The sequence below is a fragment of the Streptomyces sp. NPDC052023 genome (genome assembly GCF_044548465.1).
Taxonomy (GTDB): Bacteria; Actinomycetota; Actinomycetes; order Streptomycetales; family Streptomycetaceae; genus Streptomyces.
Window position 1 is genome coordinate 1 of record NZ_JBIUBW010000031.1, and the last position, 57,671, is coordinate 57,671.

The 57,671-nt window shown below is 67.5% G+C and carries 44 protein-coding genes and 8 pseudogenes (1 of these 52 running past the window's edge); 23 read left to right on the top strand and 29 right to left on the bottom strand.

From position 1 onward, the window contains the following. The coding region (locus ACIHCM_RS35270; protein WP_399905410.1) for a hypothetical protein at window positions 1–204 on the top strand (204 nt) is incomplete at its 5' end. Here ACIHCM_RS35270 and ACIHCM_RS35275 read toward each other — a convergent pair. Further along, window positions 168–938 (bottom strand): GntR family transcriptional regulator, encoded by a 771-nt coding sequence (locus tag ACIHCM_RS35275; RefSeq protein WP_399905413.1) that lies wholly within the window; start codon window positions 936–938, stop codon window positions 168–170. The genes ACIHCM_RS35270 and ACIHCM_RS35275 overlap by 37 nt on opposite strands. Window positions 939–1,070: 132 nt before the next feature. Here ACIHCM_RS35275 and ACIHCM_RS35280 point away from each other — a divergent pair, with 132 nt between their 5' ends. From ACIHCM_RS35280 to ACIHCM_RS35295, 4 genes and pseudogenes are all read left to right on the top strand, one after another. Continuing rightward, the gene (locus ACIHCM_RS35280; protein WP_399905416.1) at window positions 1,071–1,355 is read left to right on the top strand and encodes a hypothetical protein; all 285 of its coding nucleotides are present in this window, start codon (window positions 1,071–1,073) and stop codon (window positions 1,353–1,355) included. Window positions 1,356–1,432: 77 nt separating this feature from the next. Then, a complete protein-coding gene (locus tag ACIHCM_RS35285) occupies window positions 1,433–2,131 on the top strand; it encodes a hypothetical protein (RefSeq protein WP_399905419.1) in 699 nt (232 codons plus the stop codon). 26 nt (window positions 2,132–2,157) lie between these two features. Then, window positions 2,158–2,598: pseudogene (locus ACIHCM_RS35290) on the top strand (ATP-binding protein); the annotation flags it as partial. A gap of 773 nt (window positions 2,599–3,371) precedes the next feature. Continuing rightward, on the top strand, window positions 3,372–5,282 hold the full coding sequence (locus ACIHCM_RS35295; RefSeq protein WP_399905422.1) for a Tn3 family transposase: 1,911 nt from the start codon (window positions 3,372–3,374) through the stop codon (window positions 5,280–5,282). Between the two features lie 129 nt (window positions 5,283–5,411). Here the strand turns inward: ACIHCM_RS35295 and ACIHCM_RS35300 are convergent, their stop codons facing one another. From ACIHCM_RS35300 to ACIHCM_RS35310, 3 genes are all read right to left on the bottom strand, one after another. Continuing rightward, entirely contained in the window at window positions 5,412–6,278 is an 867-nt protein-coding gene (locus ACIHCM_RS35300) for a GNAT family N-acetyltransferase (RefSeq protein WP_399905425.1), read from the bottom strand. 61 nt (window positions 6,279–6,339) lie between these two features. Continuing rightward, window positions 6,340–6,738, bottom strand: a complete 399-nt coding sequence (locus ACIHCM_RS35305) for a hypothetical protein (protein WP_399905428.1) — start codon at window positions 6,736–6,738, stop codon at window positions 6,340–6,342. Next, window positions 6,735–7,589 carry an IS5 family transposase gene (locus ACIHCM_RS35310; protein WP_399905431.1) on the bottom strand — a complete coding sequence of 285 codons (855 nt, stop codon included), beginning with the start codon at window positions 7,587–7,589 and terminating at the stop codon, window positions 6,735–6,737. Before ACIHCM_RS35310 ends, ACIHCM_RS35305 begins: the two co-directional genes overlap by 4 nt. A 355-nt stretch (window positions 7,590–7,944) precedes the next feature. Here ACIHCM_RS35310 and ACIHCM_RS35315 point away from each other — a divergent pair, with 355 nt between their 5' ends. The 4 genes from ACIHCM_RS35315 (at window position 7,945) to ACIHCM_RS35330 (ending at window position 11,519) form a co-directional block, all read left to right on the top strand. Continuing rightward, window positions 7,945–8,778, top strand: coding sequence for a hypothetical protein (locus ACIHCM_RS35315; protein ID WP_399905434.1), 834 nt, complete (start codon window positions 7,945–7,947; stop codon window positions 8,776–8,778). Between the two features lie 10 nt (window positions 8,779–8,788). Continuing rightward, on the top strand, window positions 8,789–10,195 hold the full coding sequence (locus ACIHCM_RS35320; protein WP_399905438.1) for a hypothetical protein: 1,407 nt from the start codon (window positions 8,789–8,791) through the stop codon (window positions 10,193–10,195). A gap of 49 nt (window positions 10,196–10,244) precedes the next feature. Next, window positions 10,245–10,961, top strand: a complete 717-nt coding sequence (locus tag ACIHCM_RS35325; RefSeq protein WP_399905441.1) for a TSUP family transporter — start codon at window positions 10,245–10,247, stop codon at window positions 10,959–10,961. Window positions 10,962–11,120: 159 nt separating this feature from the next. After that, window positions 11,121–11,519 carry a hypothetical protein gene (locus ACIHCM_RS35330; protein WP_399905444.1) on the top strand — a complete coding sequence of 133 codons (399 nt, stop codon included), beginning with the start codon at window positions 11,121–11,123 and terminating at the stop codon, window positions 11,517–11,519. 112 nt (window positions 11,520–11,631) lie between these two features. Here the strand turns inward: ACIHCM_RS35330 and ACIHCM_RS35335 are convergent, their stop codons facing one another. After that, the gene (locus tag ACIHCM_RS35335; RefSeq protein WP_399905447.1) at window positions 11,632–13,113 is read right to left on the bottom strand and encodes a GNAT family N-acetyltransferase; all 1,482 of its coding nucleotides are present in this window, start codon (window positions 13,111–13,113) and stop codon (window positions 11,632–11,634) included. Here ACIHCM_RS35335 and ACIHCM_RS35340 point away from each other — a divergent pair. Continuing rightward, on the top strand, window positions 13,112–13,852 hold the full coding sequence (locus ACIHCM_RS35340) for a class I SAM-dependent DNA methyltransferase (protein WP_399905450.1): 741 nt from the start codon (window positions 13,112–13,114) through the stop codon (window positions 13,850–13,852). The two genes, ACIHCM_RS35335 and ACIHCM_RS35340, sit on opposite strands and share 2 nt — an antisense overlap. A gap of 250 nt (window positions 13,853–14,102) precedes the next feature. Then, window positions 14,103–14,552: pseudogene (locus ACIHCM_RS35345) on the top strand (recombinase family protein); the annotation flags it as partial. A gap of 391 nt (window positions 14,553–14,943) precedes the next feature. On the opposite strand, the pseudogene ACIHCM_RS35350 reads toward ACIHCM_RS35345, so the two are convergent. The 7 genes and pseudogenes from ACIHCM_RS35350 to ACIHCM_RS35380 all read right to left on the bottom strand — a co-directional run. Next, a pseudogene (locus ACIHCM_RS35350) lies at window positions 14,944–15,075 on the bottom strand (IS5/IS1182 family transposase); the annotation flags it as partial. 46 nt (window positions 15,076–15,121) lie between these two features. Then, a complete protein-coding gene (locus tag ACIHCM_RS35355; protein ID WP_399905453.1) occupies window positions 15,122–18,415 on the bottom strand; it encodes a trypsin-like peptidase domain-containing protein in 3,294 nt (1,097 codons plus the stop codon). A 14-nt stretch (window positions 18,416–18,429) separates the two neighbouring features. Continuing rightward, window positions 18,430–18,768, bottom strand: a complete 339-nt coding sequence (locus tag ACIHCM_RS35360; protein WP_399905456.1) for a trypco2 family protein — start codon at window positions 18,766–18,768, stop codon at window positions 18,430–18,432. Window positions 18,769–18,906: 138 nt separating this feature from the next. Then, window positions 18,907–19,278, bottom strand: coding sequence for an ATP-dependent DNA ligase (locus ACIHCM_RS35365; protein WP_399905531.1), 372 nt, complete (start codon window positions 19,276–19,278; stop codon window positions 18,907–18,909). A gap of 168 nt (window positions 19,279–19,446) precedes the next feature. Then, window positions 19,447–19,974: a DUF6262 family protein gene (locus tag ACIHCM_RS35370; protein WP_399905459.1), complete on the bottom strand. Its 528-nt coding sequence runs from the start codon at window positions 19,972–19,974 to the stop codon at window positions 19,447–19,449. A gap of 30 nt (window positions 19,975–20,004) precedes the next feature. Further along, window positions 20,005–22,488, bottom strand: coding sequence for a hypothetical protein (locus ACIHCM_RS35375; protein WP_399905462.1), 2,484 nt, complete (start codon window positions 22,486–22,488; stop codon window positions 20,005–20,007). Continuing rightward, the gene (locus ACIHCM_RS35380) at window positions 22,488–23,657 is read right to left on the bottom strand and encodes a tyrosine-type recombinase/integrase (protein WP_399905465.1); all 1,170 of its coding nucleotides are present in this window, start codon (window positions 23,655–23,657) and stop codon (window positions 22,488–22,490) included. Before ACIHCM_RS35380 ends, ACIHCM_RS35375 begins: the two co-directional genes overlap by 1 nt. Window positions 23,658–23,789: 132 nt before the next feature. Between ACIHCM_RS35380 and ACIHCM_RS35385 the strand changes: the two are divergent. Together ACIHCM_RS35385 and ACIHCM_RS35390 are read left to right on the top strand one after the other, a co-directional pair. After that, window positions 23,790–23,945 (top strand): annotated as a pseudogene (locus ACIHCM_RS35385) (LexA family protein); the annotation flags it as partial. A gap of 105 nt (window positions 23,946–24,050) precedes the next feature. Beyond that, a complete protein-coding gene (locus tag ACIHCM_RS35390) occupies window positions 24,051–24,368 on the top strand; it encodes a hypothetical protein (protein WP_399905468.1) in 318 nt (105 codons plus the stop codon). A gap of 483 nt (window positions 24,369–24,851) precedes the next feature. On the opposite strand, the gene ACIHCM_RS35395 is transcribed toward ACIHCM_RS35390, so the two are convergent. Both ACIHCM_RS35395 and ACIHCM_RS35400 read right to left on the bottom strand, forming a co-directional pair. Then, window positions 24,852–25,874, bottom strand: coding sequence for a hypothetical protein (locus ACIHCM_RS35395; RefSeq protein WP_399905472.1), 1,023 nt, complete (start codon window positions 25,872–25,874; stop codon window positions 24,852–24,854). Window positions 25,875–26,368: 494 nt separating this feature from the next. Continuing rightward, complete coding sequence (locus tag ACIHCM_RS35400; protein WP_399905475.1) at window positions 26,369–27,727, bottom strand: hypothetical protein; 1,359 nt, start codon at window positions 27,725–27,727, stop codon at window positions 26,369–26,371. Window positions 27,728–27,851: 124 nt separating this feature from the next. Here ACIHCM_RS35400 and ACIHCM_RS35405 point away from each other — a divergent pair, with 124 nt between their 5' ends. Further along, window positions 27,852–28,115 (top strand): hypothetical protein, encoded by a 264-nt coding sequence (locus tag ACIHCM_RS35405; RefSeq protein ID WP_381490899.1) that lies wholly within the window; start codon window positions 27,852–27,854, stop codon window positions 28,113–28,115. After that, window positions 28,112–28,477, top strand: coding sequence for a hypothetical protein (locus tag ACIHCM_RS35410; protein WP_145830443.1), 366 nt, complete (start codon window positions 28,112–28,114; stop codon window positions 28,475–28,477). Before ACIHCM_RS35405 ends, ACIHCM_RS35410 begins: the two co-directional genes overlap by 4 nt. 32 nt (window positions 28,478–28,509) lie before the next feature. Here ACIHCM_RS35410 and ACIHCM_RS35415 read toward each other — a convergent pair whose 3' ends face one another. From ACIHCM_RS35415 to ACIHCM_RS35445, 7 genes are all read right to left on the bottom strand, one after another. Beyond that, window positions 28,510–28,719, bottom strand: coding sequence for a hypothetical protein (locus ACIHCM_RS35415; RefSeq protein WP_399905479.1), 210 nt, complete (start codon window positions 28,717–28,719; stop codon window positions 28,510–28,512). Window positions 28,720–28,721: 2 nt separating this feature from the next. Next, on the bottom strand, window positions 28,722–29,018 hold the full coding sequence (locus ACIHCM_RS35420; RefSeq protein WP_356691400.1) for a hypothetical protein: 297 nt from the start codon (window positions 29,016–29,018) through the stop codon (window positions 28,722–28,724). 137 nt (window positions 29,019–29,155) lie between these two features. After that, window positions 29,156–29,455, bottom strand: coding sequence for a hypothetical protein (locus ACIHCM_RS35425; RefSeq protein WP_399905483.1), 300 nt, complete (start codon window positions 29,453–29,455; stop codon window positions 29,156–29,158). 33 nt (window positions 29,456–29,488) lie between these two features. After that, on the bottom strand, window positions 29,489–29,746 hold the full coding sequence (locus tag ACIHCM_RS35430) for a hypothetical protein (RefSeq protein WP_399905486.1): 258 nt from the start codon (window positions 29,744–29,746) through the stop codon (window positions 29,489–29,491). Between the two features lie 1,288 nt (window positions 29,747–31,034). Next, window positions 31,035–31,409, bottom strand: coding sequence for a TraR/DksA family transcriptional regulator (locus ACIHCM_RS35435; protein WP_399905489.1), 375 nt, complete (start codon window positions 31,407–31,409; stop codon window positions 31,035–31,037). Between the two features lie 114 nt (window positions 31,410–31,523). Continuing rightward, window positions 31,524–31,856 carry a molecular chaperone DnaK gene (locus tag ACIHCM_RS35440; protein WP_399905492.1) on the bottom strand — a complete coding sequence of 111 codons (333 nt, stop codon included), beginning with the start codon at window positions 31,854–31,856 and terminating at the stop codon, window positions 31,524–31,526. 2,215 nt (window positions 31,857–34,071) lie between these two features. Further along, a complete protein-coding gene (locus tag ACIHCM_RS35445; RefSeq protein WP_399905494.1) occupies window positions 34,072–34,461 on the bottom strand; it encodes a hypothetical protein in 390 nt (129 codons plus the stop codon). 563 nt (window positions 34,462–35,024) lie between these two features. On the opposite strand from ACIHCM_RS35445, the gene ACIHCM_RS35450 reads away from it, so the two are divergent. Next, window positions 35,025–36,956 carry a hypothetical protein gene (locus ACIHCM_RS35450; protein WP_399905497.1) on the top strand — a complete coding sequence of 644 codons (1,932 nt, stop codon included), beginning with the start codon at window positions 35,025–35,027 and terminating at the stop codon, window positions 36,954–36,956. A gap of 73 nt (window positions 36,957–37,029) precedes the next feature. Here ACIHCM_RS35450 and ACIHCM_RS35455 read toward each other — a convergent pair whose 3' ends face one another. Both ACIHCM_RS35455 and ACIHCM_RS35460 read right to left on the bottom strand, forming a co-directional pair. Further along, window positions 37,030–37,965: an SMI1/KNR4 family protein gene (locus tag ACIHCM_RS35455; protein ID WP_399905501.1), complete on the bottom strand. Its 936-nt coding sequence runs from the start codon at window positions 37,963–37,965 to the stop codon at window positions 37,030–37,032. Between the two features lie 298 nt (window positions 37,966–38,263). Further along, on the bottom strand, window positions 38,264–39,367 hold the full coding sequence (locus ACIHCM_RS35460; protein WP_399905504.1) for a transposase: 1,104 nt from the start codon (window positions 39,365–39,367) through the stop codon (window positions 38,264–38,266). A 441-nt stretch (window positions 39,368–39,808) separates the two neighbouring features. On the opposite strand from ACIHCM_RS35460, the gene ACIHCM_RS35465 reads away from it, so the two are divergent. From ACIHCM_RS35465 to ACIHCM_RS35475, 3 genes are all read left to right on the top strand, one after another. After that, window positions 39,809–41,434: a hypothetical protein gene (locus ACIHCM_RS35465; RefSeq protein WP_399905507.1), complete on the top strand. Its 1,626-nt coding sequence runs from the start codon at window positions 39,809–39,811 to the stop codon at window positions 41,432–41,434. Window positions 41,435–41,557: 123 nt separating this feature from the next. Continuing rightward, window positions 41,558–42,523, top strand: a complete 966-nt coding sequence (locus ACIHCM_RS35470; RefSeq protein WP_399905510.1) for a DNA-processing protein DprA — start codon at window positions 41,558–41,560, stop codon at window positions 42,521–42,523. Between the two features lie 41 nt (window positions 42,524–42,564). Continuing rightward, window positions 42,565–43,263, top strand: coding sequence for a ComF family protein (locus tag ACIHCM_RS35475; RefSeq protein ID WP_399905512.1), 699 nt, complete (start codon window positions 42,565–42,567; stop codon window positions 43,261–43,263). Window positions 43,264–43,338: 75 nt separating this feature from the next. On the opposite strand, the gene ACIHCM_RS35480 is transcribed toward ACIHCM_RS35475, so the two are convergent. Then, window positions 43,339–44,193 (bottom strand): hypothetical protein, encoded by an 855-nt coding sequence (locus ACIHCM_RS35480; RefSeq protein WP_399905515.1) that lies wholly within the window; start codon window positions 44,191–44,193, stop codon window positions 43,339–43,341. Window positions 44,194–44,324: 131 nt separating this feature from the next. On the opposite strand from ACIHCM_RS35480, the gene ACIHCM_RS35485 reads away from it, so the two are divergent. The 3 genes and pseudogenes from ACIHCM_RS35485 (at window position 44,325) to istB (ending at window position 47,523) form a co-directional block, all read left to right on the top strand. Next, window positions 44,325–45,503, top strand: coding sequence for an IS30 family transposase (locus ACIHCM_RS35485; protein ID WP_399905517.1), 1,179 nt, complete (start codon window positions 44,325–44,327; stop codon window positions 45,501–45,503). Continuing rightward, window positions 45,500–46,722: pseudogene (gene istA, locus ACIHCM_RS35490) on the top strand (IS21 family transposase). Before ACIHCM_RS35485 ends, istA begins: the two are co-directional and overlap by 4 nt. A 21-nt stretch (window positions 46,723–46,743) precedes the next feature. Continuing rightward, window positions 46,744–47,523 (top strand): annotated as a pseudogene (gene istB / locus ACIHCM_RS35495) (IS21-like element helper ATPase IstB). A gap of 632 nt (window positions 47,524–48,155) precedes the next feature. On the opposite strand, the gene ACIHCM_RS35500 reads toward istB, so the two are convergent. Both ACIHCM_RS35500 and ACIHCM_RS35505 read right to left on the bottom strand, forming a co-directional pair. Further along, on the bottom strand, window positions 48,156–50,027 hold the full coding sequence (locus ACIHCM_RS35500) for a trypsin-like serine protease (RefSeq protein ID WP_399905520.1): 1,872 nt from the start codon (window positions 50,025–50,027) through the stop codon (window positions 48,156–48,158). Window positions 50,028–50,256: 229 nt separating this feature from the next. After that, complete coding sequence (locus tag ACIHCM_RS35505) at window positions 50,257–50,778, bottom strand: hypothetical protein (protein WP_399905522.1); 522 nt, start codon at window positions 50,776–50,778, stop codon at window positions 50,257–50,259. A 368-nt stretch (window positions 50,779–51,146) separates the two neighbouring features. Here ACIHCM_RS35505 and ACIHCM_RS35510 point away from each other — a divergent pair, with 368 nt between their 5' ends. Then, the gene (locus ACIHCM_RS35510; protein ID WP_399905525.1) at window positions 51,147–55,031 is read left to right on the top strand and encodes a polymorphic toxin-type HINT domain-containing protein; all 3,885 of its coding nucleotides are present in this window, start codon (window positions 51,147–51,149) and stop codon (window positions 55,029–55,031) included. A 374-nt stretch (window positions 55,032–55,405) separates the two neighbouring features. Here the strand turns inward: ACIHCM_RS35510 and ACIHCM_RS35515 are convergent. From ACIHCM_RS35515 to ltrA, 3 genes and pseudogenes are all read right to left on the bottom strand, one after another. Beyond that, a pseudogene (locus ACIHCM_RS35515) lies at window positions 55,406–55,741 on the bottom strand (transposase); the annotation flags it as partial. A gap of 170 nt (window positions 55,742–55,911) precedes the next feature. Further along, window positions 55,912–56,673 (bottom strand): annotated as a pseudogene (locus ACIHCM_RS35520) (IS701 family transposase); the annotation flags it as partial. 93 nt (window positions 56,674–56,766) lie between these two features. Then, on the bottom strand, window positions 56,767–57,671 hold the 3' portion of the coding sequence (gene ltrA, locus ACIHCM_RS35525; protein ID WP_399905528.1) for a group II intron reverse transcriptase/maturase. 886 nt of this gene lie beyond the right edge of the window; the window shows 905 of its 1,791 coding nt (coding positions 887–1,791); its start codon lies off the right edge, out of view — the gene reads right to left on this strand; it ends in the stop codon at window positions 56,767–56,769.

Sequence of the window (57,671 nt, forward strand, 5' to 3'; positions counted from 1 at the left end):
CCAACGTCGCCCGAACACGCCTCACTTCATGTAAATCCACCAACCCACCATGCTCTTGATCAGCACGAACAGGAAGACCTAACGGAGTCCTACTACCGCCAGCTCGACGAACTGCGTATGGCGCTCACGCCCCTGCTCGGCCAGCAGCCGTCGCACGAAGAGGATCGTCAGGCGGGCTCGGGCGGGTCGACGGCGAACTCATAGGCCACTTCCCAACTGCGGTCCGGGACGACGATGTCGGCCGTCTCCACAGCGCGGCCGTCGCTCGCGTAGTACGTCCGCTCGATGGCCAGGACCAGATCGCCGGTACTGAGGCCGAGCAGGGATGCCTGTTCCTCAGTGGCGCGTGCAGGGCGCGGGAGCTCCAGCCAGCTTTCGATGTCGACGCCGATGGAGCGCATCCGTTCGACCACGCCCTTGCCGGCCAGCGGGCCCATCTCGGGAAGCAGGATGGGTGTGCCGCCCGTGATGGCCATCGGCTCCCAACTGGTGGAGAGCTGGGCGGGCTTGCCGTCGGCGAGGAATTCATAGGCGGTGCGCACCGTCGGGTCGCCGGGCTCGATACCAAGGCGCCGGGCGATGTGCTCCGGGGCGGGTGTGCGGGCCTGTGAGGACGCCTCCCAGGTTCCGCTGCTGCCGATCTCGTGCATGTCGGAGCGGAAGGGGCTGCCGCCGCGGCGTTCGCGGTGCCGGGAGCGGATCATCCGGCGCCGCTCGCGCGGCGGGGCCACGTAGGTTCCTGATCCGGTGCGGCCTTCGAGGAGCCCTTCGACGATGAGGCGCTCCACGGCCTTCTGCACCACGTTGGTGCCCACGCCGTACGCCTGGGCGAGTTGCGCACGTGAGGGCAGCTTCTCGCCGACCTCCCAATCGCCTGCCGTGAGTCGACGCCGCAGGTCGCTTGCGACCACCTGGTGCGGCGGCTCGGCGTTGCCCATGCGCGGACTCCGTACTGGTCGGCGGCTGTCTCGGTGCCGGGTTTACGGCTCTCGATTGACAAGCTAATGCATCAGGTTCAAGCTAATGCATCAGATGTACGTTATGTGATCACGCGTGTACAGGGGAGATCCGTGAGCTCGCCGACGACCAGGGCCACCGCGATCGCCTCCATGCTCAGCACCGCGCTCGGCGTGCCCCTGGACGACGGCGATCAGGAAGCCGTCCGCACCGAACCCAGCGACACCGGCCTGCGCATCTCAGCCCCGGTGCCGGCCTCGCTCAGCGAAGCGGTACGCCTCGACGTGCTCGCCTTCCTGATGCAGACCGCCGACCGCTTCGGGCACAGCGTCCAGCACAACGGCACCTCCGTCATCTGGGCCGAGATCGAAACGGCCGCCGAAGGGGCACCTCCGTGACCCTCCCCGCGTTCCGCGACCAGCCCGTCGGCTCCACCACGCCGAACGATCACCCTGAAGGCTCTGGAGCTGACGGCATGACCCATCCGACACCCACCACTTCCGGCCCCCTCCACACGACCGCGGAGGCCGCCCCGGCAGGGGCCGACGTCGTGCTCTACACGACCAGCGTCGACTCGCGGATCGCCGTCCGCACGCTCGCGACCCTGCGCGACTTCGCCACCCAGCAGGGGTGGACCGTCACGCACGAGGCCTACGACCTGGCGCCCCTCCACTTACCGGCCCGGCTGCGCACCGGCTGGCGCACCGTTGAACATCTCCTGGCCACCGGCGAAGCCGCCGGTCTGGTCGTACCGGCCGAGCACGAGGTGGCCACCACGCCTGCAGAACAGACAGCCCTGCGCGAGTGGCTGCTGAGCCTGCCCGCCTTCGCCGCCTACCCCCACGCCGGGCACCACCGAACGCTCCCGCCTGTCAGCGAGCCCTCCGACGCCCCGGTCTCCGTCCTCACCGCACCCGTCGACCGGGAAAGGTCCCAGTCCTACGCCATGACCCCGGCGGGCCTGCGCCGGCTCCGGAACGATGCCCGCATGCGCCTGACCCTACTGAGGTGGCCCGGTGACATCGTCACGGCGGTCGAGGTGCTGTCCCGGCTCGCGTACAACGCCGCCGCGCACGCCCGGCCCGCCGACGAGGCACTCGCGCGAATGACCGTGCGCCTGGCCGTGACCGAGGACAGATTCAGAACCTGCCTTGCGCACGCGATATGTAACTAAGCGTGCGTAACGGGTACGGTCTGTGCATGCCTACGGGGGAACACGACACAGAAGGCCCTTCCCACAGCGGGGTTGGGGTAGGGGTGGCGAGCGTTGCCGTCCCATCGCAAGCGGGGCCGCACGCGACAGAGTTCCAGTTGTCGGTCGGCGAGGGCAAGATCCTTCAGTTCAAGAAGAAGCCCCAGATCGCTGCCGTCGCAGAGCTGGTGTGGAACGCCTTGGACGCGAACGCGACACTGGTCGACGTCGAACTGCGCCGTGAGTGGGACGCCATCACACAGATCGTGGTGACCGACAACGGGCACGGCATGACGCCGGAGCGGGCCCGCTCCGCGTTCGCGGGATATGGCGAAACCTGGAAGACCGGAAAGTCGCACACCGAAGGCAACACTCGCATCCTGCACGGCCGTAACGGCGAGGGGCGCCTGTATGCCCTCGCTCTGGGCGACCGGCTGACCTGGGAGTCGGTTGCTGAGGTCGACGGCAGTCTTGTCGGGGTCTGGATTGGCGGAAACGCCGACCACTCCACCGTCTGGCGGGCCGAAGAGACGACACCCGTCCGTGACAGGACCGGCACCACGGTCCGGATCGACGTTCCCCAGGGCAAGACACTGCGAGGCCTGGACCGTCAGGACGCTGCCGCGAACCTCACCGCGAAGTTGGCGTTCTACCTCAGGGCCTACCCCGACGTCTGCGTGACGTTCGACGGCAAGCGGCTGGATCCCAGCGACATCATCGTCGGTGAACCCATCGACCTGCCGCTGTGCCTGCCGGAGGAGTACGCCCAGGAGGACCCGGCCCCCGTCGTGACCTTCGTGGAGTGGAATCAGCGGATGAGTGACCGCAGGATGCTCATCTGCAACGCCGATGGCATCGCTCTGTACGAGCAAGGGCGGGAGTGGTCCGACAGCATCGTCAGCTTCACGCCCTACCTGCGGTCCAACCTCTTCAACGACATCTCCGTCGAAGACCTGCACGCCCTGCTCATGTCCCACGGCGGCCTCCTGGACGCAGCCGCCAAGGCAGTCCGAGAACACCTCTCCCTACGCGGTGCCCAGATCTCGGCAGCGGTGGTGCGGCAGCTGAAGGACGAAGGCATCTACCCCTACGCGGGGCCGCCCGCCAGCGGTACACAGGCGATCGAGCGCCAGACCTTCGACGTTGTGGTGACCGTCGCTCGCGACGCCCTCGCTGCCAAGGGACCAGCCAACTGGCCGAGGCGCTCGCCACGATCGCCTCGGTGGTCCCGGACAGCGACGGAGACGACGACGCGGAATGGCGGGCCGAGCTGGTCGCCCGCTACGGCACGGTGCGTGGCTTCATCCGCCTGCTGGTCGAGGTCATCGACTTCGGTGCCGTGGAAGCCGGCGCGCCCGTCGTTCAGGCCCTCAAGCGGCTCCCGGAGCTGATCGGCCGCAAGAAGGTCGGCATCGAAGAGGTTGCCGCCGATCTGGTGACGGGCTCGTGGCGGCGGCTGGTGTTCGCCAACCCCAACGTGCCGCACGGCTTGGTCGACAAGGCCGCGTATTCGTTCTGCGTCCTGGAGCATCTGCACCGCTCGCTGCGCCGGCGGGACGTGTTCGCCAAGGACGGCGACCGCTGGGGCGACCCCCGCGCCAAGCTGCTGGCCGGGGAGAATTGGACAGCCGCCGAGCCGAAGGTGCTCACCGCGCTCGGCCTGGAGAGCGAACCGGCCGGACACCTCGCCGAACTCGCCTCCGCTCTGCACGCCGCGTATGTCCAGGTCGCTGCCGGGCTGCCGGGCAACACGGCGCTGGAGGTAGTGGGCGGGAAGTTGAAGCTGGGCAAGCTCGGCAAGGCGGAGGAGCCCAAGCTCATGCCGCCGTTCCGGCAGCTGGTCAACGGCATGCTGCCGAAGGTCGACTTCCCCGAGCTGCTGCTGGAGGTCGCCGAGTTGACCGGGATGGCGGACGCGTTCACGCACATCTCCGGCGCCGACTCCCATATGGAAGGCTTCACCACCAGTTTGTGCGCCGTCCTGCTGACGGAAGCGTGCAACGTCGGGTTCACCCCGGTCATCAAGTCGGACGTCCCGGCGCTCAGCCGGGGCCGTCTGGTTCAGGTCGATCAGGGCTACTTCCGGGCGGAGAACATCTCGGTGGCGAACGGCCTGTTCATCGAGGCCCAGGCAAAGATCGACGTCGTGAGGGCGTGGGGTGGCGGCCTGGTCGCCTCCGCTGACGGAGTCCGCTTCACCGTGCCGGTGCAGACCCTGTACGCGGGTTCGAACCCCCGGTATTTCGGGCTGCGGCACAAGGGCGCCACCTGGCTGAACGTGGTAAACGACCAGGTAATGGGGCTGGGCGGCGTGGTCGTGCCGGGCACGCTGCGCGACTCGCTGTTCATCCTGGACGCCATCCACGCCCGCGACGGCGGCCCGAAGCCGGAGACCGTCATCACCGACACCGCGTCGTACTCCGACATCGTCTTCGGCCTGTTCGCCATCTGCGGCTACCAATTCTCACCCAGGATCGCCGACATCTCCGACGCCCGGCTGTGGCGGACGAACACCGCGGCCGACTACGGGCCGCTCCAGCCGGTCTCCAACCACACCATCCGCCTGGACCGCATACGCGCCCACTGGGGCGACATGCTCCGCGTAGCAGGCTCCCTGACCCTGGGCGAGGTCCGCGGCCATGACCTCATTCGCATGCTCTCCCGGGATGGCAAACCGACGGGACTGGGCGACGCGTTCGCCCACTACGGTCGAATCTTCAAGACCCTGCACCTGCTCCAGTTCGTCTCAGATGAGGGCTACCGGCGGATGATCGGCGCCCAGCTCAACGTCACCGAGGCCCGCCACCGCCTCGCCCGGAAGATCTTCTTCGGACAGCGCGGCGAACTGCGCCAGCATTACCGCGAGGGCATGGAGGACCAGCTCGGCGCCCTCGGCCTGGCCCTCAACTGCGTAGTCCTGTTCAACAGCCTTTACATCGACGCCGCCGTCAAACAGCTGGCCGCCGACGGCTTCCCCGTCACCGACGAACTGCTCGCCCGGCTCTCCCCACTCCAGTACGACCACATCAACTTCCTCGGCCGCTACGCCTTCACCCGGCCGGCCGCGCCGGGCCTGCGGCAGCTGCGTGACCCGCACACCGATGACGAGGACGACGACGGCGAGCAGAACTGAGCGTCACCGACCTGAAGGCTGATCAGTGTGCGCGCCACCGCTTTCGTCAGCCGCTTCGCGGCGGTCACAGCCGGTACGTGACAGGTGCGTTTGCGCCGATCACGCCCTCACCCGGCTTGGGGGTGCGCTTCAGGAGAACTTGTACCCGGCGAAGTCGGCGACGTGGCCATACCCAATGCGCTGGTAGAGGGCGTTGCTGGTGGGGTTGTCCGGGTCCGTGAACAGGACGACGTCCGTCGCGCCCGCGGCCAGCGCTGCCCGGCTCGCCTCGACCGTCACGGCGCCCGCGTAGCCGCGGCCCCGGAGGTGGGCCGGGGTGTAGACGGGGTCGATCCGGACCATGCCGCCGATGACCGAGGTCGCGGCTGCCATCGAGACGGGGGTGCCCTCCGGGGTCTCCCAGAAGGTGAAGTGCCGGTCGCCGAAGCGTGAGTCGTCCCAGGATCCGGCGTCGATCAAGTCGATGGAGGACTGCTCCCCGACGTCGACGCAGAACTCACGGCACCAGCGCACGACGTATTCGCGGTCTGTCCCGCCCGTGAGACGGCCCCGGCCCTCCGGGTGCGGCCGCGGCGGGGTGAGTGTGCCGAGACGGTAGAGATGCGTCCGCCAGAAGAGTGCTGGCGCCGCGCCCGTGTGCCGCTGCCAGGAGCTGGCGAATGCGGTGGCGGTGTCGTGGTCCGCGATGACGTTGGCGGGCGAGTGGCCAAGGACAGTCAGATGGGCGGCGAGGGCGTCGGTCTGCTCGACAGAGAGGGGAGTGAGGCCCAGGCGGCCGCGCGAAGTGAGATAGAAGACCGCGTGGACCTCGCCTCCGGCCTCCAGCCAACCGAAGACGGCGCTGACGGGGCCGTGTGCGTCCGGCCTGCGTATCCGCAGCTTCTCGATGTCCGTCAGCGGCGTGTTGTGCAGAGCGGGGCGCGAGCGCAGGAAGCCCCCGGCTCGGGCGAGGAAGTCGTCAACGTCTTGGGTGAGGTGCCAGTCATCCGGGAGCATGCTTCATGATCCCGGATCTCTTCGACTCGGGGAGCACTTGCTCAACGTCTTTCAGTGGGCGTTAAGTCCGTTTCTGGTAGCGGCCTCGTCCGGGTTGAGTGAGGAAGCCTTGGCGGGTGAGGCGTCCGAGGCGGCTGCGGGTGATGTTGACGGATGCCTCGTCGGTGGGCATGCCGAGGAGTTCGTGCAGCTCACGGGCTCGGAACTCTTGATCGGGATGCTGGTTGAAGGTGTTCACGATGGCCTGGTAGGCGGTGTTCGTCTCGGGCGGTGCGGGTTGGCCTGAAGCCGGTGTGAGTTCGGCGATGATCTTCCGGGTGGTGACCAGGTCCGCGAGTCGCGCTTCGGTCTCGCTCAGGGCGGCGGTCAAGTCCTGGATCTGGTCGCGTAGTTCACCGGCCCGGGCGGTGGTCTCGTCGTGCTGGGCCTGGAGGCCGGCCAGGAGCTCGGTGACGTTCACGCGGCCAGCCCGATGGTGTCGCGCCAGGACGGGGCGGGTGTGGTGAGTCGGCGGGCCATGTTCGCGATAGAGGCCCAGTAGACGCGCGAGGCGGACGTGTCGGGCCGGTGATCGTACTCGCGGGCCAGTCGGCGGTGCAGCATCAACGTGCCGTTGACCTGCTCCACGATCCATCTCTTCGGTTGCGGAACGAAGCCTTTGCCCTGGTCAGCCGGGTTGCGGCGGACGACTTCGACGTCGATGTCCAGCAGGGCACCGTGGATGAGGACTTCGTCCTTGAAGCCCTGGTCCACCAGAGCCTTCTCTAGGCGCAGCCCGCACCGCTCGGCCGCCTGGTCAAGCAGAGCGGTGCCGGCGGCGTTGTCGTGGGCGGATGCGGCGAGCACGACAACGCCGATGATCAGCCCCAGCACGTCGACGGCCAGTCCCCGCTTGCGGCCCGACACCTTCTTGTTAGCGTCCAGTCCCGTCGTGGTCTTCGGGACACCGGCGGCCGCGCGCACGGACTGGGTGTCGATGATCACGAGGGACGGGTCCTCTAATCGCCGGGCTCTCTCCCGGACCTGGCAGCGCAGGAGTTCCTGGATCCGCTGGTCCAGGCCGTCCTGACGCCACAGCGTGAAGTAGTAGAACACCGCCGACCAGGCCGGCAGGTCATGGGGCAGGTAGCGCCACTGACAGCCCGTCCGGTTCTGGTAGAAGATCGCGTTCACGACCTCCCGCAGGTCGCAGGCCCCGGGATCCCCGGTGGCCGACCGTGCCATCCGGCCCTGCTTCCAGGCGGTGATCATCGGCTCGATCAACGCCCACTGCTCGTCCGATAGGTCGCTGGGGTACGGCTTTCTCTCCATGGCCCGCATCTCAGCATGGACATGTCTAGCAGGTGGCTGCCGTGGCGATCAGTACCACGATCGAGCGATCGCGAACCGAGGAAGATCGGACCTAAACGCCCATTAAGTAGCGGATGATGAAGGATCGCCGCATAGTGTGAGTAGGGGTCGCATGACGGAAAGTACAGGAGTCATGGGCACAGTCGTCCGCAGGCTGACCGGCGCCTTCGCTCTCATTCCGAGCGTGCTCGGTCAGCTCTCCTCGCTCTTCTCGGTGACGCGGGAGGTATGCCGGGCTGTCCGTCTCCGCTGTCGACAGCCCCAGCCTGACCCGTGTCATCCACCGCTGCAGGACGTGTACATACGTCCTGACCCCTTGATCTACGCGCAGTACTATCTGATGGCTCAAGGGCTGGCTGTCACCTGGGACAATCCGGATATCACGCTGTTCGACGGCGGAGTTCCGGTGCCGGTGTCACCGATCCTGCCCGATCACGCATACGAAGTGCGGGTCCGCGTGTGGAACGGTTCGTACTCGGCCCCGGCGGTCGGGGTCAAGGTGACGCTCTCCCAACTGAGCTTCGGGATCGGTACCCTCTCCGTCCCCGTCGGCGAGGCCGTCGTCGATCTGGGCGTCAAGGGAACCCCGGACCACCCCGCATTCACATATTTCACCTGGCGTACTCCGGCGGAGCCGGGCCACTACTGCCTGCAAGCCCATCTGCACTGGCATGACGACGCGAACCCCGACAACAATCTCGGGCAGGACAACGTCATGGTGGGTGTGGCCGCCTCACCGGCACGCTTCACGTTCACTCTGCGCAATACTGCTGCGGTGCGGCGGCATTTCGTATTCGAAGCCGACTCGTACCGGCCGGACTCGCGCCCGTGCGACCCGGAATACGAGCAGCAGTTCGCGGACCGGGAGCGTACCCCGACCCGCATTGCCGAGAGCCGTGCCCGCTGGGAATGGGCCCGGCGTACGCAGGCATACGGCATGTTCCCGATTCCGCGAGGGTGGTCGGTTCGTATCACACCCGCCGACACCGTTCTCGACTCCGGCGAGGAAACCATCGTCGAAGTGGTGATCGAACCCGACGACCCGGACTTCTCGGGGACCGCGACCTTCAATGTCCACGGATTCGCGCTGGGGCCCGGGGAGGCGAGGGAACTCGTGGGCGGTGTGACCTTGAAGGTGGCGACCACCTGAGGGAGGAGCTGTGGCTTTCAAGAAGTTCACCCAATGCTACGAGTATCAGCGCGAGTTGCATCCTTCCAGCAGGCCGTTCAAGAAGAGCGACCTCCTCGGCGTTGTGGTCGTCCACGCCATTCTCGCGCTCACGCTCTGGGGAAGCATTACCCTCATCGGGGCGATCGGCGGGCCCGTCGGCCTGGCCATCGGGGCCATCGTCGGGTTCTTCACGGGGATCATCACCGGGGTGGCCACCGCAATCAAACACGTTTCTTACCAGTGGCACTTTCACCGGCTCATCTGCCTCTCCAGAGAACCGAAATGCGCGGTCGGAACGGTGCGCGAGGAACCGAAACACTCGGCGTGGCGCGACCCGGAGGGGGGCACGGCCTACGGCGATTTCGACAACGACGAATACTTCGACGTGATACTGATGCCGCATCGGCCCGCGGACAACTACGACACACTCCACGAACCGCCGGAACCAGAATCCGGCCCGACCGCCGCGCCGCCTCTCTACGGAACGACTGGCGCAGACACCGACATCTCCGCCAATCCGCGCAATGAGATATACCTGGATAATTTCCAGGGGCAGGAACTTCTCCGGCCCAAACCGCACCTGATGGAGCCCGACCCGGACTACGGCGTGGGATACATCAACCAGAACAACGACCCGAAACGGAAGGAAATCCACACGGCAAGCACACTGCATTGCGAGGCAGAAGGAGATTTCTGGGTCCGGATGAACGACATGGCCCTGTGGTTCGGCACGCTCGCGACGGTCCTCGTCACCGCGACCGCCGCGGGAGCCAGTGCGGGTGGATGGGCGGGGGCCACTGCGGGCTGTGCCCTCGGTTCCTGGTTCTTCGGACCGGTGGGCTGTCTGATCGGCGCGGTCATCGGGGCGCTCCTGGGTGCGCTCGCCGGCGGAGCGGCGGCGGCAGCTCTGGGCAAAGCACTCTTCGATGCCGTACTCAAGGCCGTCTTCTATGCCACTCCCGGTGAAGTGGAGGATGCCAACGTCGGGGACAAGGCCCTCGGACCGATCAGGAAGGGCAGCAGGGTTGCCGTACTGGGGGAGCATGTCTACGACGGATTCCATCAGGGCTGGCACGAACTTCACCCGCTGATGGCGGTGGTAAAGATCGAGCCCGATTCCATCCGCCGGAGCGGTCTGCTGACGTGGGACCCCAAGTTTTCGGAGGCCAAAGACGACGTGTTCGGCCTCGACCAGGAGGCGATGCTGAAAGGGCTGGAGAGCACGGAGTTCGCCAAGAAAGCTGCCGAACTCCGAGACGCATGGTGCTCGATGCTCCACGAGTCCTTTGATGCCGCCACGCGGCAGACACAGCAGAAGCTGGAGCACCGCTGGACTATCCATCCGCTCGTCGACGGCTGCGAGCCCGTCGCCGGGCCAGGACCGGACGTGGGCTGAGTCGCTGTCCTCAAATCCTTCCGCAAGCACATGCACCGAAGGAGCGCCTGTGGAGGTGTATCTCGTCCCGATCGTCCTCGTCGCCGTAGGTGCCGCGTTCACGCTCTCGGCCGCCGCAGGATTCGGCGGCAGTCTGATCCTCGTCCCTACGCTGGCCCTGGTGCTCGGAACGAAATCCGGTGTGGCCCTGGCGGCCTTGCTCCTCGCGGTGAACAATGCCGTCAAGGTCTGCGCCTACCGGGAAACGATCCCCTACCGGAAGGCCGCCCCGGTTATCGTGCTGATCACCGCCGGGACCTTCCTCGGCGCAAAGCTGCTGGTATGGGCGCCGGAACGGACCGTCACCATTGCCGTACTCCTCTCCTTCGCGGCGGCATTCCTCTTCGAGTCCCTCGGGCTCCAGCGCCTGCGGCGCACCGGCTCGCCGATCCTGGCCTTCGCCGCAGGCGCGACCTCAGGATTCAGTGGTACGTCCGGCCCTCTCAAGGGGCTCGCGATCCGCGGACTCGATGTTGACCGGATGCACCTCGTGGGCGCCCTGTCGCTCGCTTCGCTCCTCGGGGACGCCATGAAAACGGCTGTGTGGACGGAAGCGTCGCTGCTGAATGCCGGGGACTACGTGATCGCCCTGGCTTGTTTTCCCCTCATGCTGGTCGCGACCTTCTTCGGGCGGCGTTTCAACAGCAGGATCGGCGAACGAGGCTATGCCGGCCTGTTCTGGACCGTCATGGCGGGTTACACGGGCCGTCTCCTGATGGGCCTGTGAGCCCTGTCCCCGGCAGCTGGTCCGCCCTGGCTCAGCGGCATCACCAGCCGAAGGCCGGGGGAGCCGCCCCCGGGGCCCAGGTTGTTACTCTATCGCGAACATGGCCCGCCGACTCACCACACCCGCCCCGTCCTGGCGCGACACCATCGGGCTGGCCGCGTGAACGTCACCGAGCTCCTGGCCGGCCTCCAGGCCCAGCACGACGAGACCACCGCCCGGGCCGGTGAACTACGCGACCAGATCCAGGACTTGACCGCCGCCCTGAGCGAGACCGAAGCGCGACTCGCGGACCTGGTCACCACCCGGAAGGTCATCGCCGAACTCACACCGGCTTCAGGCCAACCCGCACCGCCCGAGACGAACACCGCCTACCAGGCCATCGTGAACACCTTCAACCAGCATCCCGATCAAGAGTTCCGAGCCCGTGAGCTGCACGAACTCCTCGGCATGCCCACCGACGAGGCATCCGTCAACATCACCCGCAGCCGCCTCGGACGCCTCACCCGCCAAGGCTTCCTCACTCAACCCGGACGAGGCCGCTACCAGAAACGGACTTAACGCCCTCTCAGTCACGTGACGTTTCTGGGTCACGCGCCGACAGTCCACGCACCGAGGGCTACGGCCAAGCGGCCTGACCAGCCGAAGGCATCACTCGCCAGGCACCGCCTCGTCAGAAGCCGAAGGAGTTGTGCGGTTCGGGGTCGGTCCAGAACATCCGAGCCAGCTGCCCGATCGCACCGTCGGTGTGCGCAGCGATGTGGCCCGAATACGCCAGGTGGTGCGCCGACATGCCCCCGAAGTAGAGGGAGCTGAGAGCTGAGAGCGTGATGGTCAGGTCTGCCGTCTCGTCGGTGGGAACGCACATCGCCACGGGGCCGTCTGCTCGCAGATGCCAGGTCCTGTTGTTCGCCGGGCACATCCGGTCGTCGTCGATGGTGAACTTCAGCTCGCCGGGCGTCAGGTACGAGCGTTGCGTCAGTGCGCGGGAGACGTCGAGAAGGCGCGCCCAGAGGTTGTCGGTCTGGCGGGTGATGCGCATCGCCCGCGGGTTGGTGAGCATCCACCGCAGGGGTTCGTCGCGTGGTCGGCCGGCTGCTACGACGGTCTTGGTGAGGTCGAAGTCGATCAGTAGTCCCCACAGGGCCCGGTAGGCCACGGGGTTCGTCGCCTCCAGGGCTTCCACCACGAGCGTTCCGGCACGGTCCGTGGTCGGTGACCACGGCAGCCGGAAGTTGGCGATGCCGTCCACATTGCCGTGCTGGTCGCGGTGGGTGAGATAGCGCAGCGGCCCGTTGGTGCCGTCTGCTTCGTCGGACAGCCCGTCCCAGCGCCCGGGGAGAGGGCCGAGTTCCCCGATGCGGTGGGCACGCACCTCCGCATGCACCCGAGGCCACGCCTTCTTGGCCCGGGCCGCGTCGACCAGCTCCAGCGACCCGGGATCGGGCTCTGCCGGAAGGAGGGCAGCTTCGTGACGGGCCAGCTCCCACCGAGTGCGGTAGGTCGCGGGCGAGAACCCGAACCGTCCGTAGATGCTGCCCTCGCTCGCGCTGAGCATCGCCAACGGCTCGCCTCGCTCCAGGGCCGCATCGAACATGGCCTGCATCATCTGCCGCAGGTACCCGCGCCGGCGGTGCGTCGCAATCACCCCGGTGGCAGTGACGCCGGCCATCCTCCCCGTTCCCCCGCCGGGAACCGTCACGTCGAAGGAGATGGTTGCCGATGCGCCGACGCATCTGCCGTCGACGAACGTCCCGATCGGGTGGAACGCTTTGTCCTTGATGTCTGCTGCGGCCCACTTCTCAAGCTGGTCCCCACTCGCGGGCGTGCGCTGCGGGGGCCACGGTTCGGGGCCGCCGTGCCACGCCGCGTCCGCGGGCTCCCAGCTCGGCAAGCCGTTCGCGTACGGCAATGCCCGGTAGTACGCAGCCATCTCATCGTGTCGCGGCGGGCGGACCTCAGTCACCATGCCGGACATTGCATCCACCGCCTTCACAGGCGAGCAACCGAATATCTGGTGGGGGCTCGCGTGTCGGAGGACCTGGCCATGGATGGCCGGCGCCGGGACCTCGTGGGCGCTGCTGCAGGTGGGCCTGACGGGCTCGGCAATATTCGCATGCGTCGCGAGACTCGCGGGCAGTACGGTCCGCGCCATGGACGACGAGGACGGCTACTTCGGAGAGAGCGTCGCCGCGACGTACGACGAGTCGCTAGCCGAGTTGTTCGAGCCGGAGGTCGTGGTTCCCGCCGTCGATGTGCTGGTGGAACTCGCAGCCGGCGGCCGCGTCCTTGAGCTGGGCATCGGGACGGGACGGATCGCGTTGCCGCTGGTCGACAGAGGCGTGCCGGTCCATGGCATCGAGTTGTCACGGGCGATGGTCGACCGGCTTCGTGCGAAGCCCGGAGGTGGCGCGATCGATGTGACGATAGGCGACTTCGCGACGACGAGGGTGGACGGCACGTTCTCCGTGGCCTACCTGGTCGCCAACACGATCATGAATCTGACGTCGCAGGAGGGGCAGGTGGCGTGTTTCCGTAACGCTGCGGCTCACCTCGAGTCCGGCGGCTGCTTCGTCGTCGAGGTCATGGTGCCCGAACTGCGAAGGCTCCCCGCCGGGCAGAACATCGTGCCCTACCAGGTGAGCCCGACGCGCTGCGCCTTCGACATCTACGACGTCGCCACTCAGGCGACGAGTTCGAACTACATCGACATCGTCGACGGGCGCGCTACGTACACGTCGACCCCCTTCCGCTACGTCTGGCCGTCGGAACTCGACCTGATGGCTCAACTCGCCGGATTGCGACTGCGTGAGCGGTGGGACACCTGGACGGGAGAGCCGTTCTCAAGCGAGAGCCGCCAGCACGTCTCGATCTGGGAGAAACCCACAGAGTGACCACGGCGACGCGGGCGAGCGGGGTCCGAGTAGGGACAAACCCGACGTGGACGTATGACGTGCTGGAGTACCATCGCGCCGAATCGATCTGTCGGCAAACGATCGTTTGACGACAGGCGACCGACGCGTCCAATGAACCCGTGCAATCGAGGCGTTCGCGGCGGCCGGAATCCAATCAGATCCGATGGTGATTGCTGACAGGGTTTGACGACAGATAGGGTCCATTCCTCCGTACGGAAGGGGCCCACGAGTGGCGAACCTGGTCTACAAGCGAGTCTCGACCGACCAGCAGTCGACCGCCCGCCAGGACCTCGTCCTGGACGAGGCCGAGATCGAGGACCCGGTCGTCTTCGAAGAGGACCCCGGCACCTCCAGCCGGCTCCACCCGCTCCAGCGGCCGAAGTTCCGCGAACTGCTCACCTACGCGCGGCCCGGCGACACCGTGCACATCTCCGAGATGTTCCGTCTTGTACGCGGCACCGGCCACATCCTCGACTTGCTCGACGTCCTCCACCGCGACCGCCTCGCGCTGCGCATCCACGACGGCGCGTTCTCCGCGATGGACCTCACCGCCCGCCACCCGCGCACCGGCGAGCTGCTGTCCATCGTGAAGTTCATGGTGCAGACCCTCGCCGCCGCCGGCGAACTCCAGCGAGACCTCCAATGCGAGCTGACCTACGACGGGCTGCGCGCCGCCGAGGCCAGGGGCAGCAAGGGCGGGCGCCGCCCCGCCGTGGCGGCCGACAGGATTGACGCCGTGCGCACTGCGTACCTGGAGGGCCGGTCCATCGCCGCCCTCGCGCGCGACCACGGCGTCAGCCGCGGCGCGATCCGCACCGCCGTCGCCGATCTCCTGCCCGAGCACACGGCCGACGACCCGGGCATCCCGGCCCCGGAGCTGCCGGTCGTCCTCGACATGCCGGGCAAGGTCGCCGACTTCCTCCGCTTGGCCGAGCTGGAGCCCGCCGAGCGCGCCGCGCTCGACCAGGGCGTCACCGTGCGGCGCGGCCAGGGCTACACCCTGCGCGTCAGCGCCGTCCCCGCCGTGCACCGAGGGCTCCTCGCCCGCTGCCAGCCGCTCGACGGCATTTCCGTTCGGATACTCCCGAGGGCCGATACGCACCGTCCACGTCGACGGCGGGTGGGCGTCCGCCTTGGCGGCCCCGTCGCAGACGCTGGTCAAGCTGGTCGGATGGCTGCGGGATGACCGTGCGGATCTGCCGGTGATTGAACACTGCTGCGGCGGCTTGACATGGAGGAGGCGGCGGCCTACCGGGAGGCGGACTGAGGGGGCTCGAGGCCGAGGGACTTGGCCTCGGCAATCTTTTGCGCGTAGTCACCCGGCGATTCGCTGTCCAGACGCTCGTAGAGCTCCAGGGTCGCGCTGCGGGCCTCCTCGAACTCCGGCAGACGGTCGAGAGCGAGCAGGGTTCTGGCGTGCCTCAGATAGGCGTCGGCGAGGTCCTCCGGCTGCTCCAGCGTTTCAAGGACGGTCAGGGCTTCGGCGGCGGCATGCTCGGCATCCGCGAATCTGCGTGCGAGTGTCAGGAAGTGCACCTGGTTGTCCAGCGCGGTCAGCAGTCCCAGTGCATAGTCCGTCGTGTCGCGGAGTACAGAACGGAAGACCTGCGCCGCCTTGTTGTTCACGCGAACAGCCACCGCGGGCCGGCCCGCAGCGCCCAACGTCTTCGACTGCATGAGGAAGGCTCCGCCCAGCAGCGGTAGATGGTTACGGCCCCGGTCCACAACGAGCCGCCTGGCCAGGGTGACGGCCTCGTCCGCGATCTCCATCGCTTCCTCGTGGGCCTCGGCTTCGACGCTGAGTTCCGCCACGTCCAGGAGGGTCCGCACGTAGTCCCACTGGCGTTCGTCCGGATCGGAGGGATCCAGCTGCCGCTGGACCGACGCGGCCTCCCGGATGGTCTCCCGCACTCTGGTGAAGTCACCGAGATGGATCAAGATGTCCGCCAGGTGGCTCAGCGTGGACTCGAGCTCGGAGAGATAGGCGTCCGGCCTGTCCTCGGCTGCCGCCCGGCGGACACGCAGTGACTCCTCGGCCGCCTCCAGGGCCTTGTCCAGGTCTCCTGCCCTGTACTGGTGACGCGACAACGTGTTGAGCGACCGGGCGAGATCGGGGCGCACTGCGGGGTCGCGGGAGGCCAGTTCCCGGCGCATGTCCACGGAGGTCCCGGCCTTGACCAGCGCCTCGTCGAGGCGGCCGGTGGCGGCGAGACCGTAAGAAAGATTGTTCAGCAGCCCGGCCAGATTGAACGTTCTCATGTCCGGGTCGTCCGCCCGCCAGTCGGAAAGCAGCGCCAAGGCCTCTTCGCCCTCCGCCACGGACTCCTCGGCGCGTCCGAGTACGAAGAGTGCCCGGGTTCGCTGGGCCAGCAGCGTTCCCCTGAGCCACCCTGGCGCTGTGGGCACCGTGTCGAGGAGAGCCAGCGCCGACGCAGTGGTGGTCAGGGTCTCCTCGTAGTGCTCGGCGGACAGAAGCCTCGTCGCGAGGTTGAACAGGGCGCCCGCGCGCTGCTGCGGGTCACCTGCCGAGCCATTTTCGGCGATCTCCACCATCAGACGCAGCAGCCGTACGTTCCAGTCGGCCAATGCCTGGGTCAACACAGGCGTCCGTCGCGCGAGTTCCCCCAACTGATCGGGCGGCAGCAGCCCCTCCGCCAGGATCACGTCCAACGCGTCGATCAACAGCGCCGGTTCCGCGCTGCGCGTCGCCGCCCGCACCAGACGGGGCGCCAACATCCCCGGCGAGGTCCGTACAGCCGTCCGAAGGACGTCCGGCAGCCCGTCCGTCCATGCCGCGGCCCTGCTCAGCACCACCAGGGCGTTGGCCATCTCCTCGTTGCCCAGCTCCTCGATGAGCCGAAGGAAGATCTCGGGCTCCTCCACGACCCGGGTGCCCACCAGATACTCACCCAGAGGGTCGGGTTCCAGAGCGCCCCAGTACCAGGTGCCGCCCTCGGCGGAGTCGGGGCGGGGATACAGGTCCCGCAGCCAGTCGGCGATCGCGCGGCGCACGGCCTCTGGCTGGTCACCGACGCGCGGCACGCGTGCGAGGATCGCGTGAGCGCGGTCGCGGGGAACGGGTCCCACCAGCGTGGCCGTGACGACGGCGTTGCGCAGGGCCACCTCGCCCAGGCCGTCCAGGGGCGCCTTCCGGGAAGTCTTCCTCCAGTACGTGGCCTCGTGCAGAAGCAGGGTGTCCTGGGTGCCCCGCACGGTGGTCGGCGCATGGGGCGCGAGAAGGCTTGCGAGGGCCGCCATATGGATCTCCAGCACGGTCGTCGGCGGACGCCGCAGCCCCGTGTCCGCGACGGGCGAGACGGGCGTGGGCAGGCCGAGCGCGGCGACCCCGCGGGCGAGGTCGGCCACCGCCGTGCGGAACGCCTCGCGCGCGTCCATGCCGAGCGACTCGGTGCCCGTGATCGACCAGCGCCGCGCGCGCTCGGCAAGATCGGCCGCCTCGGGGCCGCTCTCGCGCACCTCGTCCCACCAGCGGCCCACCGAGCGGGCGATGAGCAGCACGCGGAAGGGGATCCCGCGCGGGCGGCGGACCAACTCGTCCAGCAGCGAGCGGACCTGCTCGACGCGGCTCTCCGCGTATTCGACGACAAGCAGGACCGGGGCCGTGGTCCGGGCGAGCATGCGGTGGTGGCGCGCGTTCTCGTGGCGGGTCAGATACACGATCGCGTACCGCGTCGCAGTCAGCCGGTGCCCCAGTTCACGGGCGATCCGGGACTTCCCGGCCCCGCCCGCGCCGGTGAGCAGGGCCAGTGCCACGTCGTCGCCCTCGGCGCTCCACGCGGTCATCTCGGCGAGCAGTTCGCGGCGCCCGGAGAACCGCACGGTCTCGGCCCGGGGGTGGAGCAGCGACGCCACGGAACGGGGGACCAGCGGGGCCGCCGCCTCCGCGCCGTCCGCGAACTCGGCGGGCTCCAGCTGCACATCCCGTTCGGTGTGCCGGAGGATCAGCTCTCGGAAAGCGGCGTCGGCCAGCAGGGCGTACGCAGGGACGGCCTCCAGCCTGCTGTGCGGCCAGCCCGGAAGATCCGCCACCGCGACGCCGACGAGGACGCCGTGGCACCAGAGGGCCCCGCCGGACATACCGGCCCAGGGCGACCTGTCCACCGGGCCGAGCGGCGGGTTCCCGATCAGGTCCAAGACGTAGCGGTCGGTCTCCACCGCTTCCAGAGGGTCTGCCGAGCCCCGGAAGACCATGGATCCGACTCGCCCTTCGCGGCCGGCCAGCGCAGAGAACCCGAGAATGGAGACCTCGGACGCGTCCGACGTCACGAGCGTGCCCCAGCGCACGGGGTCTGGATCCGGGACGAGATCGTCATCGGCCAGCAGCAGGGCGGCGTCGTACGGCCCGTCGGAACGGGCCCATACGACCTCGCAGCGGACCGGCGCGCCGCCGGGGGTGCGGACGGTCGCGTGGTCCAGGGTGCCCAGGACGTGCCGGGCGGTGAGGACGAGGCGCGCGCCGAGCACATAGCCGGAGCCCTGCCCCGCAGCCTCCACCAGGGCGACCCGCCGCCGCTCCTCCATCAATACCCCGGTGCTCAGCGCCCGAAGGCGGAGTCCAGCTCGCCGACTTCGGGTGGGTTGTTGTTGCTGATCAGGAGCGGGCTGCCGGAGGCGCTCTTCGGGGTGAGGACGAATTTCACGCGGTGGGTGTCCTGTTTCCCCGCCTTGCCGGTGACGTCGGCCGACACCACGGCGCTGAAGATCCGGCTGACACCGACCTTCGCCGTGGCCTCCTTGGTCAGTGTGAAGGCGAACTCCAGCTCGATCGGCCCCACTTCGAACTGGAGGCCGCTCGACGCACCCGCCGTCGCCGCGCTCAACAGCTCGTCCCGCAGCGCCTGGACCGCCTCGCCCACCCCAATGTCGTCCGCCATGACCGTCCCCCCACTCTTCCGGGGATTTCTCCCCGTACCGGTACACCGCTGGACACTGTACGAGTAGAGGGTGTCTCTTCGGTGGGGTCATCAGTTAATCGGGTACGCCTGTCCGATTAGTGATCACTGATGCGACGCTTATTTCTCCCAGCCCCTCGCCGACTGCTTGTAGGCGCCGTCCAGCCGTTTGAAGACCACGCCCTCCATCCCGACCGACGCCCACGTCGGCCACTCGCGGACGACGTCGGCCTCGGTGGTCGATGGGCACAGCGCCCACGGCGCCGACAGACGGCGGGCGGCGAACACGGACTTCAGCGCGGTCCTGCGCTGCCGGTACGGCCACCCGGTCGTGTCCGTCCCGGACAGCCGAACGAGATCGAACGCGACGAAGTGCGCCGGCCACTTCTCCGCTGCCCGGGCCGCTCCAGTGCCGTGGCGGGTAAGCCGGTTCTGCAACCGCTCGAACGTGAGGCGGCCCGCGTCGTCCCATACGACCCGCTCGCCGTCCAGCGCGGTCGTGTCCGGAGCTGCACGGCCCCGGCCACGACATCAGGAAACGCCGGTCCTATCTCTGTGCCGGGCCTGGAGCGCAGCACCACCCGGCCCGCATCGACGGAGACCCGCGCGTGGTCGTCGGGACTGTAAAAAGTCTTCTCACACTGCGAAAGCGAAGGCCCGTCATCCGTGCGGTCGGCACCTGCCCGACGTCGACTCTCCACGCTGGTTGAGGGTCCGGGTCAGCTCACGATTGGCTTCTCGAGCCGCCGCCAGATCGGCCTGGCTCTCTTCCAGAGCCTCGGTCAGCTCGACGTTGCGCTGCTCGAGCCGCGTGATTGTTCGCTGAAGTTCCTCGATGTCGGTGGGAGCACCAAGGCCCGACTCGCGCCAGGCCTGCTCGCCCAGCTCCTGAGACAAGCGCCTCTCCAACTGCTGAATTCGTACGGACAGGCGGACGGTGCGGGCCTGCGCGTTCGCGAGATCGGCCTGGAGCGAGGCCCTGCTCACCGCGGAGGCACCCAACGCCGGGTCCCGCTCGGCTGGCTCGATCTCGGCAGCGTGAACCAGGGCGAGAAGATCCCGATGCCGGTAGAGAAAGGTCCGGTCTACCCCGGCCTGCCGGGCGATGCCCGAGACCGTGATGCGGCTTCCCTTCTGTGCGGCGGCGGTGATGGCCTTCACGACCCGCTGGCGGCGCCAGGTCGGCATCCGCCTGACGGCCAGCGCTCATCGCGGAGCTCACGTAGTCCTCCTCGGCCGGACGTCGGGCAACGGTTGGCCGATGCGAGGCATCCCCAGCATCACGTTGCGCCCGCGGCGGATGACCGAGACCGCCTGCTGGATCTGCGCCCGCTCCTCCTCGGTCAGATCGTCCAGGTCCGCCTTGACGCGGTTGATCAGTCGCCGAACCCGGCGGATCTCCTCCTGCGACGGCATGGCCTCGGTGCGTGCCCAGCCGTCCGCCTCGAAGGTGGACATCAGCTTCTCGCGACTTCGCAGGAGGTCTGCGTGGTACGCCTCCAGGTCCGGCAGATAGGAGACGTCGGTGTGGAAGTGTTCGCAGCCCAGGCAGCGGAAGCGCAGCGGGCAGCTGTGCCCGCCGGCCGCCACGTTCGTGGGTTCTCTGCACACGCCATACGCTGTGGCGACCTCGCCGATCTCGCGCCGTACGTGCTCGGAGTCCAAGAGCCCCTGAACCTGGCGCCACACCCGGTTGCCGTGCCGGTCGAACTGCATGACCGCGACCCGGTCGATGGCTTCACGCCGCCGGTCCTGGCCGATGCGGTAGTACGCCTGGCTGGTCTGCAGCTGGCGATGGTCCATGAGGTCCTTGAGGACCTCCGGCTTCACTCCCGCGTCGGCGTGCCGCTGGGCGAAGCTGTGACGGTACGCGTACGGGAAGATCTTCGCCCGCTCGAACGGCAGAAGTTTCGTAACAACTTCGCCGTCCACTTCCACCTCGATGGGCACGAGGAAGTCGGGCAGGGCACGGACCCAGTTCCGGTGCTGCTCCCAGATGCCAGCGATCGGTTTGGTCCCCCACGGATTGGCGACCGGAGAGGGCAGTAGCTTCAGCTCGGAGGACGGGGCGTCGGGGAAGCGCCGTCGTACGCGTTCCTGCTGAGCGGTGATCACCGCCGCGGTTACTTTCGCAATCGGAAGCCGTCTGCCCAGCCGGAAGGCCTTGTGATTGTCGTAGAGGAGCACGGGGCTGCCATCCGGATCTCGCTCAAGGCAGTCCAAGGGGAGCCGGCAGACTTCGTCGGGCCGACGGCCCGTGTCGATCAGCAGTTCCGTGCAGACCCGCACTTCCATGCTGCTCATCTCCTCCAGGAGGTTCAGGTTGTCACAGAGCTGCTGCATCACCTCGTCGGGCAGGTCCTTGCCGGCCTCGGTGTCCTCCGGGTCGTCGGGCATGTCCTCGGGCCCCATGACGAAGTCAGCCCGCAGGCCTTCGAGGATCTCGCCCTTGCCCGTGAGGCCGAGGGTGCGCCACCGGTTCAGGACCTTGCGCACAGTCCGCGCCATATAGAGGCGCTGGTGTGCGCTCAGCTGCCCGTTCTCTGTCTTGAAGGCGAGCCGGTTACAGAACGCGACGATGTCGCGTCGGTCGAGCAGCGCGACGATCTGCCCACCGTCCTCACGCTGGAGCCACAGGCTCTTCGAGAGCTCCACCATCGCGTCGATCTGCCGCTGCAGCGTGCGACCGCCGCCTTTCCCACGGCGCCGCGGCAGGTCATCAGCGGCCCATAGCCTCGTGGCTTCGCGCAGCACGTCCTGGCGGATCTCCGTGAAGTCAGCCGTGCCGCTGAACCCGAAGATCGCGAGGTCCCATACGTCGCGGCGCGACTCCTCCTCCGGGGTCGTGCCGAGCCGGTGGAGGGTCCTGCGCATGGTCGTGACCAACGAGACGTGGTGGCCCTTCAGCCCCGCCGGCTCCGGATCTTCGAGGTCGTCGAGGGTCTCGCACCGCAGGACACGGAGTCGGTCGCAGATCGCCCGCAGGTAGTGCCCGATCGTCCGCACGCCGTTCGCGGTGCGCTGCTGGACGCAGTACAGAAGCTCGGCGACCAACCGTCGCGGAAGGCCCCGCAAGCTGACCTCGCGACCCATGTGGATCGGCGGAGCCGTCAGCCGCCACAGCTCTTCGTCGCCGTCGAAGGTGCCCAAGAGCTTCGCCTTGCTGAGCTTTTGCCGGTGCGCGTCGCAGTACGGCGTGCTCGGGGTGACCCGCTGACGCAGACAGGCCGCCACACCGCACACTCCATGACCTGGAAGCGGCTGCGGCGAAGGGTGGACGAGGAACTCCTCGATAGAGATCTTCAGCCGATGTTTCCGCTGGTAGTGATGGTTCTGACATAGAGCCGCAGTCGGGCTCCGCCAGGGCCGCTTGCAGCCCGGTAACTGGCACAGCTCCTGGCGGACGTGAACGACGTTGTACCGCTCCTGGCTGCCGAGGAAGTCCTCGAGGCTCAGTCCCGATTTGTTCCAGCGAATGCGACAGCCGGAGCACAACGGGCCTCTGCTCTCGTATCCCTTGTCGCACCCCCGCACCTGGCACTCCGGCATCCCGATCACTGGGTGATCCAGAGGATAGACAAGGATCCCCAACTCCCAGTCCCAGGAGATGAGTTCGAGGAACTCTGGGTCCAGGGCCTCGATCAGTTTCTGGGTCCGTGCGGCAGTCGCCGGCGGCTGCACCGGCAGGGAGATCGCCGACATCAGCGTTCACCTCGCCCGTACAGCTCCCGAGGAGACGGAACCCGCTCCACCGCCTCCCGCAACCGGGCTTGATCTGGGATCACATAGGGACGGGCCGACTCGGGGTGCTTCTGCCCCAACAGGGCCTGGACCTCATCGAGTTCGCCGCCGGCATCCGACACATTGCTGCCGAACGCGCGACGGGCCATGTGCGGACCCACCTTCCTGGAAAGCCCCGCTCGCCGCGTCAGCCGCTCGAACAGCTCGTAGATCGCTTCCGGCGTCATCGGCGCTCCAAGCACTCCGCGGAAGAGGTTCACCAGCAGGAAGTCGCTGCCGCCGGCACCGAGCAGTTCGAACCGCTCATCGACGTACTGGTCGTAGGCCTGCACGACAAGGAAGTCCACGGGCTGAATCCAGGACTCTCGGGACTTGGACCAGGCACCATTGGCGTTCTCCCGGCGTCGCACGTGGATGTGGGGCCCTTTGTAGTCGCATCCGAGCGCACGCGAGTCCGCCAGCATGTGGCAGTCGGACCGATGGATGCCCGCTGCTTGCCCGCGCCGGAGACCCACCCGCCCCAGCAGCAACACAACGAGTCGATCGCGGGCACAGCGGCACTCCATGAACATGCCGACGATCTCCTCGTCTGAAGCCCGGTCGACCTCGGTCTCTGGCTCCTGCAGCCGATGGCGGGCCCGAAGCCGGTAGAACAGCCCGGAGTCCTCCCCCTGAGCCTCCGCGGGCAGATCCCGACTGTCGCCCAGTTCGTAGAGCTGCCCGAGCACAGAGCGCGGCGCCTCGGCAATCGAGACCGCGTATGAGAGGAACCCGCGGGTGGCCGAGAGCACAACGTTGATCCGGCGCTCACGCCGAACCGGCGTGCCGCCCGGACCGGACCGGACAACGACAGGACCATCCTTGTCCGCTCGGGAGGGAGTGTGCTTCAGCCAGACGATGAACAAGCCGAGGTCGCGAGCGGCCTTCCTCCAGTCGCGGCCGGTTGCACCGCACCAACGGAGGTAGAGCGCCGCGCCTCCCGCGTTCGTCTTGGTCGTGAGTTCGGCTCGGCTGCGACCGAATCGCTGGTATCGCCCCCAGCTGTCGGCGACGGGGACGACGAGGAGGGCGTCATCGAGGACGGTCCAGTACCGCGTGCCCGAGGGCAGGACCACAGGGAAAGCCCGCATGTGAAACTCCGGTGCTCTGACGGATCATGCAACAACCCGCCACAGAGCCACACCCTGCGAGTACGAGCGTCCAAGCACCAACGAGGAACACTCGCACCACGTCACACCACACCTGTAGGAACCTCGTAGAACGTTGCGGCCATGATTGACGGGGAGGCGACGGTCAAGCGGCTCAGGCGGGAGGGCGCAGCTGTGTGGCTGGTGCCGGAGAACGACGCTTTCGACCCCATCCCCGGCGAGTCGGCCTCCATCCTCGGGAAGGTCGTCACTGTCATGCGGAGCTTGTGAGCACGCCGACGTGAGTATCTCCTTTCCGGTGTCCGTGAGGTCCGGCTTGGCGGCTGGGGGTGCCCCCCGGGTGCCGTGGTTGACTCCTGTCTCATGGGAGAACGCGTGAGCGACGAGGCGATGCCTGACGTGACGTGGGAAGAGGTCGCGGACAGCTGGCGGCTGGACGACCTGGTCGAGGGGCGGATGCGGCCCACCACAAGCGATGACGTGCTGACTTTGATGACGATCGGGGCACTGCGTGGCCAGCGGTCGCTGAACGAGGATGCGCAACGGAAGGCCTTCGGAGTCATGATGGCGGCGGCTGAGGGCGGCGCGCTGGCCGAGGCGGAGCAGACGCCGCGGGATCCTGGTCGCATTGAGCAGGCTCTCCAGGCCGCGCTCCGAGCCTTCGAAGAGCCCCAGCCTCAGCGCGACGAGTAAGCCGGGCGGGTGGCCCCCTTGAGCGAACGGCATCAGCATCGTCTGAGCGCGTCCGGCTACGGGTCGCTGTGGTCATCCGGGCCGTCGCCCGCGATCACGCCAGGTCCGGTGTGATGTGTGCCCCCCGGCCGCAGCGCACGGGGGACGCGGCGTCCAGGAGGACTGTCCGCCAACGTACCGCGCCATCCGACCTCCTATCGCATACATCGGGGAATCAGATCACGCATCGGGCGCAGCGCGAGCTCGTACCGTCTGGCCGGCGGGAGGGCGGGTCAGCTCGCGGCCGCAGTGTGCAGCGGGTGCACGGTCTGTCCGAGCCTCTCGGACAACAGGCCGTGTTCGACATCGGGATCCGAAGGCGCAGCGAAGGGTGGGTACGCAGCCCGCGCGTGGTCACCCAGACGCAGGGCAGGAAGGAGTGAGCGCGCTCGCGGTCCAGGTCCTCGCGCCACATGTCGGCCACGGCGGTCCGGCCGCGGGTGCTCAGCGCATGTTCGCTGCCTCGTCGATGCGCCAGACCGCCTCGCGGACCTTCGATTCGAGATCCTCGAACTCGTCCTCAAGTGCCGCGAGCTCGGCGAAGAGCGTGTGCTTGTCGTCCATGTCTTCCATCGCTGTGGCCCGCTCGATCCAGGACTTCACGTCCGCCATCGTGAGGGGATACTTCCGGCTCCGCAGCACCTCGTTGTTGAAGATCGCTTCGATGTCTCCGTCTTCGATCTGCATGATGCGAATCGCGTCGCCCGGGGCCGCGCCATTGACGCTGTTCTCCTCCACGTAGGCGAGTCCCGACTCAAGATCGTCGAGGCGTCCAAGAAGATGGTCGACCAGCGCGGTCCTCACCGCTGCCAGGTCAAGGCCAACTTCCTCCCTTAGCTGTTTCGCTGCCCGATGGGACACCTCGAAGGGGTCATGGTGGCCGGGGCGGGTGTCCTGGAAGCGTGCCAGCTCAGGGCCCAGGGCGCCGTCACCGATCAGCACTCCCGGTTCGTACAGGTCGAGGACGGTGCATGCCGCATCGAAGTAGATCAGGACTGCCGGACGGATCACTTCAACGCGGTGCTGGTCGCGGTGGTAGGTCTCGTTCCGGTAGTCGTGCAGCTTCTTCAGCACCGGCGCGATGCTGCCAGGTAGCCTCGTCCGCTCGACGAGGAAGTCGATCTTGTCTCCGAAGTTGTCGTTGATCTTCTTGCGTTTCCTTTTCGAGGTCACCATCGCTTCGAGCTTCTTGATCTCTGAGCTGAGCTGATCGTCGCTTGGCCCTGTGGCGAACCGGCGGTGCAGGGGGTTGTCGCTCTTGCGCATCGCTTCGATCCGACGGAGGTTCTGAAGCTGATCGAAGTAGTAGCGCTCGCCGTCGAGTTCGGCTTCGACCATGCGGTGCATGATCAGTTCGACGGCGCTGTCGAGCAGGATGTGAGCCAGCCGCAGCTGTGGGACCCGTCCGACCTCGATGAGGCGCTTGACCTCTTCGAATTGCACGACTACCAGTTCGAGGCGTTTCATCGGCCTGCCTTCCGCTTTCCGCCCGGCTCGCGGCCGAGGACTCATCACCGTAGTGAGCGGGCAACACGGCCAGCACCTGAGTTTCTGAGGGTCGTGCCGACCCTGGCAGCGCACGGACTCGAATCGCTGCCCAAAGCGTCACATGCGCCTCATCTCCAAGGCCTTGCACGGCGGCTCGACGACTGGCCTCCCGGTCGGCGACGTCGTCATGCGGTCGGCGACCGTCCGCTGCTCCGTGCGGACTAACGGCGCAGCCTGCCAGGCGAGGCAGGCCACGACGGCGACGGCCGGCAGCGCTCCAGCTGCCACTCTGCCCTGCTCTGCTCGGGTCGCCGGCGCCGATCTCGACGAGCCATCATAGGAGAAGCGGCGTCAGGGCGAGCGCTGACCACCGGGCCCGGCGGATAGCTGACTGCGCGCGACGTCAGGGCAGCGCAGGGAGGTCTTCTCCAGTCATGGGGATCATCATGCCCCCGGCACGGCACGACCAGCAGTCAGGTGCTGGAGGCCTCGGTCGATCCGATGCCGGAGGCGATGAGGTTGAAGACCCGCTCGTCTCCTCGGACGTCTTCCAGAATCGGCGTCCACAGGCTCCTACGCCCCTCGCCGAGGTGACTCGTGAGGGTGTAGAGCTCGACGAGGTAGCCGGGCATGGCACGCCCCCAGCACTGGTCGTTGTCGTTCCACTCCGTAAGGACTTGCTCCAACTCCGGCAAGGTCAGGAAGCCTGCGCACGGAAGGACGGCCTTCTCCGCAACTTCCTGCCCGCGGTCAAAGGAGCCCACGTCCTTGAGGAGGGCCGGGAGGAACGGCGTGAAGTAGGGGTCGGGGCGCTGCGCGATGATGTCTGCGCGGGGGATGTACCAGAGCTTGGAGAACGCTTCGATGAGCGCGGGGAGCGTCGCCCGGAGCTCGGGGTGGGCGACCAGGGCCAGGGCCTGGGCCTCGGCGGTGGTGATCTCTTTGTACGGCGCCCGGTTCCCGATCGTCTCGATCTTCGCGTTCAGGAGATTGCGCACGGGAGTGCCCAGGGAGGCCCAGAAGGCGGGGAGGTCGCCGAGCCGACCGAGTGCCTGAAGTTGGATGGAGGGTTCGGCCGTCTCGAGGCGGGCCATTTGCTTGGCGACGGCCTTCTTGACGAGGTCGGCATCGCGTTCGGCGAAGCTGCGCAGGCACTTGGCCATCCGGTCGGCGAACTTCTCCGGTTTGATTTTGATCGCGGGGTCTTCGATCGCGAGGACAGCGAACTTGGCCGCGGCCTCGACGACCTTGGACCTGGCGCTGGGACGAACGCGGTCGAAAAAGGTGTGAGTGAGGTACTCAGTGTCGTAGACGAAACCGGGGTCTACGACGTGCTTGAGGAAGCTGCCGACGATCTTGCGGCCCCGGCTCGGAGGATGGATGAGAACGGCCTCCAGCGCGGCCACGAGGTGGGCGCGGGCGTACTCCATCGTCGGCTCGTAGAGCTCGCCGAGGGGACGGATGGACGGATGTGCACACAGGTGGCGGTCGTCGCGGATCCGCTCCAACTGCTTGCGCTGGGTGAAGTCGATCAGCTCGAGCTTCTCCGCCGTGTCGAGCAGAGTCTTCTCCAGGGCGAGCATGATCGGAATCGCTTCGGACTCCGCACTGCCCTGCGCTCGCTCCACATCGGCAACCAGGTCCTTCGCGTGGCTCTCGCCCTCCTCATGGAGGATCTGGGCCTTGGCGATGAGGTCGGCGCAGACAGCTGTCCAGGTCAGGACGATCGCGCCGCGGGCCGAGCCGGAGACGTAGCACCGGTACGCCTCGCTGACGAGGGGACGCAGGTCCGGATTGAACACGCGGTTCACGCGCTCTTCAAGGTCGATCATGTTGCCCCTCCGGCGCGCGCCCGTCCCACTTGCCCCCCCGGAATGATCTCACCACCGCTCCGGTCCCGGGCCGACGTCCCCATTTGCTATGCACTGGTACCAGCACATAGCTACAGTTGCTGGCATGGGAAAGCAGACGAACATCCGCCTGGATGAAGAGGTCAAAGCAGCCGCCGAGGACCGGGCCAAGCGCCGGGGCCTGAGCTTGCAGGGGTACGTGGCCGACCTGATCGAGGCGGACGTGAATCAGTCCCGCGCGGCCTTCATGGCCGGCGCCGCATCGTTCCTGGCCGCGTACACGGACGTGTTCGATGCGGAAGTCGGTGAGGACCGGTACCCCGGCCTCCCGGACACTCCGGCGGAGACGGCACCGAGGGACGCCGCGTGAACCTCCGCATCGACCTCGCGTGGATCCTGGCAGTGGCGCAGCAGATTCCGGGGGATCCGCAGGTTGTCGACTACGGCGTCCCCGTCGCGGCGGAGGCACGTCACCGGGCGGAGATCCTTGACCGCGAGGTCTACCCCGAGCCTCATCACAAGGCTGCGGCGCTGCTGTGCGAGCTGGCGAGAAACCCGAGCCTGGAGATGCGGAATCTGCTGTTCGCGGCCACGGTGACCGCGGCCTACCTGTCGGCGTGCGGGATGCCGGTGGGCCCTGGCCTGGACACCGTTCTCCCGCTGGCCCGCGCCGCCCGGGACGGTCTACCGGTGCGGGAGGTCGCCGCTCAGATCAAGACCTGGACGAGCTGATCGAGCAGGCTCTTCACGCGGTCCGTATCGAGTCAGGGATCCAGGTCATCAACGAGCGTCGGCCGGCCATCCGTATCGGTGAGGCGTGCCGTCAGACCCAGCAGGGCCATCACGGCGATGGAGCCCAGCAGGATGGCCAGCCACCCCACAGTCCACGAAGTGATACGAAGGCGGATCACAAGGGGCGTGAGGAGCAGCATGACGACGACCGCGCCCGACATGAGAAACCATGAGCCCTTCATGATCACCGTTCCGCTGGGGTGTCCGCGTCGTGCACAGCGCGGACGGCGCGGGTTGCGGCGGGGAAGTCAGGGTGGCTCTTCCACTGGTCGGCCATGGCCATGAGCGCGTTGAGAAGGCGGCGGGCCTCGTCGGTGTTGCCCGCGTGAACCGCAGTAGCGAACTCCTGGCTGAGTTCGTGGGCGTCGCGCCAGGACTGGACGTACGCGTCGTGGCCATCCGGGTGTTGTTCGTCCCGGAGATCGTCCTGTCGGTCGCGAACGAACTGGTAGACGCCCACACCGGCCTGCAGATCCAACATTCTCCTCCTCACCGGCGCCGCGAGCGGTCCGTGCCTTGCCCATTCTCCTCTACGCCTGGCATCGCACCTTCCAACCGCCAGCCGACGTAACCGGTTTCGCTGCCAGCAGCCGCGTTGGCCGAACGGAGACCGACGAGTCACTCCGGGCCGGCCGTGATACGGGCCTGGTCGGCAATCGCCTCTGCGGCACCCAGGGTTTCCAGGGCGGAGTCGGCATTCTTCGAATCTCCGTTGCTTGCGGACGCTCGCGCAAGCAGGTGCGCAGCACGTCGGCAGGGGTCGGCCTCGAAGGGTCGCAGAACCGGCTGCAGGCGATCTTGCGCAGTGCCGAGGAGGGTGCACCAGTCGTCGTGGCCATCGGGCCAAACGCCGCACAGCGGGCCGATCCAGCGGTCGAAGTGGCCGGAGAGCTGGGAATGGGTGGCGTCGCGGAGCATGGTCGCCCTTCGGGGCGTGGGGGCAGGAACTGTTCACCAGCGCCGTAGGTCTTTGCGTAGCTGTTCGTACCAGCTGCGGCGATGCCGGTCGGCGCCGGAGGGCTCGGGGCCGAGGGCGACAACCTGGTCGGTGATGTCGTAGGTGAGGCGGTAGAGCAGGACGCGGGTGGCGGTCTCCAGCCACTGGTCCGTTGCTCGGGCGGGTGGTGCTGCTCCGAGGACGGTAACGAACCAGGCGGGCAGCAGTGCGCGGCTGCTGACGGCGTCGGCCAGGCGGCTGCGCAAAGCCATCGTGAGGCGCTTTTCAGCGCGGTCGCCAGCCGACATCGCCGGCTGTTTGTCCGCGCGGGTCGAGGAGTCGTCCGCCAGGGCGGTCGCGGACGCCTCTGCATGTGGGGCCTGCCGGGCAAGGTCCTGGCGAAGTCTTGCCTCGTCGGCGATTGCGGCGCGGAGCCGACCCGCAGCCTCGGAATGACCGGTGGTGCCGTAGCGGCTGGCTGTGACTGCGCCGATAGCGTCGACGACTGCTGCGAGTGCTGTCCGGTGCCTGTCGGCTGTTTCCCGGTGGTGCCGGACGCGCACCTGGTGGGTGTGGCGGTCGTGGTCGCCCAGGAGCGCCCGGCTCCGGGTGCCGGGGCGCGTCCTTGAGGAGCACGGCTGTGGTGTGCCGCCCGGTGCGGGCCTTCTCGCGTGCGTCGGCCGTGAGCGTGTCGTGCACGATTGCGGCGACCACCCAAGCGGCCAGGGGCGCGGTGATGGCCACCGTGACGGCGAGTATGAGGCCGATCCATGCCTGGAGCAGGTCGCTTGTGCGGCACAGCGGGTTGCGCCGCCACCGCCACCAGCGGATGGCGTGTATGGGCGGCGGCTGGGCTCGCAGGATCGGGTCGGGCACGTCGCCTCCAGCCACGAAGGTGTGGGGATCGGACAGTTCGTAAGCGCCTCGTCGAGGCCAGTACCGCTAGGAGCGGGATCCACAGAGGGCCCCAGTGAGGGGTGATGCTGGGCTGAGCGCCGCGCCTGGGCTGCTCCGTGCACGGCGGCGGTGTGCGGCTGGGGCGCCGGCTGTACCGGGGCGTGCAGTTGCGCGGAGAGTCGGTACACAAGCTCCGGGAGCCGGACCCAGGTCCGCCAGGGCGCTCTCCTCCAGGCCGCGGATGGTGGGCGCCGAGGTCGATCACGAGCAGCGGGCGAAACGGCTCGGCGCCTGTAGCAAAGGCGATGGCCATGACGCTGTCCTTCGCCGGCACGGTGCGCGGGCGCAGCACCTGAAGGACGCCCACGGCGGTGGTGTCATGCTGCCGGCCGCTGACCACCGGCATGATGCAAGCGATGACAGGCTGCACGTTCTTCGGGATGCGGTCGGCAAGCATGCGGGACAGCATCCGCGCGGCGCCGGCCGGCTCGACGACGATGCCGCACTGAACGGGGTCTGCGTTGTCCGGGCCGGTGACAGCGGGCACGTCGAGGATGCCGTGGCGGTCGGCCGTCCAGGCGCGGGTGCGGGCGCTGCCGGGGTCGATGGCGATCGCAGGGCAGGGTCGGCAGGCCGGCCATGGCCGACGGCGAACAGTGGCGATCACGACCGGACCTCCCTCACCTGGTGGCAGCGCCCGCAGTAGCGGGCCTGCGGCACGATGCGCAGCCGCGCCGGCTGCACGGGGTACTGGCACTGCTGGCAGATGCCATACGTGCCCTGATCCATGCGCTCAAGGGCGGCTTCAACGTCGGCGAGGACCATGCGGGCTGAAGCGCACAGCTTGATGTGGACTTCCAGATGGGACACCGCGGCCTGTTCGCGGGCGCGCTGGGCGCGGGCGGGAGTGCCCTGCCACAGCTGCGCGAGCTGGTCCAGGCGAAAGGCGCGCTGCTCGTTGAGGTTCTCCCGCAGCCCGGCCAGTTGGGCGGCACTCAGGCCCGCATTGGTGCCGGGGCCGACGACCTGCTGGGTCACGACATCACCTCCAGGGATGCGGCAGCGGGCGGGGCACACGGAGGACCCGGACCGCGGCCGGAGCGGGACGGACACGACGGCGCGGGGCTGTGGCAGGGGCAGGGCCGCGCGACATCAGCCGGCGCGCTGCTGGCAGGGCACACAGCACCGCACGTACGGCAGAATCTCCAGCTGCTCCAGAGGGCTGGGCCTGGTGCGCCCCTGGCAGATGCCGTACGTGCCCTCCTGAAGCCGGGCGAAGGCGGCGTCGACGTCCTCCATTGCCCGTTCGATCGCGCCCCTCGGCATGACCTGTGGATCATCGGCCTTCGGAGCACTGTCGGAGGCTTCGCCGACGGCCTGCATCTGGGCGGGGGAGGGGCGCTGCGTTTCCCGCAGCCGCCGTGCCTCGCGCACACTGAGGCTTTCGACAGCAGAGCCGAGGCGGGCAGCGGAGTCCAGCGACATCACGTAACAGTCCCTTCCCACAACAGCCGAGCAGGGAGACCACCGAGTTCACGTGTACTCTCCCCTTCGCCTTCCACCTTCACCGCCCCGGGCAGCGGACGGCTATCGGGCGCGCACCCCATTTCGGTGGGGACGCAGAGTGCAGACGGCTCGGCTGTGTGCCGGGACAGCGCGGTCCGGACGGGGGTGGAACCGATCGACCTGCCGCGCCGAACAGGTCAAGGGCGGGTCGCTGACGAAAGGCGAGAGACAGCCGACCGCGGCACAGGCCCGCTGCGTCGCACCGAACGCTGCAGCACTCCTCGGCGCGGACGGCCGAGCCCCCCGTGCTCGGCCGTCGACAAGCCGTACGAAGTCGACAACCCTCGGGACGCCCTCTTACCTCCACTCGAACTAAGCTGCCCCGCAGGCGCTTTCCTGTTCGATCCAGTCCTGGAGACCGGGCTGCGACGATGCGGGACACGGTCTCGATGAGGCCAAAACTGAAACCACGTCCTGTCTGCACTTGGGGCACAGGCAGCAGAACTGGTCAGGCTCGCTTGCGCAACCGTCGCCTTCACCGAGACATCGCGACGAAATGCGCGAATATGAATGAAGAGGCTGTTTCGGTATGTGCCAGGGAGCCACAGATGGACGCCTCGGATGAATTTCTTCGATGGGCTGGCCCGTCGGCTCTGCTGACTTTGGACGGTGTCATCACCCGTCTCAACCGGCAGCTCGCGGACATCGTGGCTGCCGTCCTTGTGCGCGCACAGCAACGGCACGTGACCGGCGCTGGTCATGAAAGGATCGAGTCATGGCACGACCTTCCCGTTACCCGCTTGAGCTCCGCCGTCGTGCGGTGCGCATAACGAGATCCTCAAGGCCGCGGCAAGTTTCTTCGCGGCCGAGCTCGACCGGCCACACACACGCTCGTAGCGCTGGTGATCCACTGCGCGGTCGCGTACGCCTGCTCGATCGCTACGGGGTAGTGGGCTACACGTCGTTCAGGCTCGCCGAGCATCTGGACGCCGCCGGCATAGCCGCGTCCATCGGCTCGGTCGGCGACGCCTACGACAACGCCCTGATGGAATCGGCGAGGTGACGACTGCAGATCCGGGATCAAGGTCGATGTCTCGGTCGGGCAGGTGTGGTTCGATTGCATCGAGAACCTCTGGTGCCCGGTACAAGCCGGCGTGGAAGAGTCGTTTCGCGAGCTTATGGTTGGCCGAGGGGTACTACCAGGTTGCCACGGACGTTCCCTCATGGACGGGGCCGCGAGACACCAGCAGGGAAGTCCGAGGACCGCGGCGGCCGTGATCGGCCTCATGAGGATGCGGGCTGAAGAAGGAGAACGCCGAACTCAAGCGAGCCTGCCTTGAGCTGGGCAGACTCCTCCGTCGTCGTCTGGCGATGCCGTGCTCGACACGGATACGCCGGGAGGAGTGGGCCTTGCGCTGCCGCTCGCGCATCTCCCCGTACCAGTCGGGGCGTTCGCTGCGGAACTGGGTGAAGCAGCACGAGATCGACGCGGGCCAGCGCCCGGGGGTTCAAAGCTTGATCCATGGCGCGCATGCTGCCAGGTAGCGGCCGCCGTGTTCAAGGGTGAGGCCGCGCAGTGATCGTGCCTGGCGTGCTGGGCCAGGCCGCAGTCGGCAGCTGCCGAAGCACGCGGCCCCGCCCGTCCAGTGGGCAATAGAAAGTTACTGAGGTTGTTCAGCACTATAGCGAGGGCGGCCTGATCGACCGCTTCCTGTGCCGAGTCCAATGCCTCCTCGTGATTGTCTGTTAGGGTATCCGCTCCAGGCGCTGAATCCAGCCCGCGAAAGCGTTGACATCAGACGTCGCCTTGTCACTGGGAATCCCTCTGTGTACTCCCATCGACCTGCCTGCACATCGTGGACGGTGGGCACCGATCGTGCGGACGGGGCGGCCAGTCGTTTCTTGTGGGCGTAGTAGGTGGAAGGGGCGATCTTTGGCGCGCAGCGGCGAGGCCGTGATCTCGTTGCGCTGCTCGTGGTCGGGATTTCTGTGATTATCGCCTCCTTTAGTAGCCCCATCTGTGCCTGAATCGAGTCTCCATTCGAACCGGGGCGGTTCACATTTCGTGTAGGTGCCGAAGCCTCCCTGAGAGCACGGCGCAAGTTGTCGTGGCAGGCCCGCCCACCGATGGAGCGCCTGACACCTTCCTGCTGCCGTGTGCAGGCGAACGAGCGTGGTCACTGCCGTGGGCAGGTCAGGGGCCGGTTTCGCCGACCAGGGGTACCTGTGCCGGGTTGACGTCGGTGCGGAGGCGGTGGGCCCGGACCGGGTGGCGCCACTGTCCTGCGGCGTCGCGGGCGACGTCGACGGGGACTTCCATCACGATGTCGGGCTGCACCAGCTGCACATCGAGAGTCTCCCGCGTCCCCCACCCCACGCTGAACGTCCAACCCATCCAGGGATGGGCGCCCGCGGACGCGGTCAGTACACCGGCCAGGGCACGGCCGGCGGGCTGGGTCAGGGTGGTGCTGCGCCCGGTGTACTGCAGGCGGCCGTGGGTGTCGTAGCGGCCCAGCAGCACCGTCCGCGGGCCGGTAAGAGCGCCGGTGACGGCGCCGATGATGGCCTCGGTAGTGACCCGCACCTACTGGCGAAGAGGCAGTATTCGATTCATGCACTATTCGCGCAGCAGTCCGCGGCAGATGGTGCGCATAGCCCGCCGTATCACCGATGCGGGAGCTACTGGCGAGCCTTCCTGGGCCGCCAGACCGTGTACGGCACCATCGCGTCCTCCCACCGGACGCGGGCCAGCCACTCGTTCGCCGCCGCCGGGCCGCCGAGGCCTGAAGGGATTAGCCAACAGCGTCAGATCACTGCGAGGGCCCTGCGGCTGCTTCCGGAGTGCCGTCGTGACAGTCCAGCCGAGGCCGGCGGCGCGGGCGACTGTGCGACCGTCGCGTGCGCAGAATGGCGATCTTTCGTCTGTCTCACGGGAGTTGCGCGTGATCGGGTTGCGTCGAACATCCGTACCGTGGAGGATCGTTGAGACGCACACGCATAACGGCGGCACTGCGCTGCATGACAGCCAGTGCCGTCCTTGCTGTTCTGGCCGGGGCAGGAACGGCTTCCGCCGCCGGCTCACCGAAGGGGCCTGATCCGCTGGCCGCGCCGCCGAAGGTCCATGGACCGGAAGCGGAGATGTCCATCATGGCGGGGTCGCGTCCGGTGTCGGGCAAGAACCCATCGGCCGGGCCGCAGTTCACCAAGAGCGGCGACAAGTGGCGGGTCATCGCACCCGAGGTTGTGCTGCGCAATACGGTGACTGACGCGGATGGCGAGAAGTCGACCCTTACGTTTGAGGTGTGGACGGCCAAGGCCGACGGCACGCCGGGCACCAAGGTCAAGCTGACCGATGCCAACCCGTACGGGGTGCTGGTCTCCCCGTACGTCGCCTCTGGCAGCACCGCGAAGGTACAGGTGGAGTACGGGCGGCTGAAGCCCCGCACGGACTACCTGGTGCACACCAACGCCTACGACGGCAGCCTGTACGAGACGACCTGGTCGCCGTGGGCGAAGTTCCGTATCGAGCCGTACGTGACGTTCCCCGTCGCGCAGTCGGCGTCGGGGATCGACTCGACCGCGCAGACCACGGTGGAGTTCACCCGCACCGACCCGGACGGATCCGCCACTGCGTCGTCTACGGCGGACGCGCAGTCGTCGCCGACGCTGGCGGACTTCGACAAGGACGACTGTTCCAAGGACAAGGCCGACCGTACGGTGTGCTTCCGTATGGTCAAGCGGGACAAGGCCAAGTCCGTGCAGGCCCCGCCGAAGCCCGGCAAGACCCGGGAGACGAAGCAGACGTTTACCGCGAAGTCAGCGGAGTCCGCGGGGATCATGTCGACGCCGGGCGGTAACGACGCGGTCGACCTGGTCGACTGGTGCACCAACGCCGCTGAGGGTCTGGACTACATGAACCGCACCGAAGCCTGCCTGAAGACCCTGGGCGAAGGCGAGCTGTGGTTCTTCGACGCGGATCCGAAGAAGCCGGCCATCGGACGGGGCACGTTCCTGTTCGAGCAGCGCATGAAGACCTACCGCAACAAGACCGAATCCGGCAGCGACTTCGCCGAATTTGATCAACAACTCGTGATCGCCCCCACCTACATCGACCCGGCGCTGGAAGGCGTCACCATGCGGTGGGACATCGACTCCTCGTGTTCGGCGTGCGACGTGGCGCCGATCAAGTGGACCGACGACGGCGCCAACCCGGTCGACGGCGCGCACTGGGACTACGACCCGGCCCAGGACTACCGCAGCATGTGGGGCACCGTGGTGACCAGGTGGCTCGGCACCGGCAAGGAGCAGATCGATCTGGACTGGTCGATCACCGCGACCGTCGATGCCAGCAACTCCGTCGATGCGACGGCGGACTTCGGCAGCAGCGGTGTCGCCTCCGTACGCGAGCTCGCGCCGCGGTGCGACGACATCACCCGCGGGGCGGTCACCCCCGGCTGCGTACTGCCGTTCTACAAGCCGACGTTCACCGTCGACACCAACCTCTACCCGGCCGCTGGCGCGTACTACTGGCTGATGCAGGAGAGGATGCCCGACCACGCAGGCTCCAAGAAGTGGGACAGCCTGGCGCACTACCTGGGCCCGGAGACCACGGTGAAGAACCCGTCCACCGGGGCGGCCTGGTCGTCCGACGACAGCCGCAAGGTCGTCTGCCCCACCATATGGACCAAGCACCCCGCCGACAGCATCGTGGGCTCCACCGACTGTGACGAGTACGCGCCGGCCTCCACGCACGAGTCCGGCGGGTTCCCCGGCGGGGTCAACCAGGTCACCGACGGCAGCAAGTGCGCCCAGCTGTACACGGACTGGGTATTCAACGGGGTGGGCGACGGATCGACGTCGTTCGGTCTGCTCGCCGACACCCGTGTCGCGACCAACGGACCCACAGGCACGGAGCGCTGCGGCCGTGCGGCAATCGACTCCGATCAGAACCAGGGCGCATTCCACAAGTTGCAGCCGTCGATCTGGCGGCTGACCGACGGGGACGGGTTCTTCATCGACACCCCCGGGTTCAACCATTGCTCGGGTGTGGCGGTGACCTGCACCTGGCGCAAGGTCTAAGCACCACCTGACCTCAAGCACCACGAAGGGGCGGACAGGCCGTTGCCTGTCCGCCCCTTCGCTGTTGTCCGGGTCAGCCGGTGAATGGCTGCCACAGGATCGCCCAGCCCTCGTCAGACGGGGGACCCCACACCAGCCTCCCCCCGATCAGGCCGGGCTTGCAGCCCAGGCCCAGCTGCGGATTCTCCAGCCTGTCGGCGATCTCCTCCAGCAGCATCGTCACCGACTTGTCCTCGACGGTGCGCACGGCCGTGTCGTCCCAGTGCCCGACCTCGCCCGTCTCCGCGTCGACGAACAGGCCGTAGCTGGTGTCGGTCACCGACCACGAGCAGAACGGGATCCAGGACGGCTTCCACATCCACGACTCCTCATCGTCGTGGTCCTGCTGCCAGCGCGACTGCCGACAGTAGACCGCACGAACCGATTCCAACGGCATCAACGCCCACCCGTGATCGGGGAAGAAGCCTGCCCCCGGGATGTCCTGGTTGCCCGCGCACAGCAGCCACAGCGCCCGCAGTTCCACCGGCACGCGTACGCCCAGCTGTTGCTCCAGGGCGTCGATTTCCTGCCCGGCCGCGGCGGGCAGGAGCGCCGCGTGCGAGGCCGGCGCGTTCTGCTCAAGCCATGCGGTGATGCGCTGCCATGCCTCGGTCACCTGCCGTGCGGCGATCTGCTCCAGACGCGGATCGGGGGGCGGGGTGGTGGCCTGGCCGTCGTCGGTCTTACTGGTGGCGGGGAGCGGTCCGGTGGCTTCGACGTCACGGATCTGGAGCTGCCCCTCCGCCGTCAGGGGCGGGCCGTAGGCGTAGCGCACGGTGAGGGGCGGGCAGTCATCGAAGGTGTCGCCGTCGATCGTCGCAGCGTACAGGCCGAGCCTGCCGGTGCGCTTGCCCAGATGGGGGTCGTCGGCCAGCTGCCGGGCGAGGACCTTGACCGCGTATGAGACACCGTCTCCGAGGTGGGCGCAGAGGTCGCGTATGTGGTCGGGTATGTCCACGGTCACGGTCACGGTTCTGTTTCCCCTCTGGGACGTTGGGTGCTGTCTGCCAGGATGCCAGCCGTAGGGCCGCCCCCACAGTGATCTGCGGGGGCGGCCCTACGGCTGGTTCTGGGGTGCCTCGTAGCGGTCAGTTGAGGACGGCGGTGCGGTCGACGTCGAGGATCGTGCAGGTGACCGAACACTCGAACAGGGGCCCTGAGGTGGTTCGGCCGAACCACCTTGCTCGGGCATGAAAAGTCGCACGCACTTGCCTAACTTGCCTGCACCCTTGATCAGCCACCTGAGCAGGGGAAAGAGGTGCCACTCCCTAGATAGCGACGGCGGCGAGGGCGAGGTGGGAGTTCATGTCCAGCTCGAACCGGCCGTAGGGGTTCACGTGGGTCCAGAACAGCGGGGACAGGGCTCGCCGGTCGGCGTCGGTGAGCCGCATCTGCCACTTCTCCTCGCTCAGGATGTCCTGGAGGAGCAGGGTGTTGACGTGCACCAGCGCCGACTGGAGCAGGTGCAAGGCGAGCATCGAGACCTCCTGGGACTCCTTGTCGGAGCCGGTCAGGTCGCCGTCTTTGCCGTAGAACAGGTCGTGGTTGGCGGAGTTCCAGTTCTCCACGACCTGGAGCCCATCGTTGATCTCACGCCGCAGGTCCGCGTCGGCGAGGTAGTCGCAGATGAACGCCGTACGCACCGCACGGCCCAGTTCCTCGATCGCCCGGTACGTCGGATGCTTCGGCCCGCCGCGGGTGAATCGCCGCAGGACCTGCGCGGCCTCCGCGGTGCCCAGGCGCAGGGCGGTGGTGTACTTCACGATCTGGTCGTACTGCTGACGGATCAGGTCCCAGTCGATCGTCTTGGTCGACAGCACCGGCGCTAGGTTCGGCCACTTCTCGTCCTCCCCAGCCGCCGGCCGGTACAGGCGTGCCGAGCCGACGTTCTTCAGCCTGGGTAGCAGGTTGAAGCCGAGCATGTGGGCGAAGGCGAACCCGACGATGGAGGCGCCGTGCGTGTCGGTGTACTGCCGGTCGATCTCCACGTCCGTGCAGTGCCGCAGCACGCCCTTGATCATCGCAGCGACCTCTGAGGCCGAGCAGGACCTGAGCTGGCTGTAGACGCACAGCGACTTCTTCTCGACGTGCCAGTAGATCATCACCCCGGGTCCGCGGTACCGCTGGTGCCACTCGGTCATGAAGTTCGAGGACCAGGAGCCGAACTTCTTGGAGTCGCTCGCACAGGCGGTGCCCTCGCCCCACCACACCGCGTCGCGGGCGGCGAAGGTGGCGTTGACCAGCCGCACCAGCGCCGCGCGCAGGTTGGTCCGGTTGACGAACAGGTGCCGTACCCGGCGCAGGACGGCCTCGCTCTCGCCGTGCTTGCCGGTGACCGCGACCCGCTTGATGCCCATGTTCGTGACGGGCACCAGGCCGACCCGACGATCCCGGGTACACGATCGTGAGGCGGCAGTTTGTCCTTCCAGGCGGCGTGGTCGCCTTGATGGTGGCGCTCACGCCGACCGTGATCAGCACCCGTAGTACGCGATGGGCCGTGGGATGGGCGGCCATCCTTCTCGGAGCCGTCCTCCTGCTGATGCTGCTCGCCCTGGTAGAGCACCTCACTTCACCAGACCGACCCGAGCCCCACCGCGCCCCAGAATCTGGACCCCTCTGACCCGTCGTCATCGTCCTGGGCAAAAGCGGCTATCAGCCCTCTGACGGAGACGCACGACCATGGGCGTTGTGCCAGCCGGCTGCCGCCGGATCCGAAGCCGGAGAATCCTGAATCTGCGGATGCCCCCGTCAGAACGGCTGAGATCATGGCAAGAGGGTCAGTTCATGATCAGGGCACAGCAGTGGGGGCGGCGATGGACGAGAAGAAGACGGTGCGCGCGGTCGCGATCGACTACAAGGCAGTCCTGCACGGGCCCGGGCGTGCGCACGAGGGGATCGCTGAACTGCTGCGGTGGCTCGATCAACGCGATGTGGCTTGGGTGCTGCTGACCAACAACCCGATGGACGCCAAGTCGGCCCTTGCCGCGGCCGGCCTTCCCGAACCGGCCCTGCATCTGTGCCGCGACGACATCCCGGACAAGGCGAAGCGCGGCAACAAGGCCTGGCTAGAGGCTGTCGCGGACAGACTCGGCCTCCGCATGAACCAGCTCATCCTCGTCGGGACCTCGCAATTCGACTGGTACACAGGCATCCACGCCGGCGTCGTCCACATCCACGCCCGCTGGGCCAGCCGCCTGGGAGCGAAGATCACTTCGCTGATGTCCGACGAGCCCGCCGACGTCATCGAGCTCTTGGAGTACTTCCTGCTGCACGAGCCCCGCTGGGCGTTCCGTCTCGATGACGAGGACCGCGCCTTCGCGATCCGCTCGATGCTGCCCTTCAGCGCGCGGTTCCCCCGCGGCGGCGGCCGGACCTTCACGATCAAGGACATCTTCACCTACGAGAACACCGTCAAGGTCGGTGACCAGGACGCCCGCGATGTCCTGATGCTGCACCTTCTGTGTGCGGCCTACCTCGACGGCGCGCTGCCTGGTCAGAGCTTCTTCTGCGTGTACCCCAGCAGCACACCCGCCAAGGGCAACCCGCAGCTCGCCGGCTTCCTGGACCGCGCCAAGAACATGACCGGCTCTTCCTACAAGGAGGACCTTCTCGAACGCGTCGCCCAGGCCCCGGACACGAGCCTGGAGCGGTACAAGAGGAGCGTCGGCCAGTCGACGGGCCGGGACATCTCCATCGCCGCCCAGGCCCGCACCGTACGAGTCAACCCGGCCTACAAGAAGAAGATCGCCGGCAAGACGGTGATCGTCTTCGACGACTTCACCACCGAGGGCAAGTCCCTGGAATGGGCCCGCACCCTCCTCAGCGAGGCAGGAGCAGCACGGGTCATCGCACTGACAATCGGAAAATACCCCCCGCGCCACACCGTCTACCAGCTGCGCCCCGGCGTCACGATCGATCCCTTCACCACCAACGACATCACCTTGACGCACTTCCAGACGACGACGGGTCCTGGCGGAGCAGAGGAAGGGCCGTCGGTAGTCCTGACGACGGCTATGGAGCACTTCGCTGCCGCTGAGGAGGTCGCTGTCGAACCCCAGGCCCCTGAGGCGGCCCCTGCCCGGATGGCTCATCCGGCACCCCGACCGGTTCCTGCTGGCACCCGCTCTCCCATGACCGCCTACAAGATCGCCCGGCAGCGGCACCTCGCCGACATGCTCACCCACCTCCAGCAGCATGCGTACCCCCTCGTCTGGCGCGGCGAGTACCTCGTGCCGACCGGGGAGACGACGACTACCGCTTTGTGGTGGATCGCCCTGCCAGGGCAAGTCGAGCAGTGGTACGACACAAGCGAGGCTGAGCGCCTGGTCAGCGGCATCTGTCTGGCGGTAGGGATCATCTGGGAACCGGTCGCGGCGCCTGGCGGTGCCACCCAGCTCGCCGAAGCCCTCGCCCGTATGGAACAGCGGCGGCAGGGCTAAGGAACCGGCTCGACGGCCCCCCTTCCTGTCCGCACGGGGGCTCCGTACGCCATGATGGAAGTGGCCCGAGTACCTCGCTTCATCCTTCGAACATCCCGGGGCCACGAGTAGAAGGACACCCTGATGGACCTCGATATCACCGCTGACCAGCACGATCTGCTGACCCTGTGCGCGCTGCGTGCCGGCGATGCCACCCTCGACTGGAGCCTGATCGCCCGCGGCGCCCAGAGCCCCGAGGGCTTGGCCGCGCTCATGGACGGACAGCTGCACGAGGACTCTCGTGCCGCGACCAAGAACCGCCCCCTGCTGCAGCAGGCCCTGTCCGCCGGCCTGGACGCCGCCCGTGCCCGCGTCGACGACGAACTCGCCGCCGCCGACAAGGCCGGCGCACGCCTGGTCACCGTCCTGAACAAGGACTACCCGGCGAACCTGCGCGTGATCGGCAACCTGCCGCCGTTCCTCTTCTACCGCGGCGAGCTCGATCAGCGCGACGCCCGCTCCATCGCCATCGTCGGCACCCGCCAGGCCTCCGAGGACGGGCTGCGCCGGGCGGCACGGATGGCCCGCGAGCTCGTCGAGCACGACGTCGTGATCGCCAGCGGTCTCGCCAAGGGCATCGACGCAGCCGCCCATCAGGCAACGCTCACCGCGGGCGGCCGGACGTTCGCCGTCATGGGCACCGGCGTCGCCGCCCCGATCTACCCGGCCGAGAACCGTCCGCTCGCGAAGGCGATCCTCAGCGCCGGGGGAGCGCTGCTGAGCCAGTTCTGGCCCACGAGCCCTCCGGCGAAGTACACCTTCCCCCGCCGCAACGTCGTCACGTCCGGCACCACGCTGGGCAGCGTCGTCATCGAGGCCTCGAGCACGTCAGGCGCGAAGATGCAGGCTCGCCTGGCCGCCGAGCACGGCAAGCTCGTCTTCCTGATCCGTTCCCTCGCCGACACCCAGCCCTGGGCCAAGAAGATGCTGGACGAGGGCCGGGCGGTCCTGGTCACCGCCTCCAGCGACATCATCGACCGCCTCGGCCAGGCCGCGGACATCCAGGCCGCCGGACAGCAGCGCCAGCAGCTCGCCCTGGCCGGCCTGTGACGGCAGGTCTCCCCAGTCCAGCAGGCTTTCCCAACTGCCCGGTGTGCGCGTACCGCATCACCGGCACCGCCCGCCTGTGCTCCGACTGCGCCGGCCGCACCCTCCAGCCGGTCGCCGAGCCCCACTGCCCCGTCTGCTCCCAGGCCGTCGCGCCCGGCAGGCAGTGCAGTAATCGGGTGTGTGCGCTCCCGGAAGCCGAGCGGGGGTTCTCGCGCGTCGACGCGATGGCCATGTACTCCGGAGCCCTGCGCGACAAGATCCACACGCTGAAGTACGAGGGGAGGGCCGGCTGGGCGATGATCTTCGGCCGGCTCCTCGTCGGCTGGATGGAGAGCCACCCCGACGCGATGAACGGCGTCGACTACGTCGTCGGCAACCCGAGCCACTTCGGCCGCCAGCCCATCCAGCACATCGAGGCGATCATGGACGCCGCCTACACAGAGGACGTGACCAGGGCCTTCCCGCTCAGTCCGCCGGGCGCACACCGGCTGGTGAAGCACGCTGAGACGGCCCGGTCCGCGAACCGCACCCTGGAGGAGAAGCGCGCGGCCGCGACAGCGCATGCCGCCGCCCTGACCTGGACCGGGGACATCGGCGACATCAATTCGGCCACCATTCTGCTCGTCGACGACGTGTTCACCAGCGGATCGCAGCTCCAGCACGTCGCGCTCCGGCTCCGGGCGAACGGAGCCGCCGACGTCCGGGGGCTCGTTCTCGCCCGGGTCCCCTGGAGCGGATGACGTCGCCCCGACACCGGACTGGGCCTGTCGGCTGGCTCCGGCCGGTCGGTCAGTGCCGGACGCTTCGCGTCGAACTCACGCGGCTTGCCCAGGACGGCGGTCATGTGGAGGCTGAGGCGCCTCAAGGAAATCCGGAGGGAGCAGCCCAGCGCCACCGTCCCCAGCCCGGGCCGATGACGCCGTGGTCGGGGCGTCCGCGTCGGGAATCACGACGATCCCGCCGACGTGGTCAGTGACCCATGTCGGAGGAGTCCGGCCTTCCAGGACGTCGCGCACGTAGCCGGGGACCTCCGCTCGCAGCCCGCGGAGCATGTGCGCGAGGTACGGCACGGAGAAATGCCCGTAGTCGTTGGGGACGTTCTCGAAAAGGGCGCCGGTGACCGTGGCGGCGCGTTCCATGACCGCCGCGCCGGCGAACTGGCCGTGCCTGATCCGCTGGACAGGCCGGAGAAGTTCCTTTGCCACCCTGCGAGATCCTCGCTGCGGCTGCCGCAGGAAGCGCTCAAGGTCCTGGTCCAGCCCGCGCGCGAGGGGCACGATCGGCGCGTCCAGGCCGTCGGGGCTGGCGATGTCTTCGACGGGAACGGCGTCGTGGAAGGCGCTCACGCCCGCGTTCTTGGCGTCCAGGCCGACCGCGTTCTCCGCCACCAGAGCGGAGACAGTGGACACACCGACCCGGTCGCGCTCCTTGCACGGAACGTCGTCATGAGTGCGGTCGCAGGCCAGAGTCGATCGGTACTGGGCGTCCCCGCAGTACAAGACGTACGCGGCGGGGACATGGAAGCGGTCCGCTGCCTTGATCAGCTTCGAGAGCTGCGTCCGGTCGTCGCCGCGCGTCTTGTAGCTGAAGTCGATGCTCCAGCGCTTGCCGTGCAACTTCAGGATCTTCGCCTGGACCAGGAGCCCGTAGCAGGTACCGTCCCGGTCCACCCACCACCACAGCCAGTCGGCTCCGTTCTCCTTCTCCTCGTCGGCTGAGCTGTCGCTGCTCCCGTAAGAATGACCCCCAGGTGCTCCTTGGGTTCTAACGCTTGTCGCAACATTCCTTGATCATTAGGGGTGTGTTGGTGGCGAGGCGGGGACGTAAGCGCAGGCTTGAGCTCGAGGCTGAGTATTGGCGTCTGCTGGCGGCCGGGGTGGGTACGGTCGAGGCGTGCAAGCAGCTCGGGATCGGACGGAAGACCGGTTACAGGTGGCGGGCGGAGAACGGTGGTCTGCAGCCGGACTACCTTCCGGAGGCGTCCCGGTCGGGCCGGTACTTGTCGTTGCTGGAGCGGCGTCGGATCGCCTCGATGCGCGAACGTGGCCTGACGATCCGGCAGATAGCCAGTCGGCTCGGCCGCGCACCGTCGACAGTCAGCCGGGAATTGCGGCGCAACAGCCGCCCGCACGACTACGGGAGCTACGACGCGGACCTGGCCCACCACCGCTGCCGCGAACGAGCCGGGCGCCCTCGTCGCGCCAAGCTGGCCATGGATCCTGAGCTGAGGGCCGAGGTGCAGACCAAGCTCGATCTGGAGTGGAGCCCCGAGCAGATCGCCGCCCATCTGCGGACCCACTGGCCCGACCGGCCCGAGCGGCATCTGTGCCACGAGAGCATCTACCGCGCTCTCTACCAAGGCGCCAAGGGCGGTCTGAACAGGACGTTGACCAGGAAACTCCGTACCGGACGCCCGCTGCGCAAGCAGCGTCGCCGTCCCGACCAGCGCATGCCCCGCTTCGTCGCACCCGCGGTCCTCATCGACCACCGGCCGTCGGTCATCGATCGACGCGAGAGGCTCGGCGACTGGGAGGGCGACCTGGTCGTCGGCGTCCGCAGCCAGTCCGCCGTCGCCACCCTCGTCGACCGCCGCACCCGCTATCTCCGTCTGATTGCACTACCCGACGGACACTCGGCCGGCCATGTGCGCGACGCGCTCATCGCCAACCTCAGTTTGCTGCCCGAGCAGGCCCGCCGGAGCCTTACCTGGGACCAGGGCTCAGAGATGGCCCGTCATCACGAGCTCGCTCCGTACTTCACCGACGGCGTCTTCTTCGCCCGCCCGGCCAGCCCCTGGCAGCGCGGCACGAATGAGAACACGAACGGCCTGATCCGCCAGTACCTGCCCAAGCGCACGAACCTATCCCTTCACTCTGCTGAGGACCTCCACGCCATCGAGCAACGGTTGAACAACCGACCCCGCAAGACCTTGGGTTGGCAGACCCCCGCCCAAGCCTTCGCAGCCGCTCTGGCACCATGAGCCTGCAAAGTTGCGACGATCATGCGAATCCGCCGATCGCGCGGCGGCTGGGGGTGGCCCGGAACACGGTGCGGGCCGCGTTGAACTCCGACCGGCCTCCTGTGTTCGAGCGGGCCCCGCGGGGTCATGTCGCGGACGGGTTCGAGCCGCAGATGCGGGCTCTTCTGCAGGAGTGGCCGACGATGCCGGCGCCGGTGATCGCCGAGCGGATCGGCTGGCCGTACTCCTCGGCGCCGTTGCGCAAGCGGCTGGCGTTGATCAGGCCGGAATACCTCGGGATCGACCCGGTCGACCGGGTCAGCTATGAGCCCGGCGCGGTCGCCAGTGCGATCTGTGGTTCCCGGAGACGAAGGTCCAGGTCGGCGCCGGGCAGGAGCGGGTGCTGCCCGTGCTGGTCATGACCTTGGGGTTCTCCCGCTTCTTGTCCGCGGTGATGATCCCCTCGAGGCAGGCTGGCGACATCCTCTCGGGCATGTGGCAGCTGATCCACGAGATCGGCCGCGTGCCGAAGACTCTGGTCTGGGACCGGGAGGCGGCGATCGGCGGCAGCGGGAAACTCACCGCTCCGGCGGCGGCGTTCGCCGGCACGTTGGCCACCCGGATCAAGCTGGCGCCGCCCCGCGACCCTGAATACAAGGGGATGGTCGAGCGGAGCAACGGCTACCTGGAGACCTCGTTCCTGCCCGGCCGGCAGTTCGCCTCCCCGGCGGACTTCAACCAGCAGCTGCGGGAGTGGCTGGTCAAGGCGAACTCCCGCACGGTCCGCTCGATCCAGGGCCGCCCGGCCGATCTGCTGGAGCGGGACTACCTGTCGATGACCCCGCTGCCACCGGTCGAACCGCCGGTCGGTCTGAGCTCGAGGATCCGGCTCGCCCGTGACTACTACGTCCGGGTCGACACCGGCGACTACTCGGTCGACCCGCAGGTCATCGGCCGGTTCGTCGACGTTACCGCCTCCCTCGGGGAAGTGGTGGTGTTCTGCGACGGGCAGGTCGTCGCCCGCCACGAACGGTCCTGGGCCAAGCAGGCCGTGGTCACCGATCCCGCCCACGCCGCCACGGCCAAGCGGATGCGCCAGGCCCTGGCCGAGGACCGCCACCGCCGCCAGTCCGCGGCCCGCCGGCACCCCGACGGCCACGCCGTCGCCCTCCGGGCCCTGCCCGACTACGACGCCCTCTTCGGCGTCGACTTCGATCAGCCGTCAACAGAAGCGAAGTGACACATGACCATGGCCACCACGATGCCGAAGGACGGCCTGCCGTCCATGATCACCTATCTGACCCGGGTCCTGAAGACCCCGACGATCGGGGCCTGCTGGGAGGATCTGGCCGCCCAGGCGAGGGATGAGAACTGGTCCCACGAGGAGTATCTGGCGGCTCTCCTGCAGCGGCAGGTCGCCGACCGGGAGTCCAAGGGCACCGTGATGCGGATCCGCACCGCCCACTTCCCTCAGGTCAAGACACTCGAGGACTTCAACCTCGACCACCTCCCCTCACTCCGCCGCGACGTCCTCGCGCACCTGGCCACCGGCACGTTTGTCTCCAAGGCAGAGAACGTGATCCTGCTCGGACCACCCGGCATCGGCAAGACCCACCTGGCCATCGGCCTCGGAGTCAAGGCAGCCCACGCCGGCCACTCGGTTCTCTTCGACACCGCGAGCAACTGGATCACCCGTCTGGCCACCGCCCATCAGGCCGGCCGCCTCGAGGCCGAGCTGAAGAAGATCCGCCGCTACCGGCTGATCATCATCGACGAGGTCGGCTACATCCCCTTCGACCAGGACGCCGCGAACCTGTTCTTCCAGCTCATCGCGTCACGCTACGAATAGGGCTCCGTGATGGTGACCTCACACCTGCCCTTCGGACGCTGGGGAGAGACCTTCTCCGACGACGTCGTCGCAGCCGCCATGATCGACCGCCTCGTCCACCACGCCGAGGTCCTCACCCTCACCGGCGACTCCTACCGCACCCGCCAACGACGCGAACTCCTCGCCAAGGAAAACCGCACACACCGAGACTGAACCAACCCCAAGGGGTCAAATCTGCGGGAGCAGAGCGTGCTCACTTCTGCGGGAGCATTGACACCTTCACGCACCAAGCCCGCGATCGGTTGCGCCCTGCAGACGATCAGTTCCTTGGCGGGCAGCAGGGACCTGGCCGGTGGTGAAGATGCGTCGGCGGCGCACGATTTGCACGGCGTCCACGGCACGTTCAGCCAGCGGTGTGTTTCGCTATCGGATGCGGCCCGCCATCGGCTCCAGGAGCGCGAGACCGCCGTCGACCAACCAACGCCGGCTGCTGTAGGGCGGCGTCCAGCGCCACGTGCTCAGCTGCCGAGAGTATGACAAGGTTCGCGAAATTGGCCTGACAATGTGCCGGGGAGGCGAGCGGTAGGACCCTTCGCCGGTCACGGCTGGCACCGGGGGAGTGGGCTTGGCTGATTGCGACCGTCTTCGCCGACGGTAAGCGGCGCGGCGTCGTTGGCGCACAGGCACTGCTCCGTGCCGGAACACTGCGCTCTGTGAAGCTACTGGACTGCCTCCGGCGAAGAAGACGCATTCGAGGGCAGACCTCCGCCCGGCCGCGGATCCGCGGCCGGGCGGAGGTCTGCCCAAAATGTGCAGTCTGCGGGGGATGGCCGTGCAGAGGGCTCTTACTGGAGGGCGCTGTCCCAGTCACGGTGGGGGGCGGTCATGGTGTCGCCGTTGCTGGTGAGGTTCCACAGGGCTTGGCGGGTGCGTCCGTCGGGTGTGGTGCCGTAGTCGTAGAAGATGGCCATGTCGGTCTTGCCGTCACCGGTGGCGTCGCCTGAGAGCGGTTGGCTGCGGTCCCAGTTCCAGCTGATGGGGTCGCTGTCCCAGATGATCTTGGGTGCCTGGAGGGTAGTGCCGGTGCTGGTGAAGGTCCACAGCTTGGAGCGGTACTTGCCGTCGACGAGACCGTAGTTGTAGAGGACGCCGACGTCGGTCTTGCCGTCGCCGTTGTAGTCACCGGAGGTGACCTTGCTGGCGTCCCAGTTCCAGCTCATGGCTCCGCTGTCCCAGGCGACGGTGGGTGCGTTGAAGGCGGTGCCGGTGCTGGTGAACGCCCACCACAGCTTGGAGTGGTTCGTGCCTTCGGGAGTCTGGTCGTAGTCGTACAGGACGGCGATGTCGGTTTTGCCGTCGCCGTTGTAGTCGCCGGAGGTGAGCTTGCTGCGGTCCCAGTTCCAGCTGGTGGCGCCGCTGTCCCAGGCAACCGCGGGCGCGCCGAACGTGTCGCCGGCACTGGCGAAGACCCACAGCTTGGAGCGGAACTTCCCGTCGGGCTCCTGGTCGTAGTCGTACAGGACGCCGATGTCGGTCTTGCCGTCGCCGTTGTAGTCGCCGGAGGTGAGCTTGCTGCGGTCCCAGTTCCAACTGGTCGTGCCGCTGTCCCAGACCACCTTCGGCGCGCTGAAAGTGTCGCCGGTGCTCGTGAACGTCCAGAGCCGTGAGCGGTACTTTCCGTCGGTCAGACCGTTGTTGTACAGGACGCCGATGTCGGTCTTGCCGTCGCCGTTGTAGTCGCCGGAGGTGAGCTTGCTGGCCGCCCAGGTCCAGCTGGTGGCACCGCTGTCCCACGCCACCCGAGGCGCACGGAACGTCGTGCCGTCACTCTTGAACACCCACAGGCTGCTCTGAGCACGCCCTTGGGTGTCCCTGCCGTAGTCGTACAGGGCAGCGACATCGGACTTGCCGTCACCGTCGAAGTCACCGTCAACCACTTGGGCCTGCTGCGGCAGGGCCCGTACCTGCTGGATCCACGCGTTCAGATCGTCGACACGGGTGCTGATGGCCCCTTTTCGCAGCTCAGCGGCATCGATGCCCCAGCAGCCGCTCTGCCAGGACTTGCTGTTGACGGCGACGAGCTCAGCCTTGCCGTCCTTCTCACGAAGCAGCGGACCGCCGGTGTCGCCGGCGCAGATGGTGTCGCCGCCCTGTCCGGTGATGGCCAGCTGGCTGGTGTCCACCGCGTCGATGGTAAATGCGCCGGTGTGCAGCTTCATCGGTGACCACTCCGTGGTGGTCCGTCCGAAACCTGCGGCCTTGACCGTGTCTCCGGTCGCGGGTGGTGCGGAGGCCAGCGCGACGGGGGTGATGCCCGTGGCGGGCGTCGCGAGCCGCGCCATGACCAGGTCGCGTCCGGCCGAGGGGACGAGTTCGGTGACCGTGGTGACGTGACCGGCGGTAGATGCGAGATCGCTGCGGCCGACGGTGACCGTGACGGGCTTGGCCGGCTTGCCGGCAGCAGGTGCGGCCCCTCCTGCGGGGTTGTCCACGAAACACGAGCCGGCGGAGATGACCCACTGGGGGTCGACGAGCGCGCCGGAACAGATGCGGTCGCCGCTGCCGATGGCCAGGCGAGCGGTGAAGGCGTATGTATTGCCGGTGGTGGGCGTGCCTACGACGGCGTTGGTGGGCGTGGCGGTGAGCAGGACCGGGGTTGCGATCGCAGCTATGACGCCGGCTGCGCGCAGCCGTCTGGCTGAAGCTCGCTTAGACATGTGCAAATTCCTGAGGTTGGTTCGTGGCGCAGCCGGAGGCAGTGGACGCGTTAGGCGCGAGTAGCCCCGGGACGCCGGCTGATCCGGCGTTCAGCGCCACGATGATCTACGTGTGAGCTGCGGGCTCGTTCCCTGGCTGAGAACCTGTGGGGAACGGCAGAGGCATCAACCGGGTACACCGATTCCGATGACGGACCGGGCGCGCTGCCCTCACCGACAGAAGGGTCTCTCAGCCAGTGACGCGGAGTTCGACGAGAGCGGAACGCAGCCCGGTGTCACCGGCTTCGCCGACGGCGGTGAGGTCGTTCGCGGGGGCGTTGACGACGGTTTGCTCCCCCTCGGCCGTCAGCGTGGCTCGCACGGGGTGGTCCTGGGTCCAGATGTTGAAGGTGTCAGGAAGTTCCAGAGTCAGGTAGCCGGACTTGGCGTTGGCCTTGAAGCAGAAGGCCCCCTTCCACGACTCGACCATGATGTTCGAGGGGTCACTGCACTGGGCGAGGCTGGTGTGCTCGGTCAGGATGATGTGGCCGTCGCCGCGCTTGAGAGTGATCCCCCGGTCCTGATAGATCCTGTCCGCGCCTGGGTAGCTCAAGTCCTCGACAGCCAAGGGCATGTCGGTGGCGAACGCCGTCGTAGTGGTCGCCTGCGGAGCCGCGTGGACTCCGGTGGCCAGAGTCGCTGCGCCGAGGCATGCGACCACAGCAGCTGAGGTTCCGAGCAGGAGCGCCTTGCGGGCGCGCGAGATCACCATGTGTTTCCTTCCCCAAGATGACGAGCAAGCGGATCCTCCCCGTCCGCTGCACGGAAGTAAAGCACATGTAATGTTCCGGTGAACGCGCCCCGAATGCTGCTCAACAGGGGGGATGTGACGGACCGCAACGTGTGGGTCGGGTGAACCGCACATTCCCCTTGGCAGCTGCATCGTCCCGCAGGGAGTCGCCCCAAACGGACATAACCGCCTTGTGCGGATACTGGTGCGATGTGGCGGAGTGATCCATTGCATGGAGGAATAGCTAGGTGAAGCAACTTTCACACTTCATACGCCGCGGGCGCAGACCCAGAGGGACACCGGAAGCCATAGCTGCCCGGAGCGCATGCGCCGTCCTGCTGTCCGCCGCCATGACCGCCGGGCTGCTGGGAGCCTCACCCTTGGCCGCCGCGGACGAATCTGCCTCTCCTCCCGGACGGGAACTGGCGGTCGACTACTGGATGCGTGGCGGCGTGGGCGTCAAGGAGGCGGCCGAGCAAGCCCTTCTGGGCTCGGATGAGGACATCCAGAATTTTCTGGCAGAGCAGCCGTCGATCCAGCGAATAGACGACCGGGTGGACGTTGCTCGCGTGTTGAACGTGGGCGGTCTGGCGGTGCGGGAGGCTGCCAAGCAGGCACTTCAGGGCACACCCGCGGACGTCGAAGCATTTCTGAAGGACGGATGGAAGGCGCCGCACAATCTCGACCAACGGGTCGAGGCCACGCGGGTCGTCAATCTGGGCGGTCCCGGGGTACGGGAAGCAGGCATTGCCGCGCTGCAGGGAACCCCGGAGGACGTCAAGAAGTTCCTCGAGGTCGATCAGTACACGGCGCGCCAGACCGACGACCGGGTCGCGGTCACCAAGCTCTACAACTTGGGTGGCCCGAATGTGAAGGCGGCGGCCAAGCTCGCGCTGATGGGTACCCCGGACGACGTCGTCGAGTTCCTCGAGGTCGGTCAGTTCGTGGCGCGCAACCGCGATCAGGAGCACGCCACGATCGCGCAGCTGACGGCGCAGGCCGAGCAGGCCGGCAAGCAGGCCGAGGATGCGACCAAGGCGGCTCAGGAGGCGTCCGACAAGGCGATCGCGGCGGCGGAGCTGGCCAAGCAGGCAGCGCAGAAGGCCGCTGCGGAGACCGAGGCTGCCAAGGATGATGCCGAGCGCGCATCGGTGAAGGCCAAGCAGGCCGCTGATGCTGCCCGCGCCGCTGCTGAGGCCGCGCAGACTGCGATCGGTGCGGCGAACGCTGCGAACCGGTCGGCGCGGATTGCGGCGCTTGCTGCGGCGCAGACTGCGAGCGCGGCCGCGGCTGCTGCCGATGCGGCCACCCGTGCGTCGAACGCGGCGATCGCCGCGGGCAAGGATGCCTCCCAGGCACAGGCTGCCCGCGACCGGGCCAAGGCCGCCCGGGACGCGGGAGCGCTCGCCCGTAAGTCGGCCCGGGCTGCTGAGCAGGCCGGCAAGGCCTCACTCGCAGCAGCCGAGGCAGCTGCGGCATCCCGCAGCGCCAGTGGCAACGCGAACATGGCAGCGGCAGCAGCCGATGAGGCCGCCGACTTCGCGGCCGCGGCCGGAGGCTCTTCGGCCGAAGCTCGGGCCGCTGCCGCGGAGACCCGCCGGCACGCCAACGAGGCCAACCGCGCCGCCAGCGCCGCCGAGGCGCTGGCACGCAAGTCAGCGACCGCCGCCAACGAATCCCGTGATGCCGCCAACTCGGCTGCCACCCATGCGGAGAGCGCCGCCGCTGCTGCCGAAGAAGCCGCGGAACATGCTGGCGAGTCAGCCAATTACGCCGCGGAGGCGACTAAGCAGGCCAACGCCGCCAAGCTTGCCGCCGATGCGGCTTCGGCCGCTGTGGTGACCGCGAAGAAGACCTTCGACATCGCCCGGGAGACCGAGGCCGAAGACCTCGCTACCCGCACCGCTGCAGCCGTCGAGAGCGCCAAGTCCCAGACAGCCATCGCGGACACCTTCACCGTCGAGGTCTCCAAGAGCGTCCTTGAAGGCAAAGAGATCGAGGACGACACCAAGGCCCTGGCCGAAGAGCTCGCCAGGCCGGACGCCGACCAGACGGCAATCGCCAGCAAGGGCCGAGAGGTCGCCCTGCGCGCTTTGAAATACTTCGGCTCCTGGCGCCAGGACGCCGCAGCACGCGCCTTGGCCGGTACCGACGCCGACGTCCTAGAGTACCTGCGCACCGGCTGGGACAAGGCAGCCCAGGACGAAATCCGCCAGCAGGTCACTGACATCGCCTCGGCCAGCCCCTACGAAGCCGTGCGCACTGCGGCCACCGAGGCGCTGAACGGCACCGACCAGCAGATCCGCGACTTCTACACCACCGGCCAGCACGAGGCCGCCAGGACTGAGTACCGAGTCGCCATCACCAAGCTTTACAACGACGGTGGTCCCGGCGTCCGCGAAGCAGCCGAAACGGCGCTGGCCGATGGCAGCACCCAGGCGCTGCTCCAGTTCCTCAACAGTGGCCAGTACGGAGCCCGGAACACCGATGAGCGGGTGACCGCCACCAAGCTGTTCAGCGACGGCGGACCCGAGGTCAAAGCAGCAGCCAAGATCGCCCTGGCAGGTCCGGCCGACCAACTGCACGCCTTCATCCAGGCCGGCCAGCACATGGCCGACCGCAAGGACCAACTCGCCAATATCCATATAGCCCAGGTCGAACGCCTGATCGCCGAGGGCGGCATCATCGCCGCGAAGGCCCAGCACAACCGTTGGCTCGCCGCCAAGGCCGCTGCCGAAGCGAACCAAGCCGCCGGTGACGCCGCGGTGGCCGCTGCCGAGGCACAGAAGAGCGCCGACCAGGCAGCCCTGTACGCGACCCAAGCCGACGCAGCCGCCGACGACGCCGAAACCAGCGCCGCACAAGCAGCCGCATCCGCCACCACCGCCCGCAACGCCGCCAACAGGGCCGAACAAGACGCCATCGCGGCCGAAGAATCCGCAGCCCAAGCCGAATTCTCCGCCAACTACGCACGCACATCGGCGGAACTTGCCAGTGATGCCGCAGTTGACGCCCGTGTGTCTGCGCGGGATGCAGGAAAGAGTGCCGCGGAAGCTGAGAGCCTCGCTAAGCAGGCTTGGGATGACGTTGTCAAGAAGCGTCAAGCGGAAGAAGCCGCAGCACGAAAGGCGGCAGAGGAGAAGCGGAGACAGGAAAGGGAGAAGGAAAGCAAGCCGCCTTGCTATCTGCACCCGACCCGAGACAGCCTGCCAGTCTGCGCCCTGGCAGGTCAGCCCCTCCAAGTTGCTCCCATCGATCCCACCATGCAGAAGTTCGCCTGGGATTTTTTGGCCCTCAACGACGCCAAGGATTGTTTCAATAATCCCACCCTCGGCAAATGCGTCATGGCTGCCGCATCGGTCCTCCCAGTCGGCAAGCTGAAGCTTCTGAAGGGCATCGACGGCGTAGAGGACGCAGCCAGCGGTACGCGGGCAGCGAGGTCAATCCTGTGCTTCCAGTGCTTCCCGGCTGGAACCAAGGTGCTCCTGGGCAACGGTGCCACGAAGAATATTGAGGCTGTCACCGTCGGCGACGCCGTACTTGCGGCCGACCCAGAGTCCGGTGAGCAGGGAATGCGCTCGGTGACTAATGTTATCGTCACCGAGCACGACAAGTCATTCAACGAGCTTACGATCGCCACCTATGGTGGTGATGAGCGGCTCACCGCCACCAATGAACACCCCTTCTGGTCACCGTCGGAAAGGGCGTGGATAGAGGCCGGAGAACTCAGTCGGGGAATGACACTACAGACCGCGCAGGGAAGTGCGGTCGTAGTCCAGGGAAATAAGTCCTTCGTCCAGAATGAGCGGACTTACACGCTGACTGTCGGTGACCTGCACACGTTCTATGTGCTGGCAGGGAACACGCCCGTGCTGGTACACAACGCCAGTTGCCCGGTAGGGTTCACGGACCTCGGCGGTGATCGTTTCAGGTCTCCGGCAGGATTGATCTACGGTCCCGGGTCCGCGCATGGACACCGTCTGACGCACGTCATGGAACACGCCCGCCCCGATCCGACAAAGCCGACACACAGTGTCTTCGCTGACCCTGACCAGACGAAGATTCTTGCGCTGCTCGACGAAGCATGGAGCAAGAAGGGTGCGCCGGACCCCTCGGATCCCGCGAAATACGTCATTGATCTGCAAAGAACGGTTGGTACGGCTGGCGAGCGGAAGATAAGGGTCGTAGTTGTCCCAGGAACTACTAGAATCATCACGGCTTTCCCGCAACTTTAGGAGAAGAAAGTGATCTGGTGTCCCAGATGCGAGCAAGGGTGGGTAGTCGCCTGCCGCATTCGAGGAAGGCAGGAACAGTTCCTTGTGTGCGAGGAATGTGACACCGTGTGGGAATCTGGCGAGCCTGAGAACACTCCTCCGTTCGTGATCCTCGAAGAGTACTTGGCTAGGTTCGGCCTTAGCGCCTTGTGGTCCAACCTGGAGCGCATCTAGCCTCGATCTTGCGTGACGGTCTGCCGACGGAGTCGGCGGACCGTTTTGCTTTGGCCGGTGGCTGATGGTCAGGCCGGTGGCCCGACTGTCGTGTCGGGTGGGCGCCGGGTTCCACTTCTCCGGGTTGATGGTGCTGCTCGTCGGGGCGGTGAAGCTGCTGTTCAGCCGGGGTTGGGGAGTTCGGCGAGTCGGTCGAGGGCGGCGGTGATGTGGCTGGTCCAGGGCCAGTGCCGAGCGAGGCGGAGGATGCGTCGGCGGCCGGTGGTGGCGAGTTGCCCGGCCGCGGTGAACAGGCGAAGCCGTAGGCGGCGGGGCTCCCAGCGCCTGGCCATGCCGGTGAGGGCGAGCATCGGCATCCAGGCCAGCAGGTCGAGAGCGATCTGCACGATCTCCAGCCAGACCTTGTTTTGGGCGGTGCGGTGCAGGGGGAGGTTGCGCAGGCCGGTGGACCTGGCGGCCCGGATCCGGTCCTCGGCCCTAGTACTGCAACGGTGTCTGTTCTGAGTGCTGGGCAGTTTTCAGGGGCTGTGGCCCCGCCGTTTGTAGTGGCTGGTGCGGGCTTGGTGCTGGCGTCGTCGGCGCCATGTCGACCAGTGCAGGATGTGGTCGATGGGGGTGGGGCGACGGTGGGTGAGGCGGGTGATCAGCCGTCGTATCTCGGCGAGGCTCAGGTGGATGAGCTGGGAGGATCCGTTTCTGCTTTGTCCGTGTCCAGTTGGCGGGCGCGCAGGATGGTGAGGCAGGCGTGGGCGGCCATGGCGAGGGTCATGTGGCGGTGCCAGCCGGGATAGCGGCGGACCTGGTAGTCGTCCAGGCCGCACTCCTGCTTCGCGGTCTGGAAGCATTCCTCGACCGCCCAGCGGCTTCCGGCGATACGGATCAGCTGGTCCAGGGTGGTGTCGGCGGGGCAGTAGGCGATGTAGTAGGAGATCTCCTCGGGCCGGCTGACGCTGCGGCGGGCGATCACCCAGTGCCGGCGGTCTTCGCGGTGCCAGGGCCTGACTTCGACGCGGGCCCAGTCATAGATCCGCCGGCCATGTGCTCCCTCGCCGCAGGAACGGCGCTTCCACTTCTGCCGTGGGAGGCCGGGGAACAGGTCGTGGACGGGGTGGTCGAGTGCCCAGCGGGTGACGACGGTGTCGTGCCGGGTGGTAGCCATGACGTGGAAGACGTCTGCCTGCTCAAGTTCGTATCGCCATCCCTTGCTGAAGCCGTAGGCGGCATCTGCGGTCACCCACCCGAACGGGATCCGGTCCGCGATGGCCTTGCGGACCATCGCCCTGGCCATGACCACCTTCGTGGCGAAGGCGGTCTCGTCGTCGATGCCGGCCCGGCGGCAGCGTTCCCGGTCGTCCGTCCACGACGTGGGCAGATACAGCCGTCGGTCGATCAGGGTGCGTCCGCGATCGGTGGCGTAGGCGAGGAAGAGTCGGGTAGGACCGTCGCATTGCTGCGACGGTCCCCCCTCAGAACCGGCCGTGCGGGCTTTCCCCGCAGCTCGGCTCAAGCAAGCCCCGAAGGCTCACAGACGTGCAGTGCCGCAGGACGAGTGGACGAGACGGAGCTGCACCCCGTCCGACGTGTCGACTCCGCGATAGGTGATCTTTCTGGTGGTGATCGCCTGGCGGGTGCCTCGCAGCCACTGCTCCCACTCGGTGGGGCTGGACGGCGTGGCGTCGGCGTGCAGCAGCGGGCCCCGGCAGATCAGACATTGCCCGTTCTGCGCCTGGAGCAGACGCAGGGTGGCGCGGTCGATCGGCGGAGGTGCACTGGTGCGGCGCCGTTCGGCCCAGTAGGAAGCCAGGGCAGGGTCGTCCGGAGACGCCGAGCCGTGGACCATCTGGTGTCGGACGATCTTCGTCCAGGCGAATTTCAGCAGGTAGGCGCCGCTGTCGCGGTCACCGAACACCCACTGGTCCTGCCGGGACTTGTTGAACGTGCCGTAGTACCGGGCGGTGACCCAGTGCCGGGGCTTGATCGGGTGAGCGCGGGTCGCCCACTTGTAGGTGAGCTTCCACATGTAGTCGTCCAGCGCGGTGAAGACTTCGCTGGCGACCACGCTCCGGTAGTAGGCCGACCACCCCCGGATAATCGGGTTGAGTCGTTGCAGCACCGCGGCGACATTGGCCCCGCGCAGGGACCGCACCTCGGCGCGCAGCCTGTTCCGGATCCGTCTGATGGCCTCGCGGCTCGGCTTGATCAGCAGCTTGCCGTGATAGCGGCGGATGGTGAAGCCGAGGAAGTCACAGCCCTCTTCGAGGTGGACGACGCGCGTCTTGTCCTCGTTGAAGAGCAGTCCTCTCGGCCTCAGCCACTCGGCAAGCCGGGCCTTGACCTGTTCGGCCTGTTCGCGTGAATGACACAGGGCGACAAGATCGTCGGCGTATCTCACCAGCAGCGGGGAGCCCGGCATGGTGTCACCGGCAC

What these genes read in the sequence shown, in the direction of transcription:
- ACIHCM_RS35275 (WP_399905413.1), bottom strand. Translation starts at nt 938, where the DNA reads ATGGGCAACGCCGAGCCGCCGCACCAGGTGGTCGCAAGCGACCTGCGG.
- ACIHCM_RS35285 (WP_399905419.1), top strand. Translation starts at nt 1,433, where the DNA reads ATGACCCATCCGACACCCACCACTTCCGGCCCCCTCCACACGACCGCG.
- ACIHCM_RS35300 (WP_399905425.1), bottom strand. Translation starts at nt 6,278, where the DNA reads ATGCTCCCGGATGACTGGCACCTCACCCAAGACGTTGACGACTTCCTC.
- ACIHCM_RS35310 (WP_399905431.1), bottom strand. Translation starts at nt 7,589, where the DNA reads ATGGAGAGAAAGCCGTACCCCAGCGACCTATCGGACGAGCAGTGGGCG.
- ACIHCM_RS35340 (WP_399905450.1), top strand. Translation starts at nt 13,112, where the DNA reads ATGGACGACGAGGACGGCTACTTCGGAGAGAGCGTCGCCGCGACGTAC.
- ACIHCM_RS35335 (WP_399905447.1), bottom strand. Translation starts at nt 13,113, where the DNA reads ATGGCGCGGACCGTACTGCCCGCGAGTCTCGCGACGCATGCGAATATT.
- ACIHCM_RS35355 (WP_399905453.1), bottom strand. Translation starts at nt 18,415, where the DNA reads ATGGAGGAGCGGCGGCGGGTCGCCCTGGTGGAGGCTGCGGGGCAGGGC.
- ACIHCM_RS35360 (WP_399905456.1), bottom strand. Translation starts at nt 18,768, where the DNA reads ATGGCGGACGACATTGGGGTGGGCGAGGCGGTCCAGGCGCTGCGGGAC.
- ACIHCM_RS35370 (WP_399905459.1), bottom strand. Translation starts at nt 19,974, where the DNA reads ATGCCGACCTGGCGCCGCCAGCGGGTCGTGAAGGCCATCACCGCCGCC.
- ACIHCM_RS35375 (WP_399905462.1), bottom strand. Translation starts at nt 22,488, where the DNA reads ATGTCGGCGATCTCCCTGCCGGTGCAGCCGCCGGCGACTGCCGCACGG.
- ACIHCM_RS35380 (WP_399905465.1), bottom strand. Translation starts at nt 23,657, where the DNA reads ATGCGGGCTTTCCCTGTGGTCCTGCCCTCGGGCACGCGGTACTGGACC.
- ACIHCM_RS35395 (WP_399905472.1), bottom strand. Translation starts at nt 25,874, where the DNA reads ATGAAACGCCTCGAACTGGTAGTCGTGCAATTCGAAGAGGTCAAGCGC.
- ACIHCM_RS35400 (WP_399905475.1), bottom strand. Translation starts at nt 27,727, where the DNA reads ATGATCGACCTTGAAGAGCGCGTGAACCGCGTGTTCAATCCGGACCTG.
- ACIHCM_RS35405 (WP_381490899.1), top strand. Translation starts at nt 27,852, where the DNA reads ATGGGAAAGCAGACGAACATCCGCCTGGATGAAGAGGTCAAAGCAGCC.
- ACIHCM_RS35415 (WP_399905479.1), bottom strand. Translation starts at nt 28,719, where the DNA reads ATGAAGGGCTCATGGTTTCTCATGTCGGGCGCGGTCGTCGTCATGCTG.
- ACIHCM_RS35420 (WP_356691400.1), bottom strand. Translation starts at nt 29,018, where the DNA reads ATGTTGGATCTGCAGGCCGGTGTGGGCGTCTACCAGTTCGTTCGCGAC.
- ACIHCM_RS35425 (WP_399905483.1), bottom strand. Translation starts at nt 29,455, where the DNA reads ATGCTCCGCGACGCCACCCATTCCCAGCTCTCCGGCCACTTCGACCGC.
- ACIHCM_RS35430 (WP_399905486.1), bottom strand. Translation starts at nt 29,746, where the DNA reads ATGGCTTTGCGCAGCCGCCTGGCCGACGCCGTCAGCAGCCGCGCACTG.
- ACIHCM_RS35440 (WP_399905492.1), bottom strand. Translation starts at nt 31,856, where the DNA reads ATGTCGCTGGACTCCGCTGCCCGCCTCGGCTCTGCTGTCGAAAGCCTC.
- ACIHCM_RS35450 (WP_399905497.1), top strand. Translation starts at nt 35,025, where the DNA reads ATGGCGGGGTCGCGTCCGGTGTCGGGCAAGAACCCATCGGCCGGGCCG.
- ACIHCM_RS35465 (WP_399905507.1), top strand. Translation starts at nt 39,809, where the DNA reads ATGGACGAGAAGAAGACGGTGCGCGCGGTCGCGATCGACTACAAGGCA.
- ACIHCM_RS35470 (WP_399905510.1), top strand. Translation starts at nt 41,558, where the DNA reads ATGGACCTCGATATCACCGCTGACCAGCACGATCTGCTGACCCTGTGC.
- ACIHCM_RS35500 (WP_399905520.1), bottom strand. Translation starts at nt 50,027, where the DNA reads ATGTCTAAGCGAGCTTCAGCCAGACGGCTGCGCGCAGCCGGCGTCATA.
- ACIHCM_RS35505 (WP_399905522.1), bottom strand. Translation starts at nt 50,778, where the DNA reads ATGGTGATCTCGCGCGCCCGCAAGGCGCTCCTGCTCGGAACCTCAGCT.
- ACIHCM_RS35510 (WP_399905525.1), top strand. Translation starts at nt 51,147, where the DNA reads ATGACCGCCGGGCTGCTGGGAGCCTCACCCTTGGCCGCCGCGGACGAA.